Raw genomic sequence first — 57671 nt, 5'->3', positions numbered from 1 at the left:
CGGTCGAAACCAGCCGTCTTCGCGCGCCGTCTGCGTGGGGAGTGCGTCAGCGTGCATCGCTGCCTGCAGTGCCGCCGGAATCGGAAATCAGGCCGACCTTCTCGACCTTGGCCTGCTTGAGCACGTCGATGGCATCCATGATCTTTTGATACGGCGCGGCGCGATCGCCCGCCACCACCACGCGTGCCTCTTTGTCCTGCGCGACGATGGCAGCCAGCTGCGCCTGCAGCGCGGCCACGTCCATCGCCTGCGGCTTGCCCTTGGGCAGCTGCAGTGCGAGCTGGCCATCGGCCGCCACCACCACGATGACCGGGTCCTGCTTGCTCTCCAGCGCCTTGGCGCGCGAGCTCGGCAGGTTGACGTCGGTGCTCAGGGTCAGCAGTGGCGCGGTCACCATGAAGATGATCAGCAGCACCAGCATCACGTCGATGTACGGCACGACATTGATGTCGGATTTGAGCTTGCGCTTCTTACGACGGGAAATACCGGAAATCATCGTGCAACGTTCCTAGTTAGTCCTCGGCGCCGGGCGGCAGCGTGGTCGCGGCGTCCGGGTGAGGGACATCCGCGCGTGGCGCTGCCGCTAACGCGACTGGCTCTGCCGGCCACTTCCCGCGTAACGCCGTGCGGGTACATGCCGGCAGCGCGCATCACTCGTCGGCGCCGGCCTGGCGCTGCAGGATGGAGCTGAATTCGTCGGCGAAGGTTTCGTAGCGGACCGACAGCCGTTCCACGCGCGTGGTGAAGCGGTTATAGGCCCACACCGCCGGAATCGCGACGAACAGGCCGATGGCGGTCGCAAACAATGCCTCGGAGATACCCGGCGCCACCGCAGCGATACCGGCCTGCTCGCCGCTGCTGACCATATCGTGCATGGTCACCATGATGCCGAACACGGTGCCGACCAGGCCGACGTACGGCGCGGTGGAACCGATGTTGGCCAGCAATTCGAGATTGCGCTCGAGCTGGTCGACTTCGCGGGTGAAGGCGGTGCGCATGGCGCGCTGTGCGCCTTCCAGCTGCACGCGTGCATCCAGGCGGCGGCGGTCGCGCAGACGCGAAAACTCGCGGAACCCGCTTTCGAACATCGACTCCAGACCACCGACAGTGCGGTTGCGGTCGGTCGCCGAGGCGTACAGCTTGGCCAGGTCCGCACCGGACCAGAAGCGGTTTTCGAACTCGTCCGCCTCGCGGTTGGCCTGCTTGAATGCACGCGCCTTGCGGAAAATGATCACCCAGCTGATGAACGAGCCGATCAGCAACAGCAACACGATGATCTTGACCGGGATACTGGCGCGCAGGATCAGGTCTACATAGTTGATGCTGCTGTTGTGCGCCACGCTGGCGGTCTGCGCCGCGGCAGCGGCGACGTCCTGCGGCAGTGCTTCCACTACCGTGTCCTGCAGGGCCAGGAGCAATGCAATCGACATCCGTTCGTTCCTCAGTAATCGGATTCTGTGGTTTCTAGAGCTTTCAACACGTCATACACCGCATCGTCCATGCCACGCGGGCGGAAGTCGCTGGTACCGAGCGCGGCGATGCGCACCTCGGCAGTCAGCAGCACTTCGCCCTCGCGACGCACCGATTGCGCAAACAGCAGGCTGGCCCGCCTGCATCTCAGCAGTACCGCCGACACTGACAGCGCGTCGTCGAGCCGGGCCGGCTTGAGGAAATCCAGTTGCATCGAACGGACCGCAAACACCAGACCATGGTCTTGGCGCATCAGATCCTGCCCGTAACCGGCCGCGCGCATCCACTCGGTGCGCGCACGTTCCATGAAGGCGACGTAGCGCGCGTGGTAGACCACCCCGCCGGCGTCGGTATCTTCCCAGTAGACGCGTGTCGGCCAACTGAATACAGGCGGGGATTCAAGAATCGGGAGTCGGGAATCGATGGTCATGGGCACGGAATGTCGGTCGGGACGGCCCGGGCGAGCGACGAACCGAGCGCCATCAAAACAGCTCTCCCGGTTCGCCGATGGCCGGGGCGCGGTCGCGCGGCGGCTTCAGGCCCAGATGCAGGTAGGCCTTGGTGGTGGCCATGCGGCCGCGCGCGGTGCGGATCAGAAAACCCTGCTGGATCAGGTAGGGCTCGATCACGTCTTCCAGTGTGCCGCGCTCTTCCGACAGCGAGGCGGCCAGCGATTCCACGCCCACCGGGCCACCATCGAAATGTTCGACGATGGTGCGCAGCATGCGGCGATCGAGCTCGTCGAAGCCTTCCGGGTCAACTTTCAGCATCTGCATGGCGGCCTGCGCCACCGGCAGATCGATATGCCCGGCGGCCTTGACCTGGGCGTAGTCGCGCACGCGGCGCAGCAACCGGTTGGCGATACGCGGGGTGCCGCGTGCGCGACGCGCGATTTCGGCGGCGCCTTCGGGCGTGCAGTCGATGCCCAGAATGGCAGCCGAGCGGATCACGATGCGGGTCAGTTCCTGCGGCGAATAGAATTCCAGCCGCTGCACGATGCCGAAGCGGTCGCGCAGTGGCGCGGTCAGCAGGCCGGCGCGGGTGGTGGCGCCGATCAGGGTGAACGGCGGCAGGTCGATCTTGATCGAGCGCGCGGCCGGGCCGTCGCCGATCATGATGTCGATCTGGAAATCTTCCATCGCCGGGTACAGCACTTCTTCCACCACCGGCGACAGCCGATGAATCTCGTCGATGAACAGCACATCGTGCGGCTGCAGGTTGGTCAGCAGCGCGGCCAGGTCCCCTGCCTTTTCGATCACCGGGCCGGAGGTGGAACGCAGGCTCACGCCCAGCTCGTTGGCGATGACGTGGCTGAGCGTGGTCTTGCCCAGGCCGGGCGGGCCGAAGATCAGCACATGATCCATCGCCTCGCCGCGCGCCTTGGCTGCCTGGATATAGATGTCCATCTGCTCGCGCACCGGCTGCTGGCCGAGATAGTCGGCCAGGCGCTTGGGGCGGATGCTCGCATCGGCGGCATCGTCTTCGCGGGTGGCGCTGCTGGCGATGATGCGCTGTTCCATTAGCGGGACCCGGGAAACGCATGGCGTGCGATTGCGGGCGGGGCAGCAGAGGGCAGGAAAGACATCATGATCCGGCAATTGTAGAAGACTGCAGCACGCTTTTAGCGGGCCCCCGGTCCCCGGTCCCGTGTCCCGGCATTTAAATCTCCACCTGCGCGCCCAACTCGACCAGGCGATTACCGGGGATGCGGAAGAAGCCGGTGGCCGGGGCGGCGTTGCGATGCATCAGCGCGAACAGCTTGTCGCGCCAGATCGGCATGCCGCGGTTGGCGCTGGCCACGATGGTTTCGCGGCTGGCGAAGAAGGTGGTGTCCATCGGGTCGAAATGGATGCCGCCCTGGTCGCAGGAGCGCATCAATGCCAGCGGCACGTCGGGCGTTTCCATGAAGCCGAAGCGCACGTAGACGCGGTAGAACTCGTCGCCGATCGATTCGATCTGCAGGCGCTTGTCCGCCGGCGCATACGGAATCGGCAAGGTGTCGACGTTGAGGAAGATGTTGCGCTCGTGCAGCACCTTGTTGTGCTTGAGGTTGTGCATCAATGCATGCGGCACCACCATCGGATCGGCGGTGAGGAACACCGCCATGCCCGGTACCCGCGCCGGCGGCGCCAGCATCAGGCCGGGCAGGAAGCTGTCGATACGGATGCCGTCCTTGCGGATTTCCTCGCGCAGCAACGCGCGGCCGCGGCGCCAGGTGCGCATCAGGGTGAACACCACGATGCCCAGCGCCAGCGGGAACCAGGCGCCCTGCAGCAGCTTGGCGCCGTTGGCGATGACGAAGGCCAGTTCGATGATGAAGAACACCACGCACAGCGGCAGCACCCAGTTGCGCCAGCGCGGCCACAGCGAGCGCGCCACCAGCGCCAGCAGCAAGGTGTCGATCAGCATGGTCATCGAGACCGAAATGCCGTAGGCCACCGCCAGATTGGTGGAGCTGCGGAAGATCAGCACCAGCGCGATCACCATCACCATCAGCAGCCAGTTGATGCCGGGCACATAGATCTGGCCGATGGTGGTGCGCGAGGTGTGCTTGATCAGCATGCGCGGGATGTAGCCCAGCTGCATGGCCTGCCGGGCCACCGAATACGCACCGGTGATCACCGCCTGCGAGGCGATCACCGCCGCCAGCGTGGCCAGGATGATCATCGGATACAGCGCCCAGCTTGGCACCGCTTCGAAGAACGGGTTTTTCAGCGCGGACGGGTGATTGAGCACCAGTGCGCCCTGGCCCAGGTAGTTGAGCAGCAGCATCGGCAGCACGAAGAAGTACCAGCCGTGACGGATCGGGCGTGCGCCGAAATGGCCCATATCCGCATACAGCGCTTCGCCGCCGGTCACCGCCAGCACCACCGCACCGAGGATGAACACCCCGTGCCAGCCGTGCTCGATGAAGAAGCGGATCGCCCACCAGGGGTTGAAGGCCTTCATCACTTCCGGCGCATCGACGATGTTCCAGATGCCAATGGCGCCCAGCGACAGGAACCACAGGCAGGTGATCGGGCCGAACACCTTGCCGACGGTCTCAGTGCCGAAGCGCTGCACCATGAACACGATAAGCAGGACCACCACGGTGATCGGCACGATGAAGGGGTGCAGGCTGGGCGCGGCGATTTCCAGGCCTTCCACTGCGCCCATCACCGAGATGGCCGGCGTGATCACGCCGTCGCCGAAGAACAGCGAAGCGCCGAAGATGCCGAGGATGCCCACCACATATGCCGAGCGCGAGCCCTGCTTGAGTGTGCGCTGGGTCAGCGCCATCAGCGCCATGATGCCGCCTTCGCCCTCGTTGTCGGCGCGCATGATGATGGTGACGTACTTGAGCGTGACGGTGATCATCAGCGCCCAGAACGCCAGCGACAGCACGCCCAGCACAGTGTCGTGGTCGCTGGTCAACCCGTAGTGCGGCGAAAACGCCTCCTTGAGGGTGTACAGCGGGCTGGTGCCGATATCGCCGAAGACGACGCCGATCGCACCAATGACCAATGCCATGTGGCTGTTTGCGGGCGCATGGCCGGAGCCGGCTGCAGGTGTAGGGGTGTGGGACATGATGTGAGCAGTTTTGGCCAGACAGCGTGAAGAAAGAGGAGGAAGGCAGCGCCCACCTTAGGCGCCTGCCCGAATGTCGCAGGCAGCCGCCACACGGCGGACCGCAGCAAGGAAGCGCAGTGTACGAGCCGTACCTGCCGATTCCGAGTGCCGGCCGCGTCCGCTTGGCGGCGCCGCGGCGATGTGGCGGCTGCGCTCAACGCAGCGCGGCTTGCAGCGCCTTGCGAATGACGGTGGCGACTTCGTCGCCTTCGGCCCCGGCGTCGCGCGCCATGCGGGCGGCCTCGGCCGGCTTGTAACCCAGCTGTTGCAGGGCCACGGTGGCTTCGGAGACGGCGTCCGGTCCCAACTGGCCGGTGATCGGCGCACCGCTGCTGAAATCGGCAGCGCGGTCGCGCAGTTCCACCACCATGCGCTCGGCGGTCTTCTTGCCGATGCCGGGAATGCGGGTGAGCGCGGTGATGTCGCCGCCGGTGATCAGGCGGGCGAACTCGTCCACGCTGACGCCGGACAGCACCGCCAGCGCGATCTTGGCGCCGATGCCGGTGACCTTTTGCACGTCGCGGAACAGCCGCCGCTCGCCTTCGCGCAGAAAGCCGTACAGCGACACGCTGTCTTCCTTCTGCGCGTAATGGGTAAACAGGATCACGTCGCGGCCGACATCGGGCAGGTCGTAGAAGGTGCTCATCGGCGCCTCCAGCTCATACCCCACTCCGCCCACATCGATCACCAGCCACGGCGGCTGCTTGTAGGCCAGGATCCCGCGCAGACGGCCGATCACGGTGAAACACCGGGACCGGGGACCCGGGACCAGGCACCGGAAAAAGCGGCGATGCCTGTGGCTTTATCGGCAAACGTGCTCCGGGTCCCGGGTCCCCGGTCCCCGGTCCCGACTCCACTGCCGCTTACCATTATCATCGTCATTTCCGGCTCCAGGCCTGTTGGGTATTGACGCCCAGGCGCTGCGCCGTGGCGCGCACGTGGGCGTGAGTGATGGCGACCGCCAGTGCGTCGGCGGCGTCGGGCTGCAGCTTGCCTTTCAGGTTGAGCATGATGCCGACCATGTGCTGCACCTGCACCTTGTCCGCACTGCCCTTGCCGACCAGGGCCAGCTTGACCTCGGTGGCCGCGTACTCGTGTACCGGCAGGTCGCGCATGACCACGGCACAGATCGCCGCGCCGCGCGCGTGGCCGAGCTTGAGCGCCGAGGCGGCACTCTTGCCCATGAACACCTTCTCGATCGCCACCTCGTCCGGCCGGTAGGTTTCGATCAGCTCGCCCAGCCCCTGCAGCAGGCGCTTGAGCCGCTGCGCAAAATCGCCCTCGCCCAGCAGCACCAGCGGCGCGTGGTGCACATGCCGGCTACGGCCGCCTTCGTCGATATCGATGATGCCGATGCCGGTGCGCTGCGAGCCGGGATCGATGCCCAGGATGCGGATGGTGCCGGGACCGGGGACCGGGGACCGGGGACCGGGCACAGCAACCTCGGTAACGGCCTGACCATCGGCACCGCCCTTCCGGGTCCCCGGTCCCGGGTCCCGGGTCCCGACAGGTGCCACTGCGGCCTTACGCCCCGGCACCGAGCGCTGCTTGATCGACGTTCGAATACACGTCCTGCACGTCGTCCAGGTCTTCGAGCATGTCGAGCAGCTTGCGCACCTGCAGCGCGGTGTCGCCGTCGACGGCGATGTCGTTTTCGGCGCGAAAGGTGATTTCGGCGTGCGCCGGCTGCAGGCCGGCAGCGGCCAGGGCGTCCTGGACCTGGGCGAAGGTGTCCGGGGCGGTCAGCACGTCGATGGCGCCGTCTTCCGGGTACACCACCACGTCGTCGGCGCCGGCTTCGATGGCCGCCTCGGTGAGGGTGTCTTCGTCGATGCCGGCAGCGAAGCTGAGCACGCCCAGGCGTTTGAACATGAAAGCCACCGAGCCCTCGGTGCCCATGTTGCCGCCGCACTTGCTGAAGGCGTGGCGCACGTCGGCCACGGTGCGCACGCGGTTGTCGGTCAGGCAGTCCACGATCACCGCCACGCCGCCGGGGGCATAGCCCTCGTAGCGCACTTCTTCGTATTCCACGCCTTCCAGCTCGCCGGTGGACTTCTTGATGGCGCGCTCGATCACGTCCTTGGACATGTTCGCCGACAACCCTTTGTCCATGGCGGTGCGCAGACGCGGATTATTGGAAGGATCGCCGCCGCCGGCGCGCGCGGCCACGCTGATCTCGCGGATGATCTTGGTGAACATCTTGCCGCGTTTGGCGTCGGAGGCGTTCTTGCGGCCTTCGATCGAGGGGCCTCTACCCATGGGTGGTTCCAGACTGGCTTGGATGACAGGGCGCGAATTTTACCTGATTGCCCGCCCTCACCGGGGCCACAGCATCCGCCGGCGGATGTTCACGACTGAAAGCGGCCGGTGCGCAGGAAGGCCAGCGCCTGGGCGGCGGCCTCGGGCGAGCGCAACAGGCCGCTGTGGCTGGCGTTGACCACGCAATGGTCGCGCAGCCCGGGCAGGCGGGTTTCGGCCAGCGCCACGGTGCCGTCCGAGCCCTCGGCCAGCGGTGCCAGCCAACGGCCGACGCCGCGCGGCACGCAGCCGGCAACCTGGCCGATCTCCGCCTGACCGTCCCAGCGCGCAAACCCCTGCTGCAACAGGGCGGCGCTCCGGCCCATCGCCCAGACGCCACCACGCCGGGCCAGTCCGCGCGCGGCGGCGCTGCCACACAGGGGCGAGCCCAGGCAGACCACGCGGCGCACCGGCAGGTCGGGGGCGTCGCACAAGGCCTGCAAGGCCATCAGCCCGCCCAGGCTGTGGCAGACCAGCAATTGCGCGCGGCCTGTGCAGGCGGTCGATCAAGCGCGGCACTGCCTGCACCGGCCCGCCGAGCACGCTGGCATAGCCGAACAGCGCCGGTGCCAGCCCATCGGCGCGCATCCGGCGTGCGAGCGGCAACAGCCAGTGCGCGGTATTCCAGATGCCGTGCACCAGCAGCACGTCGGCGGTGGCGGTGACCGCGTACTTGCGCGGACTGCGCCGGGGCATGACCGGGAGGGACGACGATGGGATGAACAAAGGCGTGGTCACCGGGATGGGGGCAAAGATCAGGCGCGTGTCTGACACGCGCACGGCATGCAGGGAACAGGCCTGGTACCGATCGTTCGCACGCGCTGCGCCGATCGTGCGGCAAACGCCGCGCACGGCAAGCGAACCCGGCGTCGCATCGTACGGACGCCTGGCTTACTCGGCTGCAACAATCGGCTTGCGGCGCAGGATGAACTCGCGGTCGACGATCTTGCCCACCGGGAAATCGTATTCGCCGATTTTTTCGAAGCCGTAGCGGGCATAGAAGCGCTGCGCGCCAAAATTCTCCGACCACACGCCGATCCACAAGGTGCGTGGGCCGTCGCGTTCGAGCCATTCCAATGCGGTTTCGAACAGCCGGCTACCCCAGCCGCTGCTCTGGTAGTCCTTCAACAGATACAGCCGCTTGAGCTCTCCATCGCCTGGGCGCACCTCATCGTGCGGCAGACCGCAGGGGCCGGCGGCGGCATGGCCGACCAGCAGGTTGTCCATCTCCAGCAGCCAGATCGCATAGTCCGGATGCGCCAGCACGATGCGCGCGCGCTCGACCGCATAGGTCTCTTCGAGAAAACCGCGCAGGTCTTCTTCTGGATACAGATGCCCGAAGGTTTCGGTAAAGGTCTGCGCTGCCAGCAGCGATAACGCTTCGGCATCGTCCGATGTGGCGCGGCGGATGCGGGTCATGCGGAGCCTCTCGTGCCATGTGGACATGGCAGCTTCTCGCATGCAGATGCGCTACCGCAAGCGGGCGCCGCGGGCAGTGCACGCCGGGCAGAACCCGATGTGCACGCCCTACAGGGACATGCGGTGCGCATGCCCCTGCGCGTTTGCGCATCAGACCTGCTTCGGGCGGACCTGCACGTGCACTTCGGCGAGCTGATCGGCGGCGATCGGCGACGGGGCGTCGGTCATCAGATCCTGTGCGCCCGTGGTCTTGGGGAACGGGATCACGTCGCGGATGGATTCGGTGCCGGCCATCAGTGCAGCGATGCGGTCGATACCGAAGGCGATGCCGCCGTGCGGCGGTGCGCCGTAGTTCAGGGCATCCAGCAGGAAGCCGAACTTGGCGCGCGCTTCTTCGGCGCCGATGCCGAGCAGCTCGAACACGGCGCTTTGCATGTCCGGGCGATGGATACGGATGGAGCCACCGCCGATCTCATTGCCGTTGAGCACCATGTCGTAACCGCGCGACACGGCGGTGCGGGCATTGGCGCGCAGGTCGGCAATGTCGTCCACCGCCGGCGCGGTGAAGGGGTGATGCAAGGCGACGTAGCGCTGTGCTTCGTCGTCCCATTCGAACATCGGGAAGTCGGTGACCCACAACGGTGCCCAGGTGTCGGCGACCAGCTTGAAATCCTTGCCGGCCTTCAGACGCAATGCACCCATGAAATCGGACACGGTGTTGTAGCCGCCGGCACCGAAGAACACGATGTCGCCGTTGCCGGCACCGACGTGCTTGAGCAGGGCGGCAAAGGCCTCTTCGCCAAAGAATTTGGCGATCGGCGAGCCGACTTCGCCGGTCTCCGAGAGCTTGATGTAGGCCAGGCCCTTGGCGCCGTACTTGGCGGCATGCGCGGCGTATTCGTCGATCTGCTTGCGCGACAGGCTGGCGCCACCGGGGATGCGCAGCGCGGCCACGCGACCATCGGCATCGTTGGCAGCGGCGGTGAAGACCGGGAATTGGCTGGATGTGACCAGCTCGGCCACGTCGATCAGTTCCAGATCGATGCGCAGGTCCGGCTTGTCCGAGCCGTAGCGACGCATCGCCTCGGCCCAGGTCATGCGCGGGAACTGCGTCGCCAGCTCGACATCCACCACTTCCTTGAAGATGGCGCGGATCATGTCTTCGACGAAATCCTGCACGTCGCGCTCGCGCACGAAGGCAAATTCCATATCGAGCTGGGTGAACTCCAGCTGGCGATCGGCGCGCAAGGCTTCGTCGCGGAAGCAGCGCGCAATCTGGTAGTAGCGGTCGAAGCCGGCCACCATCAAGATCTGCTTGAACAGCTGCGGGCTCTGCGGCAACGCGTAGAACTCGCCTGGATGCATGCGCGCCGGCACCAGGAAGTCGCGTGCGCCTTCCGGGGTGGCCTTGGTCAGGATCGGAGTTTCGATGTCCTGGAAATCGCGCGCATCCAGATGCCGGCGCAGCGCCTGCACCAGCTTGATGCGGGTGCGCTGCATGCGCTGCATTTCCGGGCGGCGCAGGTCCAGATAGCGGTACTTCAAACGGGTTTCTTCGCCCGGATTTTCGTGCGCGTGGAACGGCAGCGGCGCAGCCTTGTTGAGGATGCTGATGCGCGTGGCGATCACTTCCACCTTGCCGGTGCGCAGCTTGTCGTTGACCGCATGGCGCGCGCGCACCACGCCTTCAACCTGCAGCACGTCCTCGTAGCCAAGGCTGGCGGCCACCTTGAACAGCTCCGCGCTGGCGTCGTCGCCGGCCACCGGTTCCACCGTGACCTGCACGATACCTTCGTGGTCGCGCAGGTCGATGAAGCACACCCCGCCCAGGTTGCGGGCCACGTCGGTCCAGCCGGCGAGAGTGACGGTTTGGCCGATCAAGGTCTCATCGACCAGGCCGCAGAAGTGGGTACGCATCGAAAGCTCCGCTGAAAACCCGACACAGGACAGCGCCGGAGAGCCGGATATTCTGGGGCCGGCGGACGACAGGAGCAAATGCGTGGGCGCTCATGGGCGCTTAAGTCGGCGCCCGGCTGAATAGGCGCCACGCCCCTCCCGCACCAAGGACGACACGATGCTGCGCACCGCCCTGCTGCTTTCCGGCTTCGGCCTGATCACCCTGACCGGCCTGCTCGCCAGCGCCTCTGCCGCGGCGCAGGAGCGCGGCTGGAACGGCCCCAGCATCACCTGCTCCAGCAACGACAACCGCCGCCGCGAGTGCGATACCCCGTTCCGCGGCCGCGCCGTCTTGGTGGAAAACATCTCGGGCACGCGTTGCATCGAAGGCCGCAACTGGGGCAGCGACCGCGGCAGGATCTGGGTGGACAACGGCTGCCGCGGCCGCTTTGTCGACGGCCGCAACGGCGGTTGGGGCGGCGGCAACGGCCCTGGGTATGGTGGCGGCGGGGTCGCCGGCACGGTGCGCTGCGAGAGCAACGACCAGCGCCAGAAGATCTGCGACACCGGCTGGCGCCGCGCCACCCTGTTGCGCCAACTCTCGAACACGCCTTGCGTGGAAGGCCGCAACTGGCGCCAGGACGGCGGCCGGATCTGGGTGGACGACGGCTGCCGGGGTGAATTTGCGCAGGCCCGCGGTGGCGGCGGCTGGGATCGCGGCGACGGCGACTATGCTGGCCGCGACGACCGTCCACGCAACGACTACGCCATCAACTGCGCCAGCGACGACCGCCGCCTGCGCACCTGCGCCTGGGACGGCCGTTATGGTCGCCCGGTGCTGACCCGCCAGCTGTCCGACACGCGCTGCGAGGAAGGCCGCAGCTGGGGCTACGACGATCGCCGCGCAACGGTGTGGGTCAACGATGGCTGCCGGGCGCGCTTCGAGGCGCGTTGAGCACTGGAAGCCCCGTCAGTGCGCGGCTCAGCTCCCCCACGGCGCAGGTGGCAGCGCCACTGGCCGGGTGAGATCGAATTGGACCCGGAACAGGCGCCCATCCGGGCGACTCAGTTCGTAGACAACGCTGCGACCAGGCCGGATCTCCATCGCCCAGCGATTGCGCAGCGAGGCGGTCGAGCCCAGGCGCTTGAACAGCGCGACCGACTCGGCATCGACCGGGAATTCCTGGCGGTGCGCACTGCCGGCATCGACAGTGTCGCCGCCGTACTGGGTCAACGCATCCGGGCTGCCATCGGCGTGGCGATGGTCGTGCTTGAGCCGCAGCCCGGTGTCGGTGCGCGTCAGCACCCAGGTACGCGAGCGGTCGTCGCCGACATGAAACGGCACCCGCAACGTGCGCGTCGGGTCATCGCAACCACGCACATGCATCACCAGCGGCTTGCCGGCGAATGCACTTGGCGTTGCGGACGCGGGCGTATCGACGATGACCCGGCCGGCAAAGGCCTGCCCGCAATGCATGGCCAGGGCGGCCAGAAATCGATCTGCGGGCGCCGCGTCGACCGCAGCGTGCGGCACCGGCGTGGCACAGCCGGCTAGCGCAGCGAGCAGCACCAACGCGGCCCACCGTGATGCAGCGGGCATCACGGTGCGCGCCGCGGCGGCGACTGCAGCGCTGGGCATCGCGCTGGGCTGCAACACTCTGCGCGCGCCGCGGGTCTTCATGCGGGGCCGGACGCGGGTTTGGCCGCCGGCTTGCTCTCTACAGCCGCGGCCGGTTTGGCATCGCCACCGCCGCTGCTGCTTTCGGTCAGGTTTTTCTTTTTCTCGCCGGCCGACTTGAAGTCGGTCTCGTACCAGCCGCTGCCGGACAGGCGAAACGACGGTGCGGTGATCTGGCGCTTGATGGTGGCCGCCGCGCAGGCCGGGCAGGTCTGCGGATCGGGGTCGGCCATTTTCTGCAGGCGGTCGAACGCGTGGCCGCAAGTGGTGCACTGGAAACCGTAGATGGGCATGGCAGGATCAGCTGAAGACGATGCGGGGGCGAAGATTCTAGACGCATGCAGGCGGGCAGGTGCAGTGCCCTGCCGCGCGGCAGGCGAAGGGCGTGGACGACAGGGCGCAGCAGGCAGCGGGCACCGCGACGATGATCGCTCGCCGTTTCGACAGCCGCGCACGCAGATGGCTGTTTGTCCCGATGTAATGTCGAACGCCCCTGCCCGCGCGCAACGGTTTGCAGGCATGTCGCTTCTCTGCCAGATCAGCGCGTATGGCATGCAGATTGGTTTGTTGTACCGATGCAATGTTCAGCGCCCCTGCCCGCACGCACAGCGATCCGCAGACATGCCGCAGCCCTGCGCGATTGACATGCGGGCGGCTACGCCCTGCAGGCAGTGCAGCGCGCAAGCAGTGCCACACGTCCCACACCTTGCGCGAACCACACAGACACATCGTCATTGCCAAAACGCCGCACATGCCCTTCGGCTTCAATCGAGCCGCGCTGGACAGGCTGCTACACTCGCCCGCGTGACCGACGCGCCTTTTCCCCCACGAGGGCCGCATCCATGTTGCGGCTGACTGCCTTATTGCTTGGCGTTGCCCTGCTGCTCACCGGTAGCGGGCTGCTTGGCACGCTACTCGCCGTGCGCGGCGGCCAGGCCGGCTTCGATGCGCGTGCGCTGGGCCTGATCATGTCCGGCTACTTCGCCGGTTTCTTTCTCGGCACCTTCTTCGCGCCGCCGCTGATCCGCCGCATCGGGCATATCCGCGCCTTTGCGTTCTACGCATCGCTGGCGGCCATTGCGGTGTTGCTGCATCCGATCTGGCTCGATCCCTGGGGCTGGGGCGTATTGCGCCTGGTCACCGGGGCGGCGCTGGTCGGCCTGTATACGGTGATCGAAAGCTGGCTCAACGCCGAGCCGGACGCGCGTCGGCGCAGCCGGGTGTTTTCGGTGTACATGGCGATCAATCTGTCGGCGCTGGCGCTGGGCCAGATCCTGCTCACCATCGGCGATGCCGGCGCACCGGCCATGTTCACGCTGACGGCGATCCTGATCTGCGCGGCAGTGATGCCGGTGATGACCACGCGGCTGATCCCGCCCGAGGTGCCGCACGTTTCGCGCCTGCGACTGAAGACGCTGTACGCATTGGCGCCGGTGGCCACGATTGGTGCCGGCCTTTCCGGGCTGGCGATGGGTGCGTTCTGGGGCTTGCTGCCGGTGTACGCCAACCGCATCGGGCTGGATGCCGACGGCGTGGCGATGTTCATGCTCACTGCCATCGTGGGCGGTGCGGTGCTGCAGTGGCCAATCGGGCGCATCAGCGACGGGCACGACCGCCGTATCGGGCTGGTCACGGTGAGCGCACTGGCAGCCGTTATCGCCATTGCTGCCGCATTGCCGATGGTGCAGACGCAGACCACCGTGCTGTTCGTGCTGTTCTTCGTCTATGGCGGGTTGGCGTTTTCGCTGTACCCGTTTGCGGTCGCGCACATGCTCGATTACCTGCCCCGCGAAGATTTGCTGTCCGGCTGCAGCAGTTTGTTGCTGGTGCACGGTGTGGGTGCAGCGATCGGCCCGGCGCTGGCCGGAGGCGCCATGCAGAAATTCGGCCCGGCAGCCTTGCCGGTGTACTTTGCGGTGATGCTGCTCGCACTGGCCGGATTCACGCTGGCGCGGCTGCTGCGCTTCAGCCGCCGCCGCACCCACCCCATCGCCTTCCGCCCGATGCTGCGCACCACGCCATCGGCACTGGAATTGATGCCGGAAACCCAGCAGATCGAAGCGCCACCGCGCACCAAGCAACGCTGACACAGCGCTTCCCACCGAGGTCCAGGATGGCTCTGCAATTCTGCCGGCATAACTTGCAGAACATCGTGGCTACGGCCAGCGTCACTCGCCACATTTCGAAATTTCGCCCGCTTTTAAAAGCGATCGAACACGCCTGATATGCAAGTTTCAGAGCGGATGGCTTGCGGCTTGGCTGCAGGGCCCTTGCCCGCCAACCGTCGCAGGACACGCTGCAAGTACGTCCTTGGCAACCGCGATACGCAGCAGATCGGCACCACCATCGACGGCGTGCCCAATGGCGGCTCGGGCTATGGCGGCGGCTCCAAGGCCAATCGCTTTATCGACCTGCCGGATCTGGAAACGGTGGAAGTGAGCCAGGGCACCGCCGACATCGCCTCGCGCTCCAACGAAGCGTTGGGCGGCACATTGAACTACCTCACCAGCGAACCGCGGGACACCCAGCGTGTGCGGGTGATCGGCGGCATTGGCGACAACCAGGCGCGCAAGTATTACGCCCGTTACGACACCGGGCTGCTCGGCGACAATACACGCGCCTGGATCAGCGGCTCGTCAGCGCGTAACGACGACTGGATCGACGGTAGCGGCCACACCAGCCGCGATCACCTGGCCGGCAAATTCGCCAGCGCGTTGAACAAGTGGGCGCTCAGCGGCTACGCGTCCTACGACGATGCCGACGATGCCGACGATGCCGACGATGCCGACGAATCCGAATACACCAGCGTGACGCCGGAGCAGATCGCGCGCGACCCCGAGCACGATCTGTTGACCGGCACGCTCACCGGCATTCGGTATCTGGACCAGAACTACCGCTCCGGCTCGCGCGCGTTACGCAAGAACACCTTCGGTTATCTACGCGGCGCCTTCGATGGCGGCAGCGGCTTCAAGACCACGCTGACCGGCTACGCGCACCGCATGCAAGGCCGCGGCGACTGGATTCCGCCGTATCTGGTGGACGTCACCAACAATGGTACAGGCGCGCCGGAGTCCGAAGCGCGCGGTGGCAACACCGTGCATGCCGGCAGCGACCTGGGCAAGCTGTATTACCTCACCCCCGGCGGCGCGGCCGCGACGATGCTGGCCGGTTGCGCCGGTAGCGATGCGGTGCCGGCCGAATCCAATCCGGCCTGCGACCCGGCCGGCTCGGTGCCGGTGCAGTCGTACCGCCACAGCCACTACGACAACCACCGCGCTGGCGCGATGGCCGATGTGGAATGGCGTGCCGATCTCGGCGCCATCGACAACACCGTGCGCGCCGGTGCCTGGCTGGAGCGCATCGAGCGTAGCGTCACCCGCGACTGGCATCGCCTGCTCAACGTCGGCACCAACATCAGCTTCGATCACCGGCCGTACGGGGTGCAGTTCACGGACAACTACCAGACCGACGAACAGATGTACTACGTGGAAGATGTGATGCGCTACGGCGCGTTCGCCTGGCGCGTGGGCGTAAAGCAGTTTTTCCTTGACCAGAGCCGCGACCGCCGCATCGGCGAGGCGCAGCATGTGGAATCGGATGCGCACTCGGACCCGCTGCTGTCGGCCGGCCTGACCTGGACCACGCCAAACGATTCCACCTTCGTGCTGCTATCGCTACGTAATGGCGGCAGCACTACCGTACAGGCGGAACTGCAACCGGGTGCGTACACAGCCGCACAGCCGCGCGAACGCCTGAGCATTGCGCCCGGCGCGAGCGAGCAGCGTCGTTGGAAAGCGGCAGCAACCGGTGGCTGGTACGACCTGTGGGTGCACCACGACGGCGCGGCCCAGCGTCTGGCCGAACGCATTGAGACCGCTATGGACAGCGTCAGCGACCCGGCCATGGGTGGGCCGGCGCGCTTGCAGCAGGACCAACCCGTGGTGATCGGCGCACTTGGTTGAGCGGTGTGACTGGATTGAATGTCGCTACTGACCAGCGCTAACAAGCGCTCTGCGTCAGGGCTGCTGAGTAGGGGAAAAATCGCAGCCTCGCTCGGCGTCATTGCGCCAGGCGAAGCAACCTGCGCCGCGATTGCTGCTTGTCGCGTCGACGCTCACCCTGCGAGCGATTCCCGCACCGCGACCGCCACCGCCTTCAATGCCGCCTCGCGCGCGGCGGCGTCGACCTTGGCGCCGTTCAAGTACGTCGTCAGCAGCAGCGGCGCCCTGCCCTCCGGCGGCCAGAGGATGGCGATGTCGTTGCGGGTATCGGTGCCATTGCTGCCGGTCTTGTCGCCGATCTTCCACTCGCGCGTCGGCCCAGCACGCAGGCAATCGTCGCCGGTGCGGTTGTCGATCATCCAGTCGGTCAGCTGCTTGCGCGAGGCAGGCTGCAGCGCGTCGCCCAGCAAAAGCGTGCGCAGCGTGGCGGCCATTGCCGCAGGCGTGGTGGTGTCGCGCTGGTCGCCGGCGGCGAACCGATTCATCTCCGGCTCGTAGCGATCGCTGCGGGTGTGGGCATCGCCGATGCCACGCAGAAACGCGGTCAGTCCGGCCGGGTCGCCGACCAGCGGAAACAACAGGTTGGCGGCCGGGTTATCACTGTAGATCATGGTAGCCCGGCACAGCTCGGCCACGCTCAGCGACCCGCCGACGTGGCGCTCGGTCACCGGCGCATGCGCGAGCATGTCGGCAGTGTGGATCTTCACCCGTTGCGCCAGCGTCAGCTTGCCTTGGTCCACCCGCTGCAGAACCGCCGCAGCCAATACAAATTTGAAGGTGCTGCACATCGGAAAGCGCTCGTCTTCACGCTGGCCGATGTGCCAGCCGGTGGCGCTGTCGAGCAGGCCGATCCCGAGGCGACCACCGGTGCCGCGTTCGATTTCCGCCCAGCGTGCCCGCAGCACGTCGTCCACCGTCACCGCCGGGGTGAGCGCCCGCGCGGGCTTGGCAGCCGCAAGCAGTACGCCTGCGCCGGTTGCGTACAAGAACTGTCGCCGATTCAACATGCGCCTGCCTCCTTGAGGGAGCCCGCAGTATCGGTGCGCAGCAAACAGGCGACCATCGCGAAATTTCGATCCCAGACATGAATTGAACTAATCTCTGCGCATGCCCAGGCCCCGCCTCCCGCTCAATGCCCTGCGTGCCTTCGAGGCGGCTGCCCGCCATCAGAACCTGACCCGCGCGGCGGACGAGCTATGCGTCAGCCAAGCCGCGCTGAGTCACCAGATCAAGGCGCTGGAGCAGCGCCTGGGCACCAGCCTGTTCCACCGCCTGCCACGCGGGGTGGCGCTGACCGACGAAGGCGCCGCGCTGGCGCCGGTGCTGGGCGATGCGTTCGACCGCATCGCCGCCACCCTGGAACGCTTTGCCGACGGCCGCTACCGCGAAGTGCTCAGCGTGGGCGTGGTGGGCACCTTCGCCACTGGTTGGTTGCTGCCGCGGCTGGCGGCGTTTCATGCCGCGCATCCGGGTATCGAGTTACGCCTGTCCACCCATAACAATCGCGTCGATCTGGCCGGCGAAGGCCTGGATCTGGCAATTCGCTTCGGCGATGGCGATTGGCAGGGCCAGGTTGCCGAAGCGGTGATGGAAGCGCCGTTTGCGCCGGTCTGTGCGCCGGCGATGGCGCGCAGCTTGCGCACCCCGGATGATCTGGCGCAGGTGCCGTTACTGCGCTCGTATCGGCTGGACGAGTGGCCGCGATGGTTTCGTGCCGCGGGGACGACCGACGTGCCCGCGCGCGGGGCGATGTTCGATTCATCGTTGACGTTGGCCAGTGCGGCGGCAGCTGGCGCCGGCGTGGCGTTGTTGCCGCTGCCCATGTTTCGTCAGGATCTGGACGCCGGGCGCTTGGTCTGCCCGTTCCCGATCACGATCGATGCGGGCCGCTATTGGCTGACGCGGCTACGCTCGCGGCCTGAGAGTGAGGCTGGGCGACGTTTGCTTGCGTGGTTGCTGGCGGAGCAAGCGCCAGGGTGATGTGGATGCGTGGTGGGTTGACTGCGTGCGTATGCTCGACACAGCCTTGCCCGTATGCGATGGCTGGGCCGCAGCTTATCTGGCCCCTCCATCAAGATGGCTGTCTTCCGCCTTACCCTCACCCCAACCCATCTCCCGCAGGGAGAGGGGCTTTTCATCACCAGAGCTGCGGCTTGCTCCCTTCTCCCGCCGGGACATTGTCCTCCTTCATGGGGGAGAAGGTGGCGCGTAGCACCGGATGAGGGCACGGGCGCGAAGCGCAACGCATTCTGCCTGCACGGCCCTACCCACCTAAGCTTCAGGCACACCCGATGAGCGGCACACATGCTCGTCCAGACACTGCTCAGTCGACGCATGATGCAGAACAGCAATAGCCCTGCACCGCTAAAGATCACCTTCGGCAAGCGCGATCGATCAGCACGATCAACACGCAGCAGCATCATCTCGTCCACGCCTTACGCGCCGTCGATCAACTCCATCCACGCCGCTTCCGCTGCGGCCAGCTGTTGCGCCGTCGCCTCGCGGTCGCGCCCCAGCACGGCCATCTTGTCGCTGTCGGCGTAGTTGCCCGGGTTGGCCAACTCGCGGTCCAGCGCGGCCAGCGCCGCTTCCAGCTCGCCGACGCGCTTTTCGGCGCTGGCCAGCTTGTGCGGGTTGACGGCTTTCTTCGGCGACAACGGCTTGGTCGGCGGTGGCGGGGTTGGCGCCACTTCGGCCATCTTCTGCTTGGTGCCTTGGGCGGCCGGGCGGCTACGCAGCCAGGCGGCGTATTCGTCCAGATCGCCATCGAATGGCTCGACCACGCCATCGGCCACGCGCCAGAAACTGTCGCAGACCAGGCCGATCAGATGGCGATCGTGCGAGACCATCACGATGGCGCCTTCAAAGTCGCTCAGCGCCTCGGCCAGCGCCTCGCGCATTTCCAGGTCCAAGTGATTGGTCGGTTCGTCGAGCAGCAGCACGTTGGGCTGCTGCCAGGCGATCAGCGCCAGCGCCAGGCGCGCGCGCTCGCCGCCGGAGAAACCATCCACCACCTCGAACGCGCGGTCGCCGGCGAAATTCCATTTCCCCAAAAAGTCGCGGAACGCCTGATTGGAGCCATCCGGCGACAGGTCGCGGAAGTGGTCCATCGGCGACTGGCCTTCATGCAACGACTCCACCGTGTGCTGCGCGAAGTAACCGATACGCAAGTCCGGATGCGCGCTGCGCTCCCCGGACAAGGGCTGCAGTTCGCCCACCAGGGTTTTGACCAGCGTCGACTTACCCGCGCCATTGGGGCCCAACAACCCGATGCGGTCGCCCGCCTCCAGGCCGAAGCCAACGTCGTGCAGGATCACCGAATCTGCGCCGTAGCCGGCATTCAGATGATTCAAGCGGATCAACGAAAATGGCAGCCGGTTGGGCTGGGCGAACTGGATACGGAATTCGCGCTCGGCGCGCACCGCTTCGGTGCCGGCCATCTTGGCCAGGCGCTTCATGCGGCTCTGCGCCTGCGTCGCCTTGCTGGCCTGCGCCTTGAAGCGGTCGATGAAGCTCTGCAGATGCGCGCGTTCGGCCTGTTCCTTGTCGTGCGCGATCTGCTGCTGGCGCAGGTGTTCGATGCGCTGGCGTTCGAAATCGGTGTAGCCGCCGACATACAGCTTGGCGGTGCCGCCATGCAGATGCAGCGTGTGGGTGGCGACGTTGTCGAGGAACTCGCGGTCATGCGAAATCAGCAACAAGGTCCCCGGGTACTTGAGCAGCCATTGCTCCAGCCACAGCACCGCGTCCATGTCCAAGTGGTTGGTCGGTTCGTCGAGCAATAACAGGTCGCTGGGCATCATCAGCGCGCGCGCCAGATTCAGCCGCACGCGCCAGCCGCCGGAGAACGACGACACCGCGCGGTGGTGCGTATCGGCCGGGAAGCCCAGGCCATGCAGCAGCTTGCCGGCACGCGCCTCGGCGTCGTAGGCGCCAAGCTCGGCCATCTTCTGGTGCGCGTTGGCTACCGCCTCCCAGTCTTCGCGCGCGGTGGCCTCTGCCTCTTCCTGCAGCACCGCGGACACCTCGATATCGCCGCCGAGCACGAACGACAGCGCCGGGTCGGGCAGCGACGGGGTTTCCTGCGAGACGCTGGCGGTGCGCACCTTGCCGGGTAGATCCACGTCGCCCTTGTCGGCTTCCAGCTCGCCCTTCACTGCGGCGAACAGGCTCGACTTACCGGTACCGTTCCGGCCCACCACGCCGACGCGGTAGCCGGCATGCATGGTCAGGTCGACGTTGGACAACAGCAGACGCTCGCCGCGTCGCATGGAGAAGTTGCGCAGGGAAATCATTGATGGACAGTCCGATAGAACGAAAAGGAATGAGCAGATGAGCAGCATTCCTGCGACGCCATTCTAGCGTTAACGAATAATTAGCGCCTTCAGGTTGGCCGACACATGCGCTTCGCACGGCCTGATCGCCAACCGCCAAGTCTAGTTGGCCCCGCTCGGGCTGCCGTTTTCGGAGTTGTCATGAACATCCCCCTGTCCTGCCTTGCGGCCGCCGTGGTCGCTGCACTGCTTGCCTCTCCCGCCCTGGCGCAGGGTGCCGCGCCGGCCACTGCCAACACCCTGGACACGGTGATCGTCACCGGCACCCGCGTGTCCGACCGCACCGTGGCCGAATCGCAGTCGCCGATCGACATCATCAGCGCCGAGTCGCTGCAGGCCACCGGCACCCCCGAACTGGCCACCGCACTGGCGCGCGCCCTGCCCTCGCTGAACTTCCCGCGCCCGGCCTTGAGTGACGGCACCAGCGCGATCCGCCCGGCCCAGCTGCGCGGCCTGTCGCCGGATCAGGTGCTGGTGCTGGTCAACGGCAAGCGCCGCCACACCTCTTCGCTGCTCAACCTCAACGGCACCATCGGTCGCGGCGCCGCAGCGGTAGACCTGAACACCATTCCGGTGGCGGCAATCGCGCGCGTGGAAGTGCTGCGCGACGGCGCCTCGGCGCAGTACGGCTCCGATGCCATCGCCGGTGTGATCAACCTCGTGCTCAAGGGCGCGGAAAAGGGCGGCAGCCTGCAGGCCGGCTTCGGCCAGTATTCGGCCGGCGACGGCAGCAACTACGAGCTGTCCGGCGACACCGGCGTGGCCTACGGCGGCGACCGTGGCTGGCTGCACGTGGCCGCCCAGCTCAATCAGCAAGACCCCACCGACCGTGCACGCGGTTATGCCGGCGCTCCCAGCGTCTCGCAGCCGTCCGTGGGCCAGAAGGCGTTCAAGATCGGCGACCCGGACGTCAATGCGCAGGCCGCCTCGCTCAACACCGAATACCAGTTCAGCGACAGCATCACCGGCTACGCGTTCGCCAGCGCCAGCAACCGCGATATCACCTCGTTCGCATTCTTCCGCGCACCGGGCAGCACCACCCAGAATATCTTGTCGATCTATCCGCAGGGCTTCCTGCCGGAGATCCAGAGCTACGCCAAGGACCGCTCGCTGGTGGCCGGCGTGCGCGGTTCCACCGCCAGCGGTTGGGATTGGGACGCCAGCTACAACTACGGCTACAACCGCATCGATTTCCACACCCGCAATACGCTCAACGTGAGCCTTGGCCCGAACTCGCCGACGGCGTTCTACGACGGTGCGCTGGAAACCACGCAGAACATCGTCAACCTGGACGTCAAGCGCGGCTTCGACTGGGGCCTGGCGTATCCGGTGACGGTGGCCTTCGGCGCGGAATACCGCAACGAAAAGTGGAATCAGTCGCCAGGCGAAGTGGGCTCGTATTTCCAGGCCGGCACGCTGGCCGGTGGCGCGCAGGGCTTCGGCGGCTTCGCGCCGAGTGTGTCGGGCCAGTACTCGCGTGACAGCTACGCGCTGTACGCGGATCTGGAAGCCGATTTCACCGACAAGTTCTCTGCCGGCCTGGCCGGGCGTTACGAGGACTACAGCGATTTCGGCAGCCAGGCCTCGGGCAAGGCGTCGGCGCGTTATGCGTTCACCGACAAGATCGCCTTGCGCGGCACGGTGTCGTCCGGCTTCCGCGCGCCGTCGCTGGCGCAGCAATACTTCCAGTCCACCAGCACCACCTTCCTGGCCGGCAACCCGACCCCGTTCGAGATCCGCACCTTCCCCGCCGACAGCAATGTGGCGCGCGCACTCGGTGCCGAGCCGCTGGACGCGGAAACCGCCTTGTCCTACAGCCTGGGCCTGGTGCTGCAGCCCACCGATGCGCTCTACCTCACCGTGGATGCGTATCAGATCGATGTGGACGACCGCATCGTGCTCTCGTCCAACCTCACCGGCACGGGCGTGCGTAACCTGCTCGAAGCGCAGGGCATCTTCGGCATCAACGGCGGGCGTTACTTCACCAATGCGGTAGACACGCGTACGCGCGGCGTGGATGTGGTGGGCAGCTACCGCTGGCAGCTTGCCGCCAGCAGCGTGGATCTGACCGCCGGCTACAACTACTCGGAAACCGAAGTGCGCAGCGTGGCGGCCAACCCGGCGGCGCTGTCGGCCAACGGGCTGAGCCTGGAGCGCATCGACCGCACCGAACGTGGCCGCATCGAAGAGGGCTTCCCGCGCGACAAGTTCCTGATCAACGGCAGCTGGAATCTGGAGCACTGGACGCTGGCCCTGGGTGCGACGCGCTACGGCAAGTACAGCACCCGCCCGGCCGCGGCGATCAACGACCAGACCTTCGGCGCCAAGTGGGTGGTGGATGCATCGGCCAGCTACAGGGTCGATCGCTGGACGCTGACGCTGGGCGCAGACAATGTGCTGGACGAATACCCGGACGAAAACAACTTCCCCAATTCCACCAGCGGGCAGTTTCCGTACAGCAATCTGTCGCCGTTCGGCTTCAATGGTGCCTACGTGTACGGACGCATCAACTACCGCTGGTAAGCACTGCGCCTGCGCGTCGGGTGTGCCTGTTGCAATGTGAGGCGGGCGCCGACGGTGCCCACCTCTCCGACCGCGACACGGTGGCGCAGGGCGTGCTCACCGGCCGCCATCACCTGGCTTTCCAGGCGCACGACGTCGCCATGGTGCAGGCATTCCATCAGGCCGCGCTCGCCAACGGTGGTCGCGACAACGGCGCGCCCGGCCTGCGCCCGTATCACCCGCACTACTACGCGGCGTTCGTGCTCGCTCCGGATGGCAACACTATCGAAGCGGTGGTCCATGGAGTTGCGCAACACAGTGCGGATGCGGTGCAGATCACCTTCTGATGCAGAAGTTTCATAACTGGTATCGATGTCCATGATGGTGCAAACAAACCCCCGCCGCGGCAGGCCTGGTGCAAGCAACGCATTACTTTGGTGCACGATGACAACGTTGCCAGCAACACATCGCCGATGACAATTGCTTGCGCAACGTAACCAAAATTTGACATGTGGTTACGCGTGGTTAATGGTTGAGAACGCACCGCAGCTGCCGCAACGGACGCGGCCCGGGAGGGGGCCCCACTGCGCTGCATCCGTTCCCCACTCGGAGTTGTCACCGCATGAATTGCAAGACCAGTCCACTCGCAGTCGCCGTTGTTCTTGCACTGTCGTTTTCCGCTTCAAGCGCATCTGCGCAATCGCAGGCACCGACCCAGAAAACCCTCGACACCCTCATTGTGACCGGCACGCGCGTGGCCGATCGCACCGTGGCCGAATCGGCATCGCCGATCGACATCATCTCGCCACAGGCACTGGAATCGACCGGCACCACCGAGTTGGCGACCGCGCTGTCACGCGCGATCCCCTCGCTGAATTTCCCGCGCCCGGCCATCTCCGACGGCTCTGACGCAGTGCGCCCGGCGCAGCTGCGCGGCCTGTCGCCGGATCAGGTGCTGGTGCTGGTCAACGGCAAGCGCTATCACAGCACTGCGCTGATCAACCTCAACGACACCCAGGGACGCGGCTCGTCGCCGGCCGACCTCAACACCATTCCGATCGCCGCAGTGGAGCGCATCGAAGTGCTGCGCGACGGTGCATCGGCGCAATACGGCTCGGATGCCATCGCCGGCGTGATCAACATCGTGCTCAAGGGCAGCGGCGAAGGCGGCAGCGTCAATGGCCGCTACGGCAAGTACAGCGCCGGCGACGGCGAGCAGTATCAGTTGTCCGGCGATGCCGGTTTCAGCTTCGCCGGCACCGGCAAGGTGCATCTGGCCGCGCAGGCCGGGCACTCGGACCAGACCAACCGCGCGTTGCCGTTCGGCGGCCGCGTGGAGCAGCGCTACGGCGACCCCGAAATCGACCAGGGCGCCATCTCGTTCAATGGTCAGTACAGCCCCACCGATTACCTGACCTTCTACTCGTTCGGCATGGTCAGCCGGCGCGAAGTGCTGTCCAACGGTTACTTCCGGTTTGCCGGCGACAACCGTAACCGCCCGGAAATCTATCCGGACGGCTTCCTGCCGCAGATCTACAACGTCAGCAAGGACGTCTCGTGGGTGGGCGGTTTGAAGACCTCCACCGAAGGCGGTTTGAACATCGATCTGAGCTACAACTACGGCCAGAACAACCTCACCTTCGATGTGCGCAACAGCTTGAACAACAGCCTGGGGCTGGCCAGCCCGACCGACTTCCACGCAGGTACGCTGGAAGTGACGCAGAACGTGCTCAATGCCGATTTCACCAAGACCCTGGACTGGGGCCTGGCCTACCCGGTCACGCTGGCGTTCGGTGCGGAATGGCGCGGCGAAAAGTTCAACCAGTCGCCTGGCGATGCGGCGTCATCTGCCAATGGCGGCATTCCCTCGGCGGCGGGGACGCTGATTCCGGGCGCGCAGGTGTTCCCCGGCTTCAAGCTCTCCGATGCCGGTTACTACAACCGCAACAGCCACTCGGCGTATGTAGATCTGGAAGCGGATCTGACCGAGAAGTTCTCCGCCGGCCTGGCCGGGCGCTACGAGAAGTACAGCGACTTCGGCGACACCGCCACCGGCAAGCTGTCGTTGCGCTATGCCTTTACCGACAAGGTGGCATTGCGTGCTACCGCGTCGACCGGCTTCCGCGCACCGTCCTTGCAGCAGCAGAACTTCCAGTCGATTGCCACCCAGTTCCTCAATGTGGCGCAGCCCAACGGCACGGTCACCGCGATCCCGTTCGAGATCGGCACCTTCCGTACCGACAACCCGGCCGCGATCGCGCTCGGTGCCGAACCGCTCAAGGCCGAAGAATCCAAGAACTACGGTCTGGGCGTGGTGCTGCAGCCGGTGGAAAATCTGTACATCACCGTCGACGCTTACCGCATCGATATCGACGACCGCATCGTGCTGTCGGAGAACCTCACCTCGACCGCCGCACGCAACTACCTGCAGGCCAATGGCTTCCCGGGTATCGGTGGCGGGCGTTACTTCACCAATGCGGTGGACACCAAGACCCAGGGCGTGGATGCGGTCGGCACCTACCGCTGGAACCTGGACGGCGGCAGCGCCGAGTTCACCAGCGGCTACAACTACAACAAGACCGAAGTGGAGCGCATCGCCGACAACCCGGCCGCATTGGTGGCGATCGACCCGAATGCAGTCCGCATCGGCCGCGCGGAACTCGGCCGCATCACCGAAGGCACGCCGCGCGACAAGTTCTTCCTGGGCGGCACCTGGGCGCCGGGCAACTGGTCGTTCACCGGCACTGCCACGCGCTGGGGCGAGTTCAGCACCTTCGGCACCAATGCCGGCAGCGACCAGACCTATGCGGCCAAGTGGACGCTGGATCTGGCTGCGTCCTACAAGCTGGGCGCGTGGAACTTCACCGTCGGTGGCGACAACGTGCTCAACGAATATCCGGACCGCCAGGAAGCCGGCCTGGGCACGCGCACCTACCTGCCCTATAGCAGCGCCTCGCCGTTCGGTTTCAACGGTGCGCTGGTCTACGCCAACGTGAACTACAAGTGGTAAGAGCAGGCACTTCAACTTGCAGTGTGCGGGTCGGTAACGCCCCGTGCCGGCAACGCACTGCGACGCCACACTGAGGCGTTGCAGACACGCGGTACTACGCCTGCGCTCCCAATAACGATGGGAGCGCAGGCGCTTCATCAGCAGCTTCTTGAGCAAGGATGCGCAACACGCCATCGCGCGTTGCAGAACGATGTCCTGCCGGCGCATGCCGCCCCCAAGTGCAACACCGGGCGCGCAGGCAGCACCGCTCGTCATTACGCAGTCGTATTTCCCCGGTCTTTCGCGCGCTTCACCGCTGCGTCCATCATCCACCTTGAGCCTTGATTCCCATGCACACTTCCAACGCACTCTCGCTTGCGATTTCGGTCGCGCTCACCGTCTGTTCGTTCGCTGCCAGTGCGCAGTCGCAATCGACCCAGCCACAGAAAACCCTGGATACCCTGATCGTCACCGGTACGCGCGTGAGCGACCGCACCGTGGCCGAATCCGAATCGCCCATCGACATCATCACCGAGCAATCGCTGCAGGCCACCGGCGCCACCGATATCGCCACCGCACTGGGTAAATTGCTGCCGTCGCTGAACTTCCCGCGCCCGGCGATCTCCGACGGCAACGATGCCTCGCGCCCGGCCACCTTGCGCGGCCTGTCGCCGGATGCGGTGCTGGTGCTGGTGGACGGCAAGCGTTATCACACCTCGTCGCTGATCAACTACAACCCGTACGTGGGGCGTGGTTCGGCACCGGCGGACCTGAATTCCCTGCCGATGTCGGCGATTGCGCGGATCGAAGTGCTGCGCGACGGCGCATCGGCGCAGTACGGTTCCGATGCGATTGCCGGCGTGGTCAACATCGTGCTCAAGCACGGCGCCGATGCAGGCAGCAACAGCATCTCGGTCAATGGCGGCATCATGGACAAGGGCGATGGCGAGCAGAACGGCATCGACGGTTCGGTGGGCCTGGCCTTTGGCGGCAGCGGCGGCGACACCGCACCGGGCTGGGTACGGCTGTCGTGGAACTACCAGAACACCATGAGCACCAATCGCGGCGAAAACACCAACCGCGCCACCACCGTGCCGGGGACGCCCAATCCGGGCGGTGTGCCATACCAGCGCCACGGCGACCCGGCATCCAATTTTTATCAGGGCCTGGCGGCATTCGGCTACGAGTTCTCGCCCAATGCGGAGCTGTACGGCCACCTGAGCATGAGCCGTCGCGAAGTCACCTCCAACGGCTACTACCGCGCCGCCGACAACACCGCCCGCAATGTGCAGGCGATCTACCCGAACGGGTTCCTGCCGCAGATCTACAACCCCACCAACGACCGCTCGGCCGTGCTGGGCCTGAAGGGCAGCACCGCCAGCGAGTGGAATTGGGACGTGTCGGCCACCTATGGCAAGAACGACATGACCTTCAACATCCTCAACAGCATCAATACCAATCTGTACTGGACCACCGGCGCATCGCCGACCAACTTCAATTCCGGCGGCTTCGAGACCGAACAGGGCACGATCAACGTCGACGTCAACAAGTCCTTCGACTGGGGCCTGGCCTATCCGGTCAATGTGGCCTTCGGCGCCGAGCACCGCCAGGACCGCTATGAGATCACCGCCGGCTCGCCGGCCTCGTACTTCTTCGACCCCAACACCATCAACCCGGACACCGGCGCGCCGTACCCGGGCGGTGCACAGGTATTCTCCGGACTGGAACCGTCGGTTGCCGGTCGGTTCGGCCGTCACAGCAATGCGATCTACGCCAACCTGGAAGCGGACATCACCGACAAGCTCTCCGGCGGCATTGCCGGGCGCTTTGAAAACTACAGCGATGCCGGTTCCACGCGATCGGGCAAGTTGTCGGCACGTTACGCCTTCACCGATACGTTCGCGCTGCGCGGCACCATCTCCAACGGCTTCCGCGCACCGTCGCTGGCGCAACAGAACTACGCCTCGGTGGTGACGCTGATCCAGGACGGCGAGTTGGTGCAGGTGGGCACGTACCGCACCTCCGATCCGGTCGCCATCGCACTGGGCGCCGGCCCGCTGAGCCCGGAAAAATCCACCAATTACGGCCTGGGCGGCGTGTGGCAGCCGACCGCCAACTTCACCTCCAGCCTGGACGTGTACCAGATCCGTATCTGGGACCAGATCCTGTATTCGGACCAGTTGCAGCTGGCGCAGCCGATCGGCCAGGTGGCAGCGGTGCAGTTCTTCGTCAATGGCGCCACCAGCCGCACGCGTGGCGTGGACTGGATCAACAGCTATCTCGCCGATCTGGGCAACTACGGCAAGCTCAATCTGAGTGCGAGCGCCAACTACAACAAGACCACCATCCTGGAGCTGTCCAACCCCAACTTCGGCCGCGCCAGCCAGGGCCTGCTCACCGATGCGACGCCGCGCACCAAGTACATGGCGGCAGCGGACTGGTCGATCGGCGGGTTTGCACTCAACTTCAACGCCACCCGCTACGGATCGATCAAGCGCATCAGCGACCCGGCCGATGGCAGCCAGGACCAGACCTACGACGCGCGCTGGCTGTTGAATCTGGCCGCCAGCCAGACCTGGAACCAGTTCACCTTCACCGTGGGCGCGGACAACCTCACCAACCAGTACCCGACCAAGGCGCAGTTGACCACCGCCTATGACGATCGTGCCGGCGGCCTGCAGTACTCGTCGCTGTCGCCGTTCGGCTTCAATGGGCGCTACTGGTATGGCCGGGTGACCTACCGCTTCTGAAAGCGCTCGTAGACCGGAGCGCTGCGCGTGGCGTGCATTGCCACCACGCACGCGCTCTTTGCCGCTCCAGATGCCTGCATTGATCGCGATTGCGCCCAATGCAGGCGTATCACAGGCATCGCCGATCACTCGGTGGTGCCTGTTTTTTTAGGCAGGTCCACAGGCGTGGGCACCGAAGGCTGCAACCCACGCGGTGACGCTGCGTCACCAGGACGCCAGCAAGGCATCCACGCCGCGCAGGTTGGCACGATCGTTCCAGCTCAGCGTCCCAAGCTGCTCCAGCCGCAATGCCGGCAACTGGGTGAGCAACGCCGCAAGCGCAGCTTCCATCTCGATCAACGCCAGCCGGTTGCCCAGGCAATGGTGGATGCCACCACCGAACGACAGCGCGCGGCCCTGTTGACGCAGGATATCCAGCGACTGCGGCGCACTGAACTGCCGGGTATCGTGGTTGGCCGCACCCAACATCAGATACACCATGGCGCCTGCCTGCAGCTGCACGCCATCGAGTTCGAACGCCTGCAATACCGTGCGCGTAGCCATCTGCACCGAGCTGTCGTAGCGCATGCATTCGAGTACCGCATTGGGCATCAATGCGGGGTTGTCGCGCAGCAGCGCCAACTGCTCGGGATGCCGGTGCAACGCAATCAGCGCATTGCAGATCATGTTGGAGGTGGTTTCGTGACCGGCGAAGAACAGCAGGATCACGTTGGAGACGATTTCATCGGTGCTCAGGCGGCGGCCATTGTCTTCGGCATGGATGAAGCGCGAGATCAGGTCCTCGTCCTGGCTGCCCCGACGCTGCTCGATCACCGTACGAAAATACGCGTCCAGCTGGTTGTAGGCCGCAGCAGTGGTTTCCAGTTCTTCGGCGGTCATCATCGCGTCGAACACCTTGCCCAGCGCGCTGGTCGCCTGGCCCACGCGGGTGGCATCGGCAGGATCGATATCCAGCATGCGGCAGATGATGGCGATCGGTAGCGGAAAGGCGAAGTCTTTCAGCAGATCGCCGCGACCGTTCGCCTTGAACTGCGCGATCAACTGCGTAGCGATCTCGCTGGCAATCTCACGCATGACCTCCATCTGCCGCGCAGCGAAGGCTTGAGTCATCAGCCCCCGCAACTGCGTATGCATCGGCGGATTGACCAGCAGGGACATGCGGCTCAGGCCCTGGAACAGCGGCATCTCCTCCGCCGCATCGCCATAGCGCAGGCGAGTGCTTTTCAGATAATCGCGGCCCACGCGGCGATCGCCGAGCAGGCGGTCGACCACTGCGTAGTGACCGGTCATCAAGCGGTGCTCGGCCACCTCCACCAGCGGCCCTGCATCGCGCAGGCGTGCATAGGTGGGATAGGGATCGTGCCGGAATTGCGGCGTGACAAATTCGCTGAGGTGCATGGCGTGGCTCGTGTTGCCTCGCCACCGCAACCTACGTGGCGAGGGCGTGGGCCTGTTGAAGAACGCAGCGGCTCCAACAGTAGGGGAGCCCGGATTGTTCGCCGTCCGCGCGCGCACGCCCTGCACCAAGGCGAAGCGTTGTCCTCAAACTCGATTCGATCGCATGCGCCGGGATGGGTTTGCAATCCAGTGCCGCAGCACCCGTGCAGCGCGCACGTTTTGCAAGGTCTGGCAGTGCGGTGACGCCGATCACCGCTTGCGACCAGGCAGTGCGTCTTCGGCACGCACTGCATGCCGCTGCGGGTGCGCTGCGCCGCGTGTCGCATCGCGTTAATCAAGCGCTGTGTACTATGGGCGCCCGGCCAACCGGACCTGCTGTGCGGTCCTGTCCCCCTCGCCGGACACCAGCCATCACCACGCAATGCCCGCAGGCGACGCCCGGCGCAGTGCCGTTGGCTGGGTCGACCTCGACGATCTTTCGGACACTCTCACAACGGATTGGAATGCATCACGACACCAGCCTCATCGACATCATCGCCGTCGGCCTCGCGGTCGCTTTCGTGCTGGGCACGCTCGCACAGAAAGTGAAACTCTCGCCGCTGGTCGGCTATCTGCTGGCCGGTGTCTGCGTCGGGCCGTTCACGCCCGGCTTCGTGGCCGACCAGACCATGGCCAACCAGCTCTCCGAGCTGGGTGTGATGTTGCTGATGTTCGGCGTGGGCCTGCACTTCTCGCTCGACGACCTGATGGAAGTGAAGTGGATTGCGGTGCCCGGCGCATTGGCGCAGATCGTGGTCGCCACCCTGCTCGGCTGGGCGCTGGCCTGGAGCATGGGCTGGCCGTTGATGCACGGGCTGTTGTTCGGCCTGGCGTTGTCGGTGGCCAGTACCGTGGTGTTGTTGCGTGCGCTGGAAGAGCGCCGCCTGCTGGAAACCCAGCGCGGCCGCATTGCGGTGGGCTGGTTGATCGTCGAAGACCTGGTGATGGTGATCGCGCTGGTGATGCTGCCGGCGTTGGCCGAGGTGCTCGGCACCGGCGCACCGGCGGCCGCGCATGCCGGCGAGCCGACCTCGCTGCTGGCCGCGCTCGGTCTGACCGTGCTGAAAATGGTCGCATTCGTGGCGGTGATGCTGGTGGTCGGGCGGCGGGTGATTCCGTGGTCGCTGGAAAAGGTGGCTGCCACCGGCTCGCGCGAACTGTTCACCCTGGCCGTGCTCGGCATCGCGCTGGGCGTGGCGTTCGTGTCGGCCACCCTGTTCGGCGTGTCATTCGCGCTGGGCGCGTTCTTCGCCGGCATGCTGCTCAAGGAATCCGAGCTCAGCCACAAGGCGGCGAGCGATTCGCTGCCGTTGCGTGATGCGTTTGCGGTGCTGTTCTTCGTGTCGGTCGGCATGTTGTTCGACCCGATGATTCTGGTCGAGCACCCGTGGCAGGTGTTGGCGACGTTCCTGACCGTCACCGTGGGCAAGTCGCTGGCCGCGTTCGTGATCGTGCGCGCGTTCGGCCACCCCACCGGCACCGCGCTGACCATTTCCACCAGCCTGGCGCAGATCGGCGAATTCTCTTTCATCCTGGCCGGGCTGGGCGTGCAGCTGGCGATCCTGCCCGAAACCGGGCGCGACCTGATCCTGGCCGGTGCGCTGCTGTCGATCATCGCCAACCCGTTCCTGTTCTCCTGGCTGGACCGCTGGCAGGCCAGGCAGGCGCAGGACGCGCCCGCAGCGGTGGAGCCGGAACTGCCGCCGGGCCCGGCGTTGCCGGCGGATGGACATGCCATCGTGATCGGCTACGGCCGCGTGGGCAGCGCGTTGGCGCAGTTGCTGCGCAGCCGCGGCGTGCCGGTGCTGGTGATCGACGACAACGGCGACCATGTGGCCAAAGCGCATGCGGCCGGCATCCCGGGCATCCGTGGCAGTGCAGCGGCCGACCGGGTCCTGGCCGAGGCACGTCCAGAGAACGCCAAAATCGCGATCCTGGCCATTCCGCAACCGCTGGAAGCCGGCGAGGCGCTGGCCAAATTGCGCGCAATCAACCCATCGCTGACCTTGCTGGCGCGCGCGCACAGTGATGCCGAAGTCAAACATCTGCTCGAACACGGCGCCGACGGCGCGGTGCTGGCCGAGCGCGAGCTGGCCTATTCGCTGGCCGAGATGGTGATGTCCACCCCGCCGTATCGAGCGTCGAGTATGCCGGCGTCATAACGCCGGCGGCTTGTTTCGGTAGCGTCTGGTTCATCGCCAGACCAACTGATGCGCATGACGCAATGCATCGGCGATGGGGTCTGTTGCAGCGACTTGCGTAGAGCGTTTGCGCAACGCCCGCAGGGCGATAGGCAGATCGCTGTCAACGCCGACATCAGCGGGCTTTGACCGGCCGATACTGACGACGGTCACCGTACGCGGCGCCTTTGGTCTCCACATTGGCGCATAACCGGTCGCCGCACAGCACTACGTCGGCGGCGTTGTAGGCGCGCAGCAACTCGGCACGCAACTGGTTGTCGCGGATCTCCTGGCGATACTGGCTCAGTAACCATCCGCCGCCTACCAGCAACAGCAGCAGACTTCCCAGGACAACTGCCGCGCCTTTCCAGAGCAGCAGGCGCTGCCCGCGTTCGATACGCTTGAGTTGATCAGACAGCGACTGCGCGCCTTCGCCGATCAAACCACCGGCTTGCTGTAGCCGCTTTTCGAACCCGGCGACAGGTTGGTCCAACCCCTGCTGGATGCTTCGAATCAACGTGTCGGGCACGCGCTGTAACGTCTGTTCGGCCGAACGCGTCACTACGTTTGGCAGCGACTGCGCCACCTGCTCCAACTGCTGCGCAAGACGGCGTTGCAGTTGCTCCAATTCGGCACATCGGCGCTCGAACTGTTCCATCAAGGCAGCGGTCTTGCTGGCCAGCTCCATCGGGTCGTGTGTGCTCATCGTGCGTCCTGCCTTCCTGGTGATGACGACTACAGGCTGCGCGCACCGACGCGCATGGTTTCCTGCTGTTGCGACTCGGCCTGTTGCCGCTGCGCCTGCATCGCCTGCTGGGCCGCCTGTTGTTCCAGTTGGTTTACCGCCTCCACCGCCTCGGCGCGCAAGGCGCGGCCAGGCGGTTCGTTGGCCAGGGTCTGAGTCATCTGACGGAACTGATCACGGTCCCCGCTCTGTGCGGCGGCCAACATGCGGTCGAGAAATGCGCCGGGATCGTCCTGCAGAGAGGACGGCTTGCCGCCGTGTGTCGGCGACGCCGCGCGCATCTCCTGCGCATCCGGCTTGAGCGGAACCTGCCAGGTCTGTGGCGCATGGCTGCGCTCGCGGTCTTGCTGAAATTGTTGCATCTGTTGCTGCCAGCTGGGCGCATCTATTTCCCGACGCCCGGCCCCCGGCTCCACCGGACCGCGCAGCTGATCGACGCCATCACGGACAAGGCCAGGAATTCCGCGCGAAGACAGCGTCAAGCCCGCCCGTAGCGTTTCCACGTCATCGCGATACTTCTCGATCATTGGCGCGTACTGCTGCGCGAGCTGACGTGCTGCGGGGTTTTCCAATACGGAACGATCCGGCTTGCTATCGGCATCGACGGGGAGAAAGTTGTGCATGACGTGCGAATCGCCCAGCTTGCCTGCCGCGAACAACGGAAGGCGCGCATCCAGCACTTCATTGTCGTTGGCGTAACCAGCTCTCTTCAGCGTGGAGATCTCCTGCGGCGAAGCGTAGATCTCCACGCGCCCGTAATGCCGACACGCAGCGCTGACCGCATCGCCGGCCATCACGTGATTGATCACATCGTCACCACCCTCGGGAATTCGCCGATCCAGGCTGGTCGCCCCGTAGGCGTTGAATGTCTCTCCTCTCAAGCCGAAGTGGTGAGCAGTGACCTGAGTCAGGCCGCCGCCAAGGGAATGCCCGGTGACGGTGACTTGGGGCTTATGCCCATCGCGCTTTGCTTGACGCTCCGCCAGTTCGATCGCCCGTTGTGTCAGCTCGATGGCGTCGGCAGCTTGGGCATTATGACGCGTCAAAACCATGCCGCCGTCAGCGTAAGCGCCATCTTTTAAAAGCTCTCGATCAGGCTCGGTACCGCGATGGGCGATGACTATTTCGCCGGTATCCTTTCGCTGGTAAATGATACCTTGATAACCAGATGGACGGTCCACGTACATCAGCCGTTGATAAGGAACCCCACCAATATCGACAATCGGGCTTCTTTCCCCAGTTTCACGCGGCCCATCATAAACATCGCGAGCAAGCGCTGCATAGTGCTGACTATTAAAACTCATGGCGACTCCTTCACAGAGTGCAGGGTGACCTTGAAAAGGTCGTCGCGCAGTTCTTCCTTAAACGCTTCAACACTAGGAAGCCCTGTATCCGGGTAGTCAGCCACATCTTCCTTGGGGTACCCACCAGACCAAAAAAAAGCATCCACGGGTTTTGAGGCGAAAAAATCCTTCCTATCCAAACCTGGCATGAAGTTTGTCTCGCCCCGCTTACCGGTCGCCTTGAGCGAAACACCTACTCCGCCAAAATCCCAATGACAAATACCTTTCCCATAATAATCAGCATCCAGCATTCCATCCGGATAAACAACCGCAACGTACGTATTGTCATCTATTCTTTGAAAAACTAGCGGAATTCCATCTTCTTTCGGCTTTGTCGACATCCCCAAAGCGGGATCGAACGGCGCACATTCATCGCGATTTTTCATGTCATAAAAGGCTGTACCCGACACTGACCCAAACGGTCCTGGCGCATCCTCGATGGTCATGGTGATCCGATAGGCCTGCGTAGGCTGCGGGTTCTTCCGATAGATCGGATCGCCGTCAGCGTCGCGGGCCTGCACGTCCTTTGATTGCATGGTGGTCTCCTTTGCCCCGCAGGCGCACAGTAAAGTCGCCAGGGAGATGCATAGCAGCGCGGCTGAAGTGCGATACATGGTGTAGTTGGCCGATAAACGCCTTGTTTCTTCAAGGCTACGTCCTTTCCTGGACAGCAACAACATTTCTATTGGCGCAATGCCAGTGCTGCCAATCGAATCGAGCGCGGGCAGCAAAGCTCTGGCGGTATTCGATGCCTATCTCCAAATTCAGGCCCAAGGAGCCAAGCCACCTCCCCTGGTTACCCAAAAAGACCGGAAGACACACTTGATAATCATTCCCATCGAGCGCAGGATGAGCGCCCGTTTCCCTGGCGGCCTCTTCCATGGCGTTTGCGGTTGGACTCCTCAATGCGGTGCCCAGTGTGCAGCTGTGCGAGCTGCTGGGCCGCGTGGGCTATGGATTCGTGGTGCTCGATCTGGAGCACGTGCTGCGCGCGCCCGATGAGTTGGAACATGCCATCCGCGCCTGTGAGGTGTCCGGCTGCGAGGCTTGGGTGCGGGTGCCGGAGGTGGACGAAAAACTGATCGGCCGGGTGCTGGACGCCGGTGCGCGCGGGATCGTGATTCCGCGTGCCGAGTCGGCGGCGCAGATCGCCGATGCCATGGCCGCGGCGCGCTTTCCGCCGCTGGGCCGGCGCGGCATCACCGGCGGCCGCGTCACCGGCTTCGGCAATGTCGATCTGCCTACCTACATCGTGCAGGCCAACGCCGGTATCCGCATCGTGCCGATGATCGAAAGCGCCGCCGGGGTTGCTGCACTCCCGGACATTCTCGCCGTGCCCGGCGTGGCGCTGGTGATGGAAGGCGCGCTGGATCTTGCGCTGGATCTGGGCCTGGGCCCGCAGCCCACCCATGTGCAGGTGTGGGAGTTGCTGCTGCAGCTGCATGCGCAGTGCGTTGCCGCCAACGTGCCGTTCTGCCCCAACCCGCGCACCGATGCGCAACGCGCGCACTGGCTGCAACAACCCGATCTGCGCTGGCTGCTGGCCGGCGAAGACCGCGCGCTGATTCAACGTGCATTGCGCGGCCATCTGGCCAGTTGTGCCGTTCCCACGTCACCACCCGCCTGCAGGAGCACGCCGTAGATGTCGACGTTCCGTTTCCACGCCCTGGCCATCGCCATCGCGGCGATCACGCTGCCCCTGCCGCCGCTGGCGCTCGCAACCGAGACCGCCGATGCAGTTGCCAACCCCGGAGGCGATCCGCCGATTCGGGCACTGGATGCGATCCAGGTACAGGGCAGCCTGCTTGGCCGTTCCAAGCCCGACGATGTGCAACGCTACGCGGGCAGCCGCCAGGTGATCGACCGCGAGCAGCTGCGCAACGGCGGCAACCGCTCGATTGACGATGCGTTGCAGCGCGTGCCCGGCATCAAGATCTTCGACGAGACCGGCACCGGCGCCTTGCCGCAACTGATGTTGCGCGGCCTGTACGAAAGCCGCAGCGGCCGCGTGCAGGTGCTGGAAGACGGCATTCCGCTGGCCCTGGCGCCCTATGGGCAGACCAGCCTGTCGTTGTTCCCGGTGGGTCTGAACCAGATCGACCGCATCGACATCGTGCGCGGCGGCGCCGCCGTGCAGTACGGGCCCAATAACGTGGGCGGCGTGATCAATCTGGTCAGCAAGGACATCCCCAGCGAATGGAGCACCACGCTGGCGCACAAGGTCACTGCCGGCGGCCAGGGCCAGTTCTTGCAGGACAGCGCGCTGAGCAGCGGCGGCTACCTCACCGACAACTTCGGCATGCAGGTCGATGCCAATCGCGCCTATGGCGAATACTGGCGCGCGCACAGCGACACCGACATCAGCAATCTGCGCGTGCGTGCGGAGTGGTGGCTGGACGACACCAAACTGCTCAAGGCCAGCGTGCAGCGCTATCTGGTGGACATGGACCTGGCCGGTGCGTTGAGTCCGGACGATTACCGCCGCGACCCGCGTCAGTCCACGCGCCCCCTGGACACCTTCAACGGTCGCACCACGCGTGCATCGTTGAGCTATGAGCAACTGTTGGGCGACTGGGGACCGATGCAGGATGTGCGCCTGGAGTGGACCAACTTCAGCGCACGCAGCAGCCGCAATTTCATCGTCGGCATGCGCCAGGCCGCGACCGAAACCTGGCGCTCGGACCTGCCGCCGCAGCTGCGCCAGACTGCGCCGCGCGACTTCCGCGTGGTTGGCAGCGAGCCGCGCCTGAGCTGGAACATGGGCGATGCCGGTGGCGTGCGCCAGCAGTGGACCGCCGGTGTACGCGCCGTGCGCGAAGACATCGACTTCCTGGTCGGCAACCTGCGTCTACGCGATGGGCTGTTCACCACGGTACGCGATTGGCAGTTCGAAGACCGCGCAGTGGCCGCCTATGTCAGCAACGCAATCACGCTGCCGGACGAACGCATCACCATTACCCCGGGATTGCGCTACGAGCGCCTGGACTCGCGCTATTTCAACCGTGCGACCGGCATGAGCACGCTCAACCAGACCCGCGATGTATTGCCCGGTCTGACAGTGGGTTTCCAGGCCAACGAGCAGTGGTTCTTCTACGCCGATGGCCAGCGTTCGATGCGCGCGCCGCAGGTCACTCAAATCATCTTCGGCAACAACCTGGATGCGGAGCTGGCGTGGAATTACGAAGCGGGCACGCGCTATCAGCCCAACGAGCGCACCCGTATCCAGCTGGGCGCGTACCTGATCGATTTCGACCAGCAGATTCAGCTGGACAACACCACCCGCGTGTTCCGCAACCTGGGCAAGACCCGCCATCAAGGTGGTGAGCTGGAGCTGCAATGGAGCCCGGAGCAATTGCGCGCGCTTACCCTCAACGCCAGCTATGCGTATCTGGACGCCAGCCAGGAATCGGGCGCATTCCGCGGCTTCCGCGTGCCGTATACCTCGCGCAACCAGATCACGCTGGGCGGCACCTACGCGCTCGGTCATACCACTGTCGCGCTTTCCGGTTATTACTTCAGCAAGGCCTTCAGCGATGCCGCCAACACCGTGCAAGAGAACGCCATCGCGTCAGTGGGCCAATTGCCGGCCTACATGGTGTGGAACACGCAGGTGAGCCATACCTTGTTCGAACGCGATGGACAAAAATTCAGCGCTTCGTTGGCGATCAATAATCTGTTCGATCGGCAGTACTGGTTCCGCGGCATCGACACCAGTCCGTGGGGCCGTCAGGCCGCACCGGCACGAACCGTGACCGCCGGGCTGGAATACACGTTCTGAGCCCGCATCACTAGCTGCACACGACCGCCGCACAGGGGTGCCGGTCGCGCCTGAGGGCAACGGCGGTCGCGCTGACGGCCGCCACAGAGAACACGGCGTGCATGACGCACGCCTCACTGCCGCAGCATGCGGTATGCGATCACCGCATCGCAGGCCACCCACCGCCCCGCGGCGCCAGGCAGCCCGTTTCAGTACCGGTTTTTCCACCGTCCTGTTGAACGAGAGCTGCCATGACTGCGACATCCGCTGCACCGTTGGTGATCCTCACCCATGTCTGCCATCCGGCCATCACCGAAGGCTTCTTGCCGGCCGCGCACGCGCTGGGCCTGCCGGTGTGGTTGCTGACCGACCACCGGCTCGATCATCTGGCCTACTTCCGCGAGCACCCGGCGCATGCGCCGCAGCGGGTGATCGAATGCGATGTGTTCAATCCGCTCGGGGTGCTCGACGTGTTGCACGATGCGGACATCGCGCCGCGTGCAGTGTTCAGCAATAGCGACCATCTGCAGACCAGCACCGCGCTGGTGGCCGCCGCGCTTGGCCTGCCCGGCAAGGACTGGCAGGTGTGCTACGCCGCCAAGAACAAGGCCGCGATGCGCCAGCGCCTGCGTGCACGTGGCCTGCCCTGCCCGTGGTTCTGCACCCTGCCGCCCGGCGCTGCGTTGCCGGCGCAGATTCCTTGGCCGGTGGTGGCCAAACCGCGCGAGGGCGTAGCGAGCCTGGATGTGCGCCACTGCGCCGACGCTGGGCAATTGCAGGCCTATCTGGACGATGTGTGGCAGCGCCATCCGCAGCGCAGCGTATTGCTGGAAGGCATACTGGAGGGCGCGCTGTTTACGCTGGAAACCCTGGGCGATGGCAGCAGCCTGCAAGCCATCGGCGGCTTCAAGGTACGGCTGTCGCCACCGCCGCACTTCGTCGAATGCGAAGCGCAGTGGGATGCCGATGTAGGCACGCCGGTGGTCGCACAAGCGCTGCAACAGTTGCGTGCATTCGGTGTGGGCTTCGGGCTGTGCCACAGCGAATTCATTCTGACCGCCGATGGCCCGGTGCTGGTGGAAATCAATTACCGCAGCATCGGCGACCGCCGCGAATTCCTGCTCGACGAGATGTTTGGCCGGCAATGGTTCAATGCGGCGCTGGCACCGCACCTGGGCCTGCCGTTGCCGCAACTGCGCAGCGCGCGTGCGCATGCATTGCTGCGCTATTACGTGGCAGAACACGATGGCGAATTGGTCACCGCCAGCGAAGACCGCCGCCATCACGATGCGCACAGCGACGTGCACTACCGACGCATGCGCGCACCGGGCGAACACATCCGCCTGAGCCATTCCAACAAGGATTATCTGGGCGTCCTGAGCGCACTTGCCAGCGATGCACAGGCGCTGCAACAGGCGGTGATACAGGCCGAAGCGGGCCTGCAGTGGCGTATCGATCACGCGCAGGTGCGCGCATGAACAGTGCGGCCGACCAACGCTACATCGCGACCCGCATCATCGATGCCTGCCTGCGCGAAGACCTGCGTGGCATTGCCACGCGCGGCACTGCCACAACACCCGGCCCAGCAGTGCTGGCGGTGTGGACCGACCCCCGCCCGGTGGAAGGCTGGTGGCGCATCGCACATGTGCCCGGTGGCACGCTGTGGCTGCCGATCCATCGGCAGGGCACCCTGCAGGACATCAGCGCCTGCGGCGACAGCTGGATCGTGCAGACTCCCGAAGGGGCACATGTCGAACGCGGCGCGCACGCCTGGCTGCAACGCATGAGCGCCGAACTCGACGCCGAAACGCAACAACTGCATCGCGCCTACGCCGAGGAAGCCGACTGCGCCGCTGCGCATCGGGGGCTGGCGCGGCAGGCGTACCACGCACAGGCACCGGCGCTGATCAATGCGCTGCAGCACGCCGATGCCGCCGAGCGGGCGTACCGCTGCGACCAGTTGGCCAGCTACCGCGACCATCCGTTCTATCCCACTGCGCGCGCCAAGGCCGGGCTGGATGCAGCCGAGCTGCGCCATTACGCGCCGGAATTCGCACCAACCTTCGCGCTGCGCTGGCTGGCGATTCCGCAGGCCTTGGCACAGTGCACCAGCGCCCCGCCGGCCGAGCTGTGGCCGGATTTCGTCAGCCTGGGCCTGCCGGCCGAGCTGGCCGCCACGCATGTCGCCTGGCCGGTGCATCCTCTGGTATGGGAGCGCTTGGAGCAGGAAGGTTTCGCGTTGCCTAACGGCGCGTTGCGTGCGCCGCAGCCCTGGCTGGAGGTGCGCCCGACGCTATCGGTGCGCACGCTGGTGCCACTGCAGCATCCGCAGCTGCATCTGAAGCTGCCGATTCCGATGCGCACGCTGGGTGCGCTGAATCTGCGCTTGATCAAACCCTCCACGCTGTACGACGGGCATTGGCTGGAGCGCGCATTGCGCAATATCGATGCGCGCGACCCTGCGCTGCGCGGCCGTTGCGTGTTCGTGGATGAAGCCCATGGCGGGCACGTCGGCGAAACGCGTCATCTGGCCTATCTGGTGCGGCGTTACCCGCCGCTGGACGATGCCACGCTGGTGCCGGTGGCCGCGCTGTGCGCGCCCATGCCGGATGGCCGCCCGATGGCGCTCCATCTGGCCGAGCGTTTTGCGCACGGCGACGTGCTGCAGTGGTGGCGCGACTACACCGAACTGCTGCTTGCCGTGCATCTACGCCTGTGGCTGGGGTACGGCATTGCGCTGGAAGCCAATCAGCAGAACAGCGTGCTGGTGTATGCACAGGGCAGCCCGGTGCGCCTGTTGATGAAGGACAACGACGCTGCACGCATCGCGCTGCCGCAGTTGCGTGCGGCGCTGCCGGCGGTGGACGCGTCAGGCCCGCTGCAGGATGCACGCATTGCAGTGGACGACGCGCAGGCATTGGCGCAGATGTTCTGCACCATCGTGCTGCAGCTGGATCTGCAGGCCGTGCTGGAAGGCCTGGCCGAATGGCAGCCCGCGCTGCGCGCACCGCTGTATGCACAGTTGCAGACCCAATTCGCTTCAACGCTGGCGCAACTGGAAAGCGATGGCATCGATACCGGCCCTGCGCGACGCCTGCTGGCCGCGCCCCGGCTGCCGGTGAAATACCTGCTCAGTGCCGGCAGCCTGCTCAGCAAGCAGCGCACCGGTGCTACCGACATCAACAAGTTCTACGGCGACAGCGCGCCCAATCCCTTCGGCGCTGCGTTCGCGCACGCGCAACAACCACCGCGCAAACAGGCGGGTACGCAGCGATGAGGCGCATCCTGGGCCCGGTGCTGGCCGCGCATTATCTGGCGGCATTCACTGCGTTGGGCATGCCGCTGTTTCTGCCGCAGGTCTTGGCCGAACTGGCGCCATCGGCCGCCGTGGGCTGGAGCGGCGTGCTGTATGTGCTGCCCACGCTCTGCACCGCGTTGACCGCGGGCGCCTGGGGGCGGCTTGCGGACCGCTATGGCCGCAAGCGCTCGCTGCTGCGCGCACAGCTGGGGCTGGCGCTGGGCTTTGCGATTGCCGGCTTTGCACCGTCGCTGAGCTGGCTGGTGATCGGCCTGATCGTGCAAGGCGCCTGCGGCGGTTCGCTGGCGGCGGCCAATGCGTACCTGGCCAGCCAGCCGCAGGCCGGCCCGTTGGCGCGCGCACTGGACTGGACCCAGTATTCGGCGCGGCTGGCCATGGTGAGCGCGCCGGCCCTGCTTGGCCTGGCACTGGCGCTGGGCCCGGCGCAATCGCTGTATCGCGCGCTGGCCGTGCTGCCGTTGCTGGCGTTTGCGCTGACCTGGCGACTGCCCGCCGACCAACCGGCCGCGCGCCCCCCCGCTGCCGGCAAACCGTCGACGTCGTCGACGCACGCAACGTCATCGTCGGCATCGCTGCCGGCAACCAGCACGCCGTTGTGGCCGGCCTTGCTGCTCGCACAGTTCTTGTTCTGCTTTGCGATGGTGGTGACGTTTCCCTATTTCATTCCGTATGCGCTCGCGCGCGGCGCCGGCCACGATGCGCTCGCCGGCCTGCTCTACAGCCTGCCGCATCTGGTCTATCTGCTGGTACTGCCGTGGTGGCGACGCGACGACGGCGAGGCGTGGCTGGTGCCGGGTCTGGCGTTGTTTGCGGTGGCCTGCGTGTGGCAGGCGCTGCTGCACGATGCCATCGCCCTGGCGGTAGCGCGGCTGCTGTTCGGCTTCGGCATGTTGTTCGGCCTGCGTGGGCTCAACCGCAGTCTGGCGCTGGTCGCCAGCGGGCACGGCGCCGGGCGTCTGTTCGGCCGTTTCGATGCCTGCGGCAAATGGGCCGGCGTAGCCGCCGGTGCTGCCGCCGGCGCACTGGCGCAGGCATCCGGCCCTGCCACCCCTTTCCTGGCTGCCGCGCTGGCTGCGGCGGCCGCTGCGCTCACCGTTCTGGTGCGCTTCCCTTCGAGGAGAACTGCCGATGTCGCCGCACACGATGCATGACCCCTGGTACGAGAGCATGGCCGACGCGCAGGCCTGCAGCTGCTGGTTGAACTGTTACCTGCGCGAATTTGCGATTCCGCAGCGTGCGGTGCAGTTCGACTATCGCGGGCTGGATCGCCCCGGCCCGCGCATGGCCGAGCACCGCTGGCTACGCATCGACCTGGGCGAGACCGGCGCGCTGTGCGTGCGCATTGCCTACGCCGATCGCCTGGGCCGCTGCCGCTTCGCCTCCACGCCGTTTCTCAAGAGTGCCGGCAAGCCGTGGCACAGCCTGGATGCGGATGCGTTGGCGCGCTGCCTGTTGCAGGCGTTGGGCAGTGCACAGGCTGTCAACCCGGAACTGCTCGCGCAAAGCGCCAACAGCATGGCGGTCACCGCCGCGTTGTTGCGACAGGCGCAAACCGCTGCCACCACTGGCGAGGCGATGATCGACGCCGAACAATCGATGCTGTGGGGGCACGCAATGCACCCGACGCCGAAGAGTCGCGAAGGCGTGGATCTGGACCAGGTGCTGGCCTGCGCACCGGAAGCGCGCGCGTCCTTCCAGCTGTTCTGGTTCCGCATCGACCCGCGGCTGTTGCGCACGCAGGGACGCGACGTGCGGGCGAGCTTGAAGCAGCTCTCCGGCAGCGACGATCTCTACCCCTGCCATCCCTGGGAAGCGCAGCGGCTGCTCGAGGACCCATTACTGCGCACCTTGCAGGCACGCGGCCTGATCGCGCCGGTCGGTGCGTTGGGCGATGCAGTGCGGCCGACCTCGTCGGTGCGCACGCTGTATCACCCGGAGCTTGCGTATTTCCTCAAGTGTTCGGTGCATGTGCGGCTCACCAACTGCGTGCGCAAGAACGCCTGGTACGAGCTGGAAAGCGCGGTGGCGCTCACCGGGCTACTGGCCCCGAGTTGGCGCGCGCTGGCAGTACAGGTACCGGGCTTCGACGTGATGCTGGAACCGGCAGCGACCTCGCTGGAGATCGCGCAAGTCGATCCCGCATTGCACGATGCCGACCCACTCGCTGCACGTGCCCTGTCGGAGAGCTTCGGCATCTTGTACCGGCAAACCCTGCCGGCCGCACAACGCGCACGCTGGCAACCGCAGGTGGCTGCGGCCTTGTTCACCTGCGATGCGCAGGGCAACAGCGTGTGTGCGGCACGCCTGCAGGCGCTGTGCAATGCGCAGATGGACCGGCACACGGCAACGCTGCTGTGGTTCCGCGCCTATGCAGGACTGCTGCTGGACGGTGTGTGGAGCGCGCTGTTCCAGCACGGCATCGCGCTGGAGCCGCATTTGCAGAACACCGTGATCGGCTTCGTCGATGGCTGGCCGACGCGGGTCTGGATCCGCGACCTGGAAGGCACCAAGCTGCTCGCCCACCATTGGCCGGCGGCACGCCTGCACGGTGTGGGCGAGCGCGCACGGCAATCGCTGTATTACACGCCCGAACAGGGCTGGAACCGGGTGGCGTATTGCGCATTGGTCAATAACCTGGCCGAAGCGATTTTTCATCTGAGCGGAGGCGATGAGGCGCTGGAAGCGCGCCTGTGGCACTGCGTGGGCGAAAGTGCCATGCGCTGGCAGCAACGCCATGGCGCAAACGCCGCATTACAGGGCCTGATCGATGGCGCACCGCTGCCGGGCAAGAACAATCTGGGCACGCGGCTGTGGCAGCGCGCGGACCGTCACTCCGACTACACCGCACTACCCAATCCCATCGCGCGCATGACGGCGGCGCGGCAGGTAGCTGCATGAGTCTGCGCATCGACACCAATGCGGTGCTTGCGGCCTTGCCGCAGGTGCGCGAACGCTGCGATGGCCCGGTTTGCGCGTATGTCTACGACCTGGCGGCACTGGACGCACACGCGGCCTGGATGCGCGCGCACCTGCCGGCGCAGTGCGAACTGTTCTACGCGGCAAAAGCCAATGCAGAGCCGCCGGTCCTGCGCACGCTGGCGCCGCACGTGGATGGTTTCGAAGCCGCGTCCGGTGGCGAACTGGCCTGGCTGCATGCACAGCAACCACAGGCAGCGTTGTTGTTCGGTGGCCCGGGCAAACTCGATACCGAACTCGCCCAGGCGGCCGCCCTGCCCGACTGCACCGTGCATGTGGAAAGCCTGGGCGAACTCGAACGCTTGGCGGCGATTGCAGCGCAAGCCGGCCGCTGCGTACCGGTGTTTCTGCGCATGAATATTGCCGTGCCCGGTGCGCAGAGCACGCGCCTGATGATGGGCGGGCAGCCCTCGCCGTTCGGCCTGGATCCGCACGATCTGGCTGCAGCGATCCACCGCCTGCAGGCAAGCCCGTCGCTGCGCCTGGAAGGCTTCCATTTCCATCTGATGTCGCACCAACGCGATGCCGCCGCGCAACTGCACCTGGTCGCCGCCTACCTGCGCACCGTGCAGCAATGGCGGCACACCTATGCACTGGGCCCGTTGCGGGTGAATGCCGGCGGCGGCTTCGGCGTGGATTATCTGGCACCGCCATCGTCATTCGATTGGGCCGGATTTTGCGCCGGGTTGCCCGCCTTGCTGCGCGACCATGGCACCGACCTGCGCCTGCGCCTGGAACCCGGACGTTACGTCAGCGCCAGCTGCGGCTGGTACCTGATGGAAGTGCTGGATCTCAAGCGCAGCCACGGCGCGTGGTTTGCGATCGCCCGCGGCGGCACCCATCACTTCCGCACGCCGGCCGCGCAGAGTCACGATCATCCGTTCCGGATCCTGCGCGGGGCACGTCCACCTGTTGTGCGCGACACGCCGGTGACCCTGGTCGGGCAGCTGTGCACGCCCAAGGATGTGCTGGCACGTAATCAACACGTCGCCGCGCTGGCGCCCGGCGACTGCCTGGCCTTCCCGCTGGCCGGCGCGTATGCGTGGAATATTTCGCACCAGCAGTTCCTGATGCATCCGCCACCGCAGATGGTGTTTTTGCCAGCGACACATCACATCGGTGAAACAGCGTCGTCAGCCAACTGGAGCGGCACCCGAATGTCGGCGCGCAGCTCGGCTTCGGCAACGGTTTCCGGGTCATCGAGATAGAGGTAGTGCAGCGGTGCGTCGCGCAGCGCGTAACCGCTGTCCGGTAGCCAGTGCGCGAGCAGTTGGTCGAGCGCGTTCTCGACCCCTGCATACGTCCCAACGTGGCGCAGCACGGCGTGCGTGCCGCCGGCGAGCTGGCGGACGTGCAAGGGCGATGGCGGGTCCACCTTGGCGTCGAATGCAATGCCGCATTCGAACACGTGCTGCCGCGCAGGGACATCGCGGTGGTCGCTCAGCGGCACACCGACCAGCGCCTGTAGATGCGCGATCACCCCACGGCGCTCGGCCCATGCGGCGATGCGGCCAAAGCCGCGGTCCAGATCGTCGAAGGCGCCGCGCCGGCGCAGCACCACCACTTCCAGGGGGGCGAGCACCTGCACCCGCACCTGCAACGGCGCGGTGTGTGCATGCGTTGGCAGCGACGGGCCGGCGAGTTGCTGCAACTTTTCCGCGCGCAGTTGCGGTGCATCGCGCAGGCTGGAGGGGCTGACCTGCAGCACCAGGCGGAAGGCGCGTGCCAGCGCTTGCGGGGTTTGATAGCCGACCGACAACGCTACTTCGGTCACCGAGCGGCCCTGCTCGCCCAACAGATGCAGCGCATGACTCAACCGCAGCCGCGTGGTGGTCGTGCCCAGCGTCTCGCCTGCCAGAGCGCGGTACACGCGATGAAAATGCGGCGGCGATTGATGCGCCAGCGCGGCCAGCGTTGCCAGGTCCGGCAGCGGCGCGCCGGCACAGATGCTGGCCTGCAGATGGGCCACGACGCGCTCGACCGCACGCTGCCGATGGAAGACGACCGACGCTGCTGCTGGCATGGGCAGTTCCTCTGGAAGGCGGTGAGCATCGCGCAGATTGGCAGCAGCCGCGGTCCCGATCTTGCGCATCTCGGCCCGCTCTGCCGGGCTGCTCGCGCTTGTCGGTGTGCAGTGACCGGCAACACGGAACTGTTCGTCGGGCCAAGCCGGACGATGCGCAAGGTCAATCGCCCCTGCCACCTCGAACAGCAGTCGCGTCCGCCTGACGGCATCGCAACCGCCTGGCCCGCAGCCTTCAACTCGCTTGCAGCGCCAACGCCACGATCACTGCCGTTTCGCTCAGTTCCACCAGTGCGCCGCAGGTATCGCCGGTCATGCCACCCAGGCGCTGCAGGCAGGCGCGGCGCCACAGCACGAAGACCACAGCGGCGATGGCGCAGGCCAGCACGGCGCGTGGCACACCGGCAGCAAAGGCGCAGCCGAACCCGAGTAACAACGAGACATGCATGCCCGCGCGCGCGCTGCCAATCAGGCCACTGCCCAATCCACCGGCACGCACGTACGGCGTGCTCAAAAACGCGGCCACCAGCAACGTGCGCGCCAGCAGCGGTGCCAGCCACACGGCGCCGGGCGCGGTGGGCAGCAGCGTGGCCAGTGCCGCGCATTTGAGCAGCAGTACCAGCACCACCGCAGCCACCGCCATCGGGCCGCTGCTTGGGTCTTTCATGATCGCCAGCGTGCGCGTGCGATCGCCCATGCCGCCGACCCACGCGTCGGTCATGTCGGCCAGCCCATCCAGATGCAAGCCGCCGGTGAGCCAGACCCAACTGCTCAGCAGCAAGGCGGCCCCCAGCAGCGGCGCCACATCGCGCAGGCACCATGCCAGCGCGCTGAGCACCGCACCCAACAGCAGGCCGACCAGCGGATACCACGGCAGCGAACGCGCCTGCGCAGCGGGACGGGCGAACACCCAGCCAGGCACCGGAATGCGGGTCAAAAACCCCACTGCAGCGAGCAAGCCGTCGATCATCCGGCGTCGCGACCGGACAGCGTGGGTACGGGCGACAGCTGTGATGTCGGCATGGCATCTGCGCTGGCCAGCGGCCATTTGAGCGGATGCAGCGAAGCGTGCGGCACAGCCATCTCGGTCATGCTGCCGAAGGGACGTGCTTCGACCATGCAGCGCAGCGCGCGGATGGCGCCCCCATGGGTAACCACCAGCACGCGTTGCGCCGGATGGTGCGTCACGATGGCGTCCAGTGCTGCTGACAGCCGCGCGCAGAAGTCTGCGAACGGTTCGGCCTGCGGCGGTGGATGGCGCACCGGGTCGGCCCAGAAGCGTCCAAGTGCTGCGCCTTCGTCACGGTCGATGTCGGCCACCGGCACGCCCTGCCAGCGGCCGAAGTGATATTCGCGCAGGCGCGGGTCCAGCTGCAGCGGGATGGCGCGTGCCTGCGCCAGCTCGGCGGCAAACTTGGCGCAGCGTTGCAGCGTGGATGCCACCACCGCATCCCACACGCCCTCTGCAGTGGCCGCGCGCAGTTGCTGCCAACCCAGCTCGGTCAGCGGGTCGTCGAGCTGGCCGCGATAGCTGCGTTGCCCGGTATCGCCATGCCGCAACAAGGTGATCTGCGCACTCATGCGTCCGACACTCCGGCTTCGGCAAAGGTGGCCATGCCGTTATGCAGGGCGCAGGCGCTGCGCAGCAACGGAATCGCGACCGCCGCGCCGCTGGCTTCGCCAAGCCGCAGATCCAGTTGCAGTAAGGGTTCTGCATCCAGCGCGCGCAACAGCGCCGCATGCCCACGTTCCTGCGAGCGATGCCCGAACAACATCCATTCGCGCACCCCGGGGTTCAGGCGGGTGGCCACCAGTGCCGCAGCGGTGGTGATGAAGCCATCCACCAACACCGGGATGCCGGCCTGCGCGGCGGCGATATACGCGCCGACCAAGGCAGCGATTTCAAACCCGCCAAGCCGGCGCAGCCGCTCCAGCGGGGTGGATGCATCGGCGTGCACGGCCAGCGCACGCGTGATCACGGTGGCCTTGTGCGCGATGCCTTCGGCATCCAGGCCGGTGCCTGCGCCCGCCATCGCCTGCGGAAACTGCGACAGCAGCGCGCAGCCCAGCGCCGCGGCGGAGGTGGTATTGCCGATGCCCATCTCGCCACCGACAAACAGCTGCGTGCCGCAACTTTTTGCCTGCGCGATGCTGTCGGCACCGGCGGCGAGCGCATCGCGCAGCTGCGCGTGCGTCATCGCCGGCTGTTCGCAGATATTGGCACTGCACGGCGCGATCCAGGCACGCCGCACCCGCGGCAGGTCGCCGGGGTCGTTGACCACGCCCAGATTCACCACTTCCAGCCGCGCACCCAATTCGCGCGCCAGCACCGCAATGGCTGCGCCGCCGCGTGCAAAGTTGCGCACCATCTCGCCGGTGACCGCCTGCGGAAATGCCGACACCCCTTCGGCTGCCACAGCATGATCGGCGGCATACACCGCAATCCAGACCCGCTGCACCGCCGGGTGTTCGGTGCGTTGCCAGGCGGCCAGTTGCACTGCCAGGTGTTCCAGCCGGCCCAGTGCACCGGGCGGTTTGGTCAGCTGCTCCTGGCGGGCCAGCGCAGCAGAGCGCATGCGCGCGTCCGGCACGGCGCAGGCGCCAACGATCCAATCGCTATTCACACGCTCTCTCCCTTCAGCACCATTGGCAAGCCTGCCACCACCAACACCACATGCGCGCACTGTAGCGCCAATGCCTGATGCAGCCAGCCGGCTTCGTCGACAAAACGACGCGTGAGTTCGCCCAACGGCACAACGCCCTGCCCTACCTCGTTGCTGACCAGTACGATCTGCCCCGGAAGGTGCGGGAGCACCGCGAGCAGCGCAGCGCGCTCGCGCGCGAACACGCCCGCATCCGGATGGCCGAGCAGATTGCTCAGCCACAGGGTCAGGCAATCCACCAGCACGCAGCGATCCGGCGCGGCATGCGCCTGCAGGCTTGCGGCCAGCGCAATGGGCTCTTCCACGCACTGCCAATGCGGCGGGCGCTGGCTGCGGTGATGGGCAATGCGCCGCTGCATTTCATCGTCGAACGCTTGCCCCGTGGCCAGATACGTCACTTCACGTCCGGCGGCGGCGGCGATGCGCTCGGCCAGCGCGCTCTTGCCCGAACGGGCGCCGCCCAGAATCAAGTGCTGCATACCGGTTCCTTGCTGATGAGGTGTGTCAGTGCGGTGGTGTCCAGATGCGCGTGCACCGCGTCGGCCAGACGCTCGAGGCTGGCCTCGCGCAGTGCGGCAAGATCCAGCGGCGCGGCCTGTGCCAGACCGGCCCACGCCAGCAAGGCGGCCAGTGCCTGCGGGTGATCGAACAGGCCATGCAAATACGTGCCCAGCACCTGACCATCGTCGGAGATGGCGCCATCGCTGCGCCCATCGTCCAGCTGCAGCAATGGCCGTGCCAGTGCGGCGCCGTTGCTGATACCGCAATGAATTTCGTAGCCGCTGACGCTGGCATCGCCCAGCAGCAAACGCCCCTGCACCCGATGCAACTGCTTGTGCGGGTGCAGCGTGGTTTGCAGCGCCAGCCAACCAAGACCGGCGCTGCTGCCGGCCGGGCCTTCGATGCCCTCCGGGTCGTGAATGTGGGTACCCAGCATCTGCAGACCACCGCAAATGCCAAGCAATTTCCCGCCATAGCGCAGATGACGGGCGATGGCGGTGTCCCAACCATGGATGCGCAGCCAGTGCAGATCGAGCCGGGTGGATTTGCTGCCCGGCAGCACGATCAGATCGCAGGGCGGTGGCGCCTGTCCGGGACCGATCAGGTGCACCTCCACCTGCGGGTGCGCCAGCAACGCATCCAGGTCGGTGTGATTGCTGATGCGCGGCAACACCGGCACCACCACGCGCAACTGCGCGTTCGGCTTCTGCGGCACGTTGCGTGGCAACGCATCCTCGGCATCCAGCTGCAGGCCGTGCAGATACGGCAACACGCCGAGTACCGGTTTCCCGGTTTCGCGTTCCAGCCACTCCAGGCCAGGCTGCAGCAACGCCAGATCGCCGCGGAACCGATTGATCACAACACCGGCCACGCGCGCGCGTTCGCTGGGCGACAGCAACGCCAGGGTGCCGACCAGGTGCGCGAACACGCCGCCGCGGTCGATGTCGGCGACCAGGATGACCGCGCAATCCACCGCTTCGGCATAGCCCATGTTGGCGATGTCATTGGCGCGCAGATTGATCTCGGTCGGGCTGCCGGCACCTTCCACCAGCACCACATCGAAGCGCTCGACCAGGCGTGCGTGCGAGGCCAACACCGCGTTGAATGCAGTCGCCTTGTAGGCGTGATAGCCCACTGCATCCAGCGTGGCCACCGGATGTCCATGCACGATCACCTGCGCGCCGGTGTCGCTATTGGGCTTGAGCAAGACCGGGTTGAAATCGGTGTGCGGCGCCAGCCCGCACGCCTGGGCCTGCAGCGCCTGCGCGCGGCCGATCTCGCCGCCATCCACCGTCACTGCCGAATTGAGCGCCATGTTCTGCGGCTTGAATGGCGCCACCGCAATGCCCTGGCGATGCAGCCAGCGGCACAGCGCGGCCACCAGCGTGCTCTTGCCGGCATCGGACGTGCAGCCCTGCACCATCAGCACACGCGCACTCACGCCGCCACCTCGCGCAGCGCTGCACCCAGACGTGCTTCGCCTGCGGCATCCGGCGGAAGACCGAAGCGCAGGCTGGCGAGTGTTTCGAACAGCCGGGTCAAGATGCCGCGCTGCGCCAGCGCAGTGTGCAAGGCAGCTGCATCGTCGCGCCGGCACCACTGAAAAAACGCCGTGCCTGCCGTGGGCGCGAGCGCATGGGCCTGCAACAGCTGCGCAAGCCGCTGCGATGCCGCATGCAGCTGCACACGTGCCTGCAACTGCCAGCGCGTGTCGGCCAATGCCTGCTGCACGGCCCAGCGCGCGGGGCCGCTCAGCGTCCAGGGCCCCAACTGTTCGCGCAGTGCATCCAGCACGGTGTGGTGCGCACAGACAAAGCCTGCCCGCGCGCCGGCCATGCCGAAGAACTTGCCCACCGAGCGCAGCACCACCAATCCTGGGCGCTGGGTGTAGGCGCACACGCTGTGTTGCGGGGTCGCGTCCATGAAGGCTTCGTCGATCACCAGCCACCCGCCGCGCGCGGCCAGGCAGGCGTGCAGCTGCAGCAGCGTCTCGGGGTCGAAGCTGTCGGCGCAGGGGTTATTGGGATGGATCAGCACGACGACATCCAGCGTCTTTCCGGCTTGCAGCAACTGCGCTGGGTTCATCGCCACCACCTGATGCCCGGCACGTTGCCATGCCTGCGCGTGCTCGGCATAGCCGGGCGTCAACACACCGACGCGGCTAGGCGCGCGCAGCAGCGGCAAGGCCTGAATCGCCGCCTGCGAGCCGGCCACCGGCAATACCTGCGGCGCGCCGTAGTACGCAGCCGCGCAATCGGCCAAGCCGTCGTCGTCTTCCGGCAGGCGCTGCCACACATGTTCCGGAATGACAGGGACCGGCCACGCAAACGGGCTCACGCCAGTGGACAGATCCAGCCAGTGCGCAAGCGGAATGTCGTAGGTCTGCGCAGCGCGGCGCAGACGTCCGCCGTGTTCAAGCATGCTGTGCTCCCGGTGGTAAGGCAGGGTGATGTGCGTCGTTATGAACGACGAGCCGATGCATCCTGGTCACGGGCCGAACCATCCGCATGCCGATCATCGCATCGCCAGCGCTGTTGCCAGCGCGCCCAGCAGCAGCCATAACGCCACACCGGCACGCACCAGCCACAACCCGCGTTGCACGCTGTTGGCGTTTGCCAATGCGCCCTCGCCCAGCGGTGGACGTGCCTGCCAGTGACCGTGGTACAGCGCCGGCCCGCCCAGCTGCACCTGCAGCGCACCAGCGCCTGCCGCCATCACCGGGCCGGCGTTCGGGCTCTTCCAGCCGCGCCCTTGCCGCCAGGCGCAGCGCATGCCTGCGCCGGTGCGACCAAGCACCGCGTAGGTCACCGCCGTCAGCCGCGCCGGCAGCCAGTTCAATGCATCGTCGATGCGCGCCGCAGCCCAGCCGAAATTGGCGTAGCGCGGCGTGCGATAGCCCCACATCGCATCCAGCGTATTGGAAAGCCGGTACAGCACCGCACCTGGCGCGCCCAGCAGCACGCCCCAGAACAGCGCGGCAAACACCGCGTCGCTACCGTTTTCCAGCACCGATTCGGTCGCTGCAGCGGCCACTTGGGTCGCGTCCAGTGCCGCCGTTTCGCGGCTGACGATGCGCCCGACCGCGGCGCGCGCCACGGGCAGATCGCCGGCCTGCAAGGCATCGATCACCGGCTGCGCGTGTTCGCCCAGGCTGCGCAATCCCAGCGCCAGGTAGAGCGTGATTGCGGCCCATCCTGCTGCCGCCCAGGGCGAAAACTGCCATAGCGCCCATTGCGCCGCTGCGGCAACGATGGTCAACGGCAACACCGCGACGCACCAGGCAAGAACACCGACGCTGCGACGGTCGCGATGCAGCCGCGCTTCGAGCCGCTGCGCGCAGTTGCCGAACAGCACCAGCGGATGCGCACGCCGCGGCTCGCCGAGCAGCAGGTCCAGCAGCACCGCCGTGATGGCAATCACCAGCAGCAAGGCGTGCCGCTGCGCGTCATGCCAGCCGGCCTGTCGGTAACGCTGCACGGCATTGCATGCGCTCGCCCACCGCTACAGCTCGATGCCAAGTTGCGCCTTGATGCCGGCGTTGAAGGCGTGCTTGATCAAGCGCATCTCGGTGACGGTGTCTGCCGCCTCGATCAATCCGGCCGGCGCACCGCGCCCGGTGATCACCACATGCTGACGCGGTGGGCGTGCGGCCACGGCGGCAAGCACCTCGTCCAGCGCGATGTAGTCCTTCACCAATGCGATATTGAGCTCGTCCAACAGCACGAAGTCGTAACGCGCATCGGCCAGCATGCTGCGCGCAATGTGCCAGGCGGCTTGCGCGGCAGCGATGTCGAGCGCGCGGTCCTGGGTTTCCCAGGTGAAGCCTTCGCCCATGACGTGATAATCGAGCAGATCCGGAAACCGGCGAAAAAACGCCTCTTCTCCGGTCGAAAACGTGCCCTTGATGAATTGCACCACGCCGCAATGCAGGCCATGCCCAAGCGAGCGCGCCAGCATGCCGAAGCCGGACGAACTCTTGCCCTTGCCGTTGCCGGTATTGACCAGCAGCACACCGCGATCGATCACCGCACGGGCGATGCGCCGGTCGACCAATTCTTTTTTGCGCTGCGCACGTTCGCGGTAATGCGCGTCATCCTGCTCGGGGGTCGTCATGCGCGTGCTCCAACGGGTGAACGGGTGCCGGCGGCGCGTAGTGCGCCCACCAGCGCGAAGGCCATGCCGACGTAGCCAGCCAGGGTGCCGAGCGCGCGCGGGTAGTACGCCGGCACGCGGGCCATGAACCCGCCCAGCGTGGCGTGCGGGTAGCGACCGGAGAGGAAATAGAAGCCGCCCTTGGAGAGCAGATAGGCGGCGCTGCCGCTGATCAGCAGGGCCAACGGCAGCCCGGCGACACCGCACCAACCCTCGCGCTGCAGCTGCACTGCAGACAGCCGCCCGCCACACCACAACACGGCGTAGGCCAACGCCAAGGCCCAGTACGCCGGCGACAAACACCAGTCGCTGACGCTGCCCGAGGCCAGGCCGATCAGATCCAGCAGCGATGCAATCCCGAACAGCAATGGCAACATCCACAGCGGCCGCAGCAACGCACCGGCCAGAAAAAACACCGCCGATGACGCGCTGGGCAAGGCGTCCACAGAAGCGAAATGCTCGCCGCGCGTGCAGACCATCAACACTGCAAGCGCGATGCTGCAGATCCTGGCCGCTGCACCGTGCAATGGCAGCGGCGCCACAGCCGCGCGCGGCGTTGCCATCACGACAGGTCCAACGGCGTGGAGAAGTGCGTTACCGCACGCGCGTTGCGCCAGCGCAGCACGCACCATGCCGCCGCCAGCACCACCGCCAGGTAGAGCGCGGTCGTACGCACGAACACCGGCCCCCATTGCCAGGCGCGCTGCAGGTACTGCGCCCAGTGCGGGTCGGTGTAGCGCCCGCCCCACCAATAGAACGCGCCATTGGAGACCAAGAACGACAGCACCGCGGCCAGGGTGCCCAGGCCCCAGGCGATGGTCAGCGACGCAGCGCCAGGCCGCACGCGTGCGTGACACGCGCGCCCGGCATACCAGAGCACGCCGTAGGCCGCCGGCAATGCGGCGTAGGCAGCAGTGATGCAGAAGTCGCTGACGCCGGCCAGACGAACGGCAGCCCAATCGATGGCCACCGACAAGCCCAGCAAGGCGACAAAGTAGCCGTGCCGCCGCAACGCCAGGCCACCGAGGAAAAACACGGCCATGGACGCGTCCGGCAAGTGCAGCCAATCGCTCGCATGATGAAAGCGGGTGGCAGTCATCACCAGCATCGCAGCGATGAACACCACGCGTTCGGAACAGCGGGATAACGGCGACATCGATGGTCTCCTTCGGGGTTTCGGTTGCCAGCCACACCGCGCAACAGACATCAGGCAAACGACCGGCCCTGGCAGACCGTAGCGTTGGTTGCATCTGGCGGCAAGCGCACACAGCGCGCAGAACCCGCAGCGTACGAACGCCAGATGATGCTTCGAGCACCGACTGCACCCATCTGGCGGTGAGCGCAGTCTGTGTTGGCTGCTCTTATTGCGCAGGCTGGTAGCGCAAGGTGAGCAGATAATTGCGGCCCGGCTGCGCGTACCAGCGTGCCGTTTCGTACTGGCGGTCGAACACGTTATTGGCGGTGAGCTGCACCTTCCAGTCCGCGTTCACTGCATAACTCACGCGCAGATCCAGCAAGCCATAGCCGGCCAGGCGTTCGGTGTTGGCCAGATCGTCGTAACGCGCGCCCGACCCGAACAGGCTTGCGCCGATCCCGACTGCGCCAATGCTGCGGTCGGCGTCGAGACGCCCGCTCTGACGCGCACGCCGCGGCAACCAGTTGCCGTGATTGACGTCGCCATCGGCCTGCGGCGCAAGCCAGGTCAGTGCGCTGCGCACCGTCCAGCCGGCCAGTTCGGTGTCATAGCCGGCTTCCACACCGCGGATGCGCGCCCGATCGATGTTGTTCGGCTGCCCGAACGGATGCGCCGCATCCACCAACGACGCGTCATAGGCAATCAGATCATCGATACGGGTCTGAAACGCGCTGAGCGTCCAGGTGCCCCAGTCGTAACGACCGCGCACGCCGAGCTCGGCGCTTTTGGAGGTTTCCGGCCCCAGCAACGGGTTTCCGTAATCGGGGTAGTACAACTCGTTGAACGTTGGCGCCTTGAACGCCGTGCCGTAGCTGGCGGTCAGGCGCAGGTGATCGGCAACGTCCCAGCCCCATAGCAAGCTACCGGTGGTCTTGCCGCCGAACTGGCTGTTGTCGTTGCGGCGCAGGCTGGCCTGCACCGATTGCGTGCCGAAGCTCTGCTGCCACTGCGCGAATGCTGCGCGGTCGATGCGGCTGTCGGCATCGTAGCTGTCGCTGCTAGCGATGGCATCGCGCTGCCAATCAAACCCGAGCGTCAGCAAACCCGGCGCTGTGGTGATATCGGCCTGCAACGCGCCCTGCTTGCGGCGGGTGTCGTAGGTCGACAAGTACGCGCCTTGGTAATACGCATCGCTCAGATCCAAACTGCTGCCAACGCTGGCGGTGAGCTTGAGCGCATCGCTCGGCGCGTAACGTACGCGGCCACCGACCGCCTGCTGCACGCCCTTGCCCAGATTGCCGCCGAAGGCCGAGCCGTCGTATTCGTTACGGCTCTGCGCGCGCAGCGCATGCACATCCGCATCCCACTGCCGGTTGAAGCGCCAGCCGCCTTGCATGCTGAGCGAATCGTTGCGATAGCCATCGCGGTCCGGATCGAAAGCGCTGGAGCTGGTGTCCAGATAGGCATTGATGCCGTCGGTTTCGTCATGCACGGCATTGACCGAATACCAACCGCCGGCCTCGCTCAGATCGCCCTGGCTGCGCCCGGCCACGCCCGCAGCGTAGCGGCGCGCATTGTCGCTGCCGGCTGCAACGCTCACGCTCGGCACGAAACTGCCTTGCGGGTGCCGGGTAAAGATCTGGATCACCCCGCCCAGCGCCTCGGAGCCGTAGAGGCTGGAAAACGGGCCACGCACGATTTCGATGCGTTCGATCTGCTCGATCGGAAGATCCTGCAAGGCCGCACCACCGGAGGTCGCCGAGCCGATGCGCACACCATCGATCAGTACCACCAGATGATCGGACTCGGTGCCGCGCAGGAACAGCGAGGTCGCCTTGCCCGGGCCCCCATTGTTGGCCAGCGACACACCCGCCTCGCCACGCAGCAGGTCCTGCAGCGAAGTGACCTGGCGACGCTCGATCTGCGCACGGTCGATCACGGTGACTGGCGCCAGCGTCTGGTCCTGCGTCTGCGCGGTGCGCGAGGCGGTCACCACGACTTCGTCGAGATCGATGGCGGCCTCGGCCTGGGCCGGATTGGCCAGGCACAGCGACAGTCCCACGGCGAGCACGGCACGACGCGGCAAAACGGAAGAAAGGGACATCAACTGCTGCTCCTGGAACCGCGCCAACCCGCGCGTGGGCAATGGGGCGGCAAGCAGCAACGGGCCAGGCGTCCGACGCGCAGCGTCAGACGCGCAAGGCCACGCCCACCGCGTGCCGGATCAATCCCTCCAGGCCGGTCTCCGGGCTCGCGAGTGGAAGCTGGTGCCTCCGATGCCGCGCCTTCCCATGCTAATGCACAGTGGCGTATTGCGGCATCTGACCTCGCCCACCGTTGCGGGGGCAGCTCCGGAATTGCAGCTCGCCAAGGCGGTCCGCGCACCGGATTCCCGTTTAAACCACCGGCCAGCCGGCAGTCACCTCAGGGGCGCGCATGGTAGCAGGATTGGCTGGCGCCTCAGCGGTCTCTGACCGCCCGCCGAGAGCAGCGC

General features: G+C 66.0%; 47 protein-coding genes, 1 pseudogene and 1 riboswitch (1 of these 49 only partly in view). Of the genes and pseudogenes, 16 read left to right on the top strand and 32 right to left on the bottom strand.

Features of this window, described 5'->3' with window-relative positions; genetic code table 11:
* From tolA to aspS, 12 genes and pseudogenes are all read right to left on the bottom strand, one after another.
* A protein-coding gene (gene tolA / locus A7D16_RS17890) for a cell envelope integrity protein TolA (protein WP_064634609.1) crosses the window boundary here: on the bottom strand, positions 1-57 show its beginning. 984 nt of this gene lie to the left of the window's left edge; the window shows 57 of its 1041 coding nt (coding positions 1-57); the start codon lies at positions 55-57; the stop codon falls past the left edge of the window.
* Positions 47-496 carry a protein TolR gene (gene tolR / locus A7D16_RS17885; protein WP_064634608.1) on the bottom strand — a complete coding sequence of 150 codons (450 nt, stop codon included), beginning with the start codon at positions 494-496 and terminating at the stop codon, positions 47-49. Before tolR ends, tolA begins: the two co-directional genes overlap by 11 nt.
* 154 nt (positions 497-650) lie before the next feature.
* Positions 651-1430, bottom strand: a complete 780-nt coding sequence (gene tolQ, locus A7D16_RS17880) for a protein TolQ (protein WP_003482569.1) — start codon at positions 1428-1430, stop codon at positions 651-653.
* 11 nt (positions 1431-1441) lie between these two features.
* Entirely contained in the window at positions 1442-1900 is a 459-nt protein-coding gene (gene ybgC, locus A7D16_RS17875) for a tol-pal system-associated acyl-CoA thioesterase (RefSeq protein ID WP_064634607.1), read from the bottom strand.
* A 52-nt stretch (positions 1901-1952) separates the two neighbouring features.
* On the bottom strand, positions 1953-2990 hold the full coding sequence (gene ruvB / locus A7D16_RS17870) for a Holliday junction branch migration DNA helicase RuvB (RefSeq protein WP_064634606.1): 1038 nt from the start codon (positions 2988-2990) through the stop codon (positions 1953-1955).
* A 139-nt stretch (positions 2991-3129) separates the two neighbouring features.
* Complete coding sequence (locus A7D16_RS17865) at positions 3130-5037, bottom strand: potassium transporter Kup (protein ID WP_064634605.1); 1908 nt, start codon at positions 5035-5037, stop codon at positions 3130-3132.
* Between the two features lie 196 nt (positions 5038-5233).
* Positions 5234-5818 (bottom strand): Holliday junction branch migration protein RuvA, encoded by a 585-nt coding sequence (gene ruvA / locus A7D16_RS17860; protein WP_064634604.1) that lies wholly within the window; start codon positions 5816-5818, stop codon positions 5234-5236.
* A gap of 139 nt (positions 5819-5957) precedes the next feature.
* Positions 5958-6476: a crossover junction endodeoxyribonuclease RuvC gene (ruvC, locus tag A7D16_RS17855; protein ID WP_064634661.1), complete on the bottom strand. Its 519-nt coding sequence runs from the start codon at positions 6474-6476 to the stop codon at positions 5958-5960.
* A 127-nt stretch (positions 6477-6603) separates the two neighbouring features.
* The gene (locus A7D16_RS17850; RefSeq protein ID WP_064634603.1) at positions 6604-7338 is read right to left on the bottom strand and encodes a YebC/PmpR family DNA-binding transcriptional regulator; all 735 of its coding nucleotides are present in this window, start codon (positions 7336-7338) and stop codon (positions 6604-6606) included.
* Between the two features lie 89 nt (positions 7339-7427).
* Positions 7428-8073, bottom strand: a pseudogene (locus tag A7D16_RS17845) (esterase/lipase family protein).
* Positions 8074-8268: 195 nt separating this feature from the next.
* On the bottom strand, positions 8269-8796 hold the full coding sequence (locus tag A7D16_RS17840) for a GNAT family N-acetyltransferase (RefSeq protein WP_064634602.1): 528 nt from the start codon (positions 8794-8796) through the stop codon (positions 8269-8271).
* Between the two features lie 150 nt (positions 8797-8946).
* A complete protein-coding gene (aspS, locus tag A7D16_RS17835) occupies positions 8947-10713 on the bottom strand; it encodes an aspartate--tRNA ligase (RefSeq protein WP_064634601.1) in 1767 nt (588 codons plus the stop codon).
* Between the two features lie 157 nt (positions 10714-10870).
* On the opposite strand from aspS, the gene A7D16_RS17830 reads away from it, so the two are divergent.
* Complete coding sequence (locus A7D16_RS17830; RefSeq protein ID WP_064634600.1) at positions 10871-11647, top strand: DUF3011 domain-containing protein; 777 nt, start codon at positions 10871-10873, stop codon at positions 11645-11647.
* A gap of 27 nt (positions 11648-11674) precedes the next feature.
* On the opposite strand, the gene A7D16_RS17825 is transcribed toward A7D16_RS17830, so the two are convergent.
* Positions 11675-12292 carry a hypothetical protein gene (locus tag A7D16_RS17825; RefSeq protein WP_064634660.1) on the bottom strand — a complete coding sequence of 206 codons (618 nt, stop codon included), beginning with the start codon at positions 12290-12292 and terminating at the stop codon, positions 11675-11677.
* A 77-nt stretch (positions 12293-12369) separates the two neighbouring features.
* On the bottom strand, positions 12370-12663 hold the full coding sequence (locus A7D16_RS17820; RefSeq protein ID WP_064634599.1) for an FmdB family zinc ribbon protein: 294 nt from the start codon (positions 12661-12663) through the stop codon (positions 12370-12372).
* A gap of 549 nt (positions 12664-13212) precedes the next feature.
* On the opposite strand from A7D16_RS17820, the gene A7D16_RS17815 reads away from it, so the two are divergent.
* Both A7D16_RS17815 and A7D16_RS17810 read left to right on the top strand, forming a co-directional pair.
* A complete protein-coding gene (locus A7D16_RS17815) occupies positions 13213-14457 on the top strand; it encodes an MFS transporter (RefSeq protein ID WP_064634598.1) in 1245 nt (414 codons plus the stop codon).
* A gap of 183 nt (positions 14458-14640) precedes the next feature.
* Complete coding sequence (locus A7D16_RS17810; protein ID WP_095522446.1) at positions 14641-16332, top strand: phospholipase domain-containing protein; 1692 nt, start codon at positions 14641-14643, stop codon at positions 16330-16332.
* 152 nt (positions 16333-16484) lie between these two features.
* On the opposite strand, the gene bla is transcribed toward A7D16_RS17810, so the two are convergent.
* The gene (gene bla / locus A7D16_RS17805) at positions 16485-17378 is read right to left on the bottom strand and encodes a class A beta-lactamase (RefSeq protein ID WP_064634597.1); all 894 of its coding nucleotides are present in this window, start codon (positions 17376-17378) and stop codon (positions 16485-16487) included.
* 100 nt (positions 17379-17478) lie between these two features.
* On the opposite strand from bla, the gene ampR reads away from it, so the two are divergent.
* A complete protein-coding gene (gene ampR, locus A7D16_RS17800) occupies positions 17479-18351 on the top strand; it encodes a LysR family transcriptional regulator AmpR (RefSeq protein WP_064634596.1) in 873 nt (290 codons plus the stop codon).
* 455 nt (positions 18352-18806) lie between these two features.
* Here ampR and A7D16_RS17795 read toward each other — a convergent pair whose 3' ends face one another.
* Complete coding sequence (locus A7D16_RS17795; protein ID WP_064634595.1) at positions 18807-20666, bottom strand: ABC-F family ATP-binding cassette domain-containing protein; 1860 nt, start codon at positions 20664-20666, stop codon at positions 18807-18809.
* 180 nt (positions 20667-20846) lie between these two features.
* Here A7D16_RS17795 and A7D16_RS17790 point away from each other — a divergent pair, with 180 nt between their 5' ends.
* From A7D16_RS17790 to A7D16_RS17775, 4 genes are all read left to right on the top strand, one after another.
* Positions 20847-23228 (top strand): TonB-dependent receptor plug domain-containing protein, encoded by a 2382-nt coding sequence (locus A7D16_RS17790; protein ID WP_064634594.1) that lies wholly within the window; start codon positions 20847-20849, stop codon positions 23226-23228.
* Positions 23222-23554, top strand: a complete 333-nt coding sequence (locus A7D16_RS23265; protein WP_343243341.1) for a VOC family protein — start codon at positions 23222-23224, stop codon at positions 23552-23554. Before A7D16_RS17790 ends, A7D16_RS23265 begins: the two co-directional genes overlap by 7 nt.
* Before the next feature lie 275 nt (positions 23555-23829).
* Entirely contained in the window at positions 23830-26217 is a 2388-nt protein-coding gene (locus A7D16_RS17780) for a TonB-dependent receptor plug domain-containing protein (RefSeq protein ID WP_064634593.1), read from the top strand.
* Between the two features lie 329 nt (positions 26218-26546).
* On the top strand, positions 26547-28946 hold the full coding sequence (locus A7D16_RS17775; RefSeq protein WP_064634592.1) for a TonB-dependent receptor plug domain-containing protein: 2400 nt from the start codon (positions 26547-26549) through the stop codon (positions 28944-28946).
* Positions 28947-29150: 204 nt separating this feature from the next.
* Here the strand turns inward: A7D16_RS17775 and A7D16_RS17770 are convergent, their stop codons facing one another.
* A complete protein-coding gene (locus A7D16_RS17770; RefSeq protein ID WP_064634591.1) occupies positions 29151-30344 on the bottom strand; it encodes a cytochrome P450 in 1194 nt (397 codons plus the stop codon).
* 503 nt (positions 30345-30847) lie between these two features.
* Here A7D16_RS17770 and ybaL point away from each other — a divergent pair.
* Positions 30848-32545, top strand: coding sequence for a YbaL family putative K(+) efflux transporter (ybaL, locus tag A7D16_RS17765; RefSeq protein WP_064634590.1), 1698 nt, complete (start codon positions 30848-30850; stop codon positions 32543-32545).
* 154 nt (positions 32546-32699) lie between these two features.
* Here the strand turns inward: ybaL and A7D16_RS17760 are convergent, their stop codons facing one another.
* From A7D16_RS17760 to A7D16_RS17750, 3 genes are read right to left on the bottom strand one after another with little or no spacing between them, the layout of a single operon-like run.
* Positions 32700-33269 (bottom strand): hypothetical protein, encoded by a 570-nt coding sequence (locus tag A7D16_RS17760; protein WP_064634589.1) that lies wholly within the window; start codon positions 33267-33269, stop codon positions 32700-32702.
* Between the two features lie 29 nt (positions 33270-33298).
* The gene (locus A7D16_RS17755; protein WP_064634588.1) at positions 33299-34612 is read right to left on the bottom strand and encodes an alpha/beta hydrolase family protein; all 1314 of its coding nucleotides are present in this window, start codon (positions 34610-34612) and stop codon (positions 33299-33301) included.
* Positions 34609-35187, bottom strand: coding sequence for a hypothetical protein (locus tag A7D16_RS17750; RefSeq protein WP_064634659.1), 579 nt, complete (start codon positions 35185-35187; stop codon positions 34609-34611). The genes A7D16_RS17755 and A7D16_RS17750 overlap by 4 nt, the downstream gene beginning before the upstream one ends.
* Before the next feature lie 344 nt (positions 35188-35531).
* On the opposite strand from A7D16_RS17750, the gene A7D16_RS17745 reads away from it, so the two are divergent.
* The 7 genes from A7D16_RS17745 (at position 35532) to A7D16_RS17715 (ending at position 45911) form a co-directional block, all read left to right on the top strand.
* Positions 35532-36293 carry an HpcH/HpaI aldolase family protein gene (locus A7D16_RS17745; RefSeq protein ID WP_064634587.1) on the top strand — a complete coding sequence of 254 codons (762 nt, stop codon included), beginning with the start codon at positions 35532-35534 and terminating at the stop codon, positions 36291-36293.
* Positions 36294-38429, top strand: a complete 2136-nt coding sequence (locus tag A7D16_RS17740; protein WP_064634586.1) for a TonB-dependent receptor family protein — start codon at positions 36294-36296, stop codon at positions 38427-38429. It abuts the gene before it with no gap.
* Positions 38430-38659: 230 nt separating this feature from the next.
* A complete protein-coding gene (locus A7D16_RS17735; RefSeq protein WP_064634585.1) occupies positions 38660-39886 on the top strand; it encodes an ATP-grasp domain-containing protein in 1227 nt (408 codons plus the stop codon).
* Positions 39883-41685, top strand: coding sequence for an IucA/IucC family protein (locus tag A7D16_RS17730; RefSeq protein WP_064634584.1), 1803 nt, complete (start codon positions 39883-39885; stop codon positions 41683-41685). Before A7D16_RS17735 ends, A7D16_RS17730 begins: the two co-directional genes overlap by 4 nt.
* On the top strand, positions 41682-42878 hold the full coding sequence (locus A7D16_RS17725; RefSeq protein ID WP_064634583.1) for an MFS transporter: 1197 nt from the start codon (positions 41682-41684) through the stop codon (positions 42876-42878). The genes A7D16_RS17730 and A7D16_RS17725 overlap by 4 nt, the downstream gene beginning before the upstream one ends.
* On the top strand, positions 42856-44625 hold the full coding sequence (locus tag A7D16_RS17720) for an IucA/IucC family protein (protein WP_064634582.1): 1770 nt from the start codon (positions 42856-42858) through the stop codon (positions 44623-44625). The genes A7D16_RS17725 and A7D16_RS17720 overlap by 23 nt, the downstream gene beginning before the upstream one ends.
* On the top strand, positions 44622-45911 hold the full coding sequence (locus A7D16_RS17715; protein WP_064634581.1) for a type III PLP-dependent enzyme: 1290 nt from the start codon (positions 44622-44624) through the stop codon (positions 45909-45911). Before A7D16_RS17720 ends, A7D16_RS17715 begins: the two co-directional genes overlap by 4 nt.
* On the opposite strand, the gene A7D16_RS17710 is transcribed toward A7D16_RS17715, so the two are convergent.
* The 12 genes from A7D16_RS17710 to btuB all read right to left on the bottom strand — a co-directional run bounded on the left by A7D16_RS17710 (position 45815) and on the right by btuB (position 57281).
* The gene (locus tag A7D16_RS17710; RefSeq protein ID WP_239687038.1) at positions 45815-46726 is read right to left on the bottom strand and encodes an AraC family transcriptional regulator; all 912 of its coding nucleotides are present in this window, start codon (positions 46724-46726) and stop codon (positions 45815-45817) included. The genes A7D16_RS17715 and A7D16_RS17710 overlap by 97 nt on opposite strands.
* Before the next feature lie 235 nt (positions 46727-46961).
* Positions 46962-47696, bottom strand: coding sequence for an adenosylcobinamide-GDP ribazoletransferase (locus A7D16_RS17705; protein WP_064634579.1), 735 nt, complete (start codon positions 47694-47696; stop codon positions 46962-46964).
* On the bottom strand, positions 47693-48307 hold the full coding sequence (locus tag A7D16_RS17700; protein ID WP_064634578.1) for a histidine phosphatase family protein: 615 nt from the start codon (positions 48305-48307) through the stop codon (positions 47693-47695). Before A7D16_RS17700 ends, A7D16_RS17705 begins: the two co-directional genes overlap by 4 nt.
* A complete protein-coding gene (gene cobT, locus A7D16_RS17695) occupies positions 48304-49350 on the bottom strand; it encodes a nicotinate-nucleotide--dimethylbenzimidazole phosphoribosyltransferase (RefSeq protein ID WP_064634577.1) in 1047 nt (348 codons plus the stop codon). Before cobT ends, A7D16_RS17700 begins: the two co-directional genes overlap by 4 nt.
* A complete protein-coding gene (cobU, locus tag A7D16_RS17690; RefSeq protein ID WP_064634576.1) occupies positions 49347-49868 on the bottom strand; it encodes a bifunctional adenosylcobinamide kinase/adenosylcobinamide-phosphate guanylyltransferase in 522 nt (173 codons plus the stop codon). The genes cobT and cobU overlap by 4 nt, the downstream gene beginning before the upstream one ends.
* Entirely contained in the window at positions 49856-51331 is a 1476-nt protein-coding gene (locus A7D16_RS17685) for a cobyric acid synthase (RefSeq protein ID WP_064634575.1), read from the bottom strand. The genes cobU and A7D16_RS17685 overlap by 13 nt, the downstream gene beginning before the upstream one ends.
* Positions 51328-52311, bottom strand: coding sequence for a threonine-phosphate decarboxylase CobD (gene cobD, locus A7D16_RS17680; RefSeq protein ID WP_064634574.1), 984 nt, complete (start codon positions 52309-52311; stop codon positions 51328-51330). Before cobD ends, A7D16_RS17685 begins: the two co-directional genes overlap by 4 nt.
* 93 nt (positions 52312-52404) lie before the next feature.
* Positions 52405-53319, bottom strand: a complete 915-nt coding sequence (cbiB, locus tag A7D16_RS17675; RefSeq protein WP_064634658.1) for an adenosylcobinamide-phosphate synthase CbiB — start codon at positions 53317-53319, stop codon at positions 52405-52407.
* Positions 53320-53391: 72 nt separating this feature from the next.
* A complete protein-coding gene (gene cobO / locus A7D16_RS17670) occupies positions 53392-54003 on the bottom strand; it encodes a cob(I)yrinic acid a,c-diamide adenosyltransferase (RefSeq protein ID WP_064634573.1) in 612 nt (203 codons plus the stop codon).
* Entirely contained in the window at positions 54000-54605 is a 606-nt protein-coding gene (locus A7D16_RS17665) for a hypothetical protein (RefSeq protein ID WP_064634572.1), read from the bottom strand. The genes cobO and A7D16_RS17665 overlap by 4 nt, the downstream gene beginning before the upstream one ends.
* Positions 54605-55198: a hypothetical protein gene (locus A7D16_RS17660; protein WP_064634571.1), complete on the bottom strand. Its 594-nt coding sequence runs from the start codon at positions 55196-55198 to the stop codon at positions 54605-54607. The genes A7D16_RS17665 and A7D16_RS17660 overlap by 1 nt, the downstream gene beginning before the upstream one ends.
* Before the next feature lie 205 nt (positions 55199-55403).
* The gene (gene btuB / locus A7D16_RS17655; RefSeq protein ID WP_064634657.1) at positions 55404-57281 is read right to left on the bottom strand and encodes a TonB-dependent vitamin B12 receptor; all 1878 of its coding nucleotides are present in this window, start codon (positions 57279-57281) and stop codon (positions 55404-55406) included.
* A 115-nt stretch (positions 57282-57396) separates the two neighbouring features.
* Positions 57397-57619, bottom strand: a riboswitch (cobalamin riboswitch).
* Positions 57620-57671: the final 52 nt, after the last annotated feature.

This window comes from Xanthomonas nasturtii (assembly GCF_001660815.1).
Taxonomy (GTDB): Bacteria; Pseudomonadota; Gammaproteobacteria; order Xanthomonadales; family Xanthomonadaceae; genus Xanthomonas; species Xanthomonas nasturtii.
Note: the sequence above shows the minus strand (reverse complement) of the source record. Positions and strands in the feature narration are given on the sequence as shown.

Bases quoted from the DNA above. Each gene is read 5' to 3' on its own strand.
- A7D16_RS17725 (WP_064634583.1), top strand. From the start codon at position 41,682: ATGAGGCGCATCCTGGGCCCGGTGCTGGCCGCGCATTATCTGGCGGCA.
- bla (WP_064634597.1), bottom strand. From the start codon at position 17,378: ATGTTGAATCGGCGACAGTTCTTGTACGCAACCGGCGCAGGCGTACTG.
- A7D16_RS17770 (WP_064634591.1), bottom strand. From the start codon at position 30,344: ATGCACCTCAGCGAATTTGTCACGCCGCAATTCCGGCACGATCCCTAT.
- cobD (WP_064634574.1), bottom strand. From the start codon at position 52,311: ATGCTTGAACACGGCGGACGTCTGCGCCGCGCTGCGCAGACCTACGAC.
- A7D16_RS17840 (WP_064634602.1), bottom strand. From the start codon at position 8,796: ATGACCCGCATCCGCCGCGCCACATCGGACGATGCCGAAGCGTTATCG.
- A7D16_RS17830 (WP_064634600.1), top strand. From the start codon at position 10,871: ATGCTGCGCACCGCCCTGCTGCTTTCCGGCTTCGGCCTGATCACCCTG.
- A7D16_RS17865 (WP_064634605.1), bottom strand. From the start codon at position 5,037: ATGTCCCACACCCCTACACCTGCAGCCGGCTCCGGCCATGCGCCCGCA.
- tolQ (WP_003482569.1), bottom strand. From the start codon at position 1,430: ATGTCGATTGCATTGCTCCTGGCCCTGCAGGACACGGTAGTGGAAGCA.
- A7D16_RS17665 (WP_064634572.1), bottom strand. From the start codon at position 54,605: ATGGCAACGCCGCGCGCGGCTGTGGCGCCGCTGCCATTGCACGGTGCA.
- A7D16_RS17730 (WP_064634584.1), top strand. From the start codon at position 39,883: ATGAACAGTGCGGCCGACCAACGCTACATCGCGACCCGCATCATCGAT.
- A7D16_RS17820 (WP_064634599.1), bottom strand. From the start codon at position 12,663: ATGCCCATCTACGGTTTCCAGTGCACCACTTGCGGCCACGCGTTCGAC.
- A7D16_RS17735 (WP_064634585.1), top strand. From the start codon at position 38,660: ATGACTGCGACATCCGCTGCACCGTTGGTGATCCTCACCCATGTCTGC.
- ybaL (WP_064634590.1), top strand. From the start codon at position 30,848: ATGCATCACGACACCAGCCTCATCGACATCATCGCCGTCGGCCTCGCG.
- A7D16_RS17720 (WP_064634582.1), top strand. From the start codon at position 42,856: ATGTCGCCGCACACGATGCATGACCCCTGGTACGAGAGCATGGCCGAC.
- A7D16_RS17775 (WP_064634592.1), top strand. From the start codon at position 26,547: ATGCACACTTCCAACGCACTCTCGCTTGCGATTTCGGTCGCGCTCACC.
- A7D16_RS17715 (WP_064634581.1), top strand. From the start codon at position 44,622: ATGAGTCTGCGCATCGACACCAATGCGGTGCTTGCGGCCTTGCCGCAG.
- ampR (WP_064634596.1), top strand. From the start codon at position 17,479: ATGCCCAGGCCCCGCCTCCCGCTCAATGCCCTGCGTGCCTTCGAGGCG.
- ruvB (WP_064634606.1), bottom strand. From the start codon at position 2,990: ATGGAACAGCGCATCATCGCCAGCAGCGCCACCCGCGAAGACGATGCC.
- ybgC (WP_064634607.1), bottom strand. From the start codon at position 1,900: ATGACCATCGATTCCCGACTCCCGATTCTTGAATCCCCGCCTGTATTC.
- A7D16_RS17795 (WP_064634595.1), bottom strand. From the start codon at position 20,666: ATGATTTCCCTGCGCAACTTCTCCATGCGACGCGGCGAGCGTCTGCTG.
- tolR (WP_064634608.1), bottom strand. From the start codon at position 496: ATGATTTCCGGTATTTCCCGTCGTAAGAAGCGCAAGCTCAAATCCGAC.
- A7D16_RS17825 (WP_064634660.1), bottom strand. From the start codon at position 12,292: ATGCCCGCTGCATCACGGTGGGCCGCGTTGGTGCTGCTCGCTGCGCTA.
- A7D16_RS17700 (WP_064634578.1), bottom strand. From the start codon at position 48,307: ATGAGTGCGCAGATCACCTTGTTGCGGCATGGCGATACCGGGCAACGC.
- A7D16_RS17790 (WP_064634594.1), top strand. From the start codon at position 20,847: ATGAACATCCCCCTGTCCTGCCTTGCGGCCGCCGTGGTCGCTGCACTG.
- cobO (WP_064634573.1), bottom strand. From the start codon at position 54,003: ATGACGACCCCCGAGCAGGATGACGCGCATTACCGCGAACGTGCGCAG.
- A7D16_RS17760 (WP_064634589.1), bottom strand. From the start codon at position 33,269: ATGAGCACACACGACCCGATGGAGCTGGCCAGCAAGACCGCTGCCTTG.
- A7D16_RS17815 (WP_064634598.1), top strand. From the start codon at position 13,213: ATGTTGCGGCTGACTGCCTTATTGCTTGGCGTTGCCCTGCTGCTCACC.
- cobU (WP_064634576.1), bottom strand. From the start codon at position 49,868: ATGCAGCACTTGATTCTGGGCGGCGCCCGTTCGGGCAAGAGCGCGCTG.
- A7D16_RS17750 (WP_064634659.1), bottom strand. From the start codon at position 35,187: ATGCAATCAAAGGACGTGCAGGCCCGCGACGCTGACGGCGATCCGATC.
- A7D16_RS17850 (WP_064634603.1), bottom strand. From the start codon at position 7,338: ATGGGTAGAGGCCCCTCGATCGAAGGCCGCAAGAACGCCTCCGACGCC.
- A7D16_RS17705 (WP_064634579.1), bottom strand. From the start codon at position 47,696: ATGATCGACGGCTTGCTCGCTGCAGTGGGGTTTTTGACCCGCATTCCG.
- A7D16_RS17660 (WP_064634571.1), bottom strand. From the start codon at position 55,198: ATGTCGCCGTTATCCCGCTGTTCCGAACGCGTGGTGTTCATCGCTGCG.
- btuB (WP_064634657.1), bottom strand. From the start codon at position 57,281: ATGTCCCTTTCTTCCGTTTTGCCGCGTCGTGCCGTGCTCGCCGTGGGA.
- aspS (WP_064634601.1), bottom strand. From the start codon at position 10,713: ATGCGTACCCACTTCTGCGGCCTGGTCGATGAGACCTTGATCGGCCAA.
- A7D16_RS17740 (WP_064634586.1), top strand. From the start codon at position 36,294: ATGTCGACGTTCCGTTTCCACGCCCTGGCCATCGCCATCGCGGCGATC.
- A7D16_RS17710 (WP_239687038.1), bottom strand. From the start codon at position 46,726: ATGCCAGCAGCAGCGTCGGTCGTCTTCCATCGGCAGCGTGCGGTCGAG.
- A7D16_RS17745 (WP_064634587.1), top strand. From the start codon at position 35,532: ATGGCGTTTGCGGTTGGACTCCTCAATGCGGTGCCCAGTGTGCAGCTG.
- A7D16_RS17780 (WP_064634593.1), top strand. From the start codon at position 23,830: ATGAATTGCAAGACCAGTCCACTCGCAGTCGCCGTTGTTCTTGCACTG.
- A7D16_RS17755 (WP_064634588.1), bottom strand. From the start codon at position 34,612: ATGAGTTTTAATAGTCAGCACTATGCAGCGCTTGCTCGCGATGTTTAT.